Annotated in this window: 26 protein-coding genes; 17 read left to right on the top strand and 9 right to left on the bottom strand. The window is 45.9% G+C overall.

Annotation, left to right across the window (positions count from 1 at the left end):
• The 3 genes from QUA43_RS26085 to QUA43_RS26075 all read right to left on the bottom strand — a co-directional run.
• Positions 1–1,364, bottom strand: a 1,364-nt coding sequence (locus tag QUA43_RS26085) for a calcium-binding protein (protein ID WP_333377791.1), incomplete at its 3' end; no start/stop codon positions are given.
• Positions 1,365–1,398: 34 nt separating this feature from the next.
• Entirely contained in the window at positions 1,399–4,692 is a 3,294-nt protein-coding gene (locus QUA43_RS26080; RefSeq protein ID WP_333377788.1) for an Ig-like domain-containing protein, read from the bottom strand.
• 379 nt (positions 4,693–5,071) lie between these two features.
• The gene (locus tag QUA43_RS26075) at positions 5,072–7,282 is read right to left on the bottom strand and encodes a recombinase family protein (RefSeq protein WP_333377786.1); all 2,211 of its coding nucleotides are present in this window, start codon (positions 7,280–7,282) and stop codon (positions 5,072–5,074) included.
• A gap of 52 nt (positions 7,283–7,334) precedes the next feature.
• Between QUA43_RS26075 and QUA43_RS26070 the strand changes: the two genes are divergently transcribed.
• Complete coding sequence (locus QUA43_RS26070) at positions 7,335–8,699, top strand: proton extrusion protein PcxA (RefSeq protein WP_333377783.1); 1,365 nt, start codon at positions 7,335–7,337, stop codon at positions 8,697–8,699.
• 513 nt (positions 8,700–9,212) lie between these two features.
• Here QUA43_RS26070 and rodA read toward each other — a convergent pair.
• The 3 genes from rodA to QUA43_RS26055 all read right to left on the bottom strand — a co-directional run bounded on the left by rodA (position 9,213) and on the right by QUA43_RS26055 (position 13,622).
• On the bottom strand, positions 9,213–10,472 hold the full coding sequence (gene rodA, locus QUA43_RS26065; RefSeq protein ID WP_333377780.1) for a rod shape-determining protein RodA: 1,260 nt from the start codon (positions 10,470–10,472) through the stop codon (positions 9,213–9,215).
• A 329-nt stretch (positions 10,473–10,801) separates the two neighbouring features.
• Positions 10,802–11,149: a VOC family protein gene (locus tag QUA43_RS26060; protein ID WP_190661613.1), complete on the bottom strand. Its 348-nt coding sequence runs from the start codon at positions 11,147–11,149 to the stop codon at positions 10,802–10,804.
• Positions 11,150–11,210: 61 nt separating this feature from the next.
• Positions 11,211–13,622 carry a tetratricopeptide repeat protein gene (locus QUA43_RS26055; RefSeq protein ID WP_333377777.1) on the bottom strand — a complete coding sequence of 804 codons (2,412 nt, stop codon included), beginning with the start codon at positions 13,620–13,622 and terminating at the stop codon, positions 11,211–11,213.
• Between the two features lie 214 nt (positions 13,623–13,836).
• On the opposite strand from QUA43_RS26055, the gene QUA43_RS26050 reads away from it, so the two are divergent.
• Genes QUA43_RS26050 through QUA43_RS26040 form a run of 3 tightly spaced genes read left to right on the top strand, consistent with a single transcriptional unit; the run spans position 13,837 to position 14,444 of the window.
• On the top strand, positions 13,837–14,043 hold the full coding sequence (locus QUA43_RS26050; RefSeq protein ID WP_333036967.1) for an NfeD family protein: 207 nt from the start codon (positions 13,837–13,839) through the stop codon (positions 14,041–14,043).
• Between the two features lie 29 nt (positions 14,044–14,072).
• Positions 14,073–14,255, top strand: coding sequence for an NfeD family protein (locus QUA43_RS26045; protein WP_333085395.1), 183 nt, complete (start codon positions 14,073–14,075; stop codon positions 14,253–14,255).
• Between the two features lie 18 nt (positions 14,256–14,273).
• Positions 14,274–14,444, top strand: a complete 171-nt coding sequence (locus tag QUA43_RS26040; protein ID WP_333377774.1) for a hypothetical protein — start codon at positions 14,274–14,276, stop codon at positions 14,442–14,444.
• Between the two features lie 23 nt (positions 14,445–14,467).
• On the opposite strand, the gene QUA43_RS26035 is transcribed toward QUA43_RS26040, so the two are convergent.
• Positions 14,468–14,611, bottom strand: a complete 144-nt coding sequence (locus tag QUA43_RS26035; RefSeq protein ID WP_333377770.1) for a hypothetical protein — start codon at positions 14,609–14,611, stop codon at positions 14,468–14,470.
• A gap of 56 nt (positions 14,612–14,667) precedes the next feature.
• On the opposite strand from QUA43_RS26035, the gene QUA43_RS26030 reads away from it, so the two are divergent.
• Positions 14,668–15,903, top strand: coding sequence for a response regulator (locus QUA43_RS26030; protein ID WP_333377768.1), 1,236 nt, complete (start codon positions 14,668–14,670; stop codon positions 15,901–15,903).
• A gap of 195 nt (positions 15,904–16,098) precedes the next feature.
• Here the strand turns inward: QUA43_RS26030 and QUA43_RS26025 are convergent, their stop codons facing one another.
• Positions 16,099–22,593 (bottom strand): AAA family ATPase, encoded by a 6,495-nt coding sequence (locus tag QUA43_RS26025; protein ID WP_333377765.1) that lies wholly within the window; start codon positions 22,591–22,593, stop codon positions 16,099–16,101.
• 342 nt (positions 22,594–22,935) lie between these two features.
• On the opposite strand from QUA43_RS26025, the gene QUA43_RS26020 reads away from it, so the two are divergent.
• The gene (locus tag QUA43_RS26020; protein ID WP_333377762.1) at positions 22,936–23,637 is read left to right on the top strand and encodes a polysaccharide deacetylase family protein; all 702 of its coding nucleotides are present in this window, start codon (positions 22,936–22,938) and stop codon (positions 23,635–23,637) included.
• A 204-nt stretch (positions 23,638–23,841) separates the two neighbouring features.
• On the opposite strand, the gene QUA43_RS26015 is transcribed toward QUA43_RS26020, so the two are convergent.
• Complete coding sequence (locus QUA43_RS26015) at positions 23,842–25,050, bottom strand: lipid-A-disaccharide synthase-related protein (protein WP_333377759.1); 1,209 nt, start codon at positions 25,048–25,050, stop codon at positions 23,842–23,844.
• Positions 25,051–25,172: 122 nt separating this feature from the next.
• On the opposite strand from QUA43_RS26015, the gene QUA43_RS26010 reads away from it, so the two are divergent.
• From QUA43_RS26010 to QUA43_RS25960, 11 genes are all read left to right on the top strand, one after another.
• On the top strand, positions 25,173–26,336 hold the full coding sequence (locus tag QUA43_RS26010) for a GuaB3 family IMP dehydrogenase-related protein (RefSeq protein ID WP_333377757.1): 1,164 nt from the start codon (positions 25,173–25,175) through the stop codon (positions 26,334–26,336).
• Positions 26,337–26,845: 509 nt separating this feature from the next.
• Complete coding sequence (trxA, locus tag QUA43_RS26005; protein ID WP_006631199.1) at positions 26,846–27,169, top strand: thioredoxin; 324 nt, start codon at positions 26,846–26,848, stop codon at positions 27,167–27,169.
• A 189-nt stretch (positions 27,170–27,358) separates the two neighbouring features.
• Positions 27,359–28,426: an LOG family protein gene (locus QUA43_RS26000; RefSeq protein WP_333377754.1), complete on the top strand. Its 1,068-nt coding sequence runs from the start codon at positions 27,359–27,361 to the stop codon at positions 28,424–28,426.
• Positions 28,427–28,803: 377 nt separating this feature from the next.
• Positions 28,804–30,009 carry an urease accessory protein UreH domain-containing protein gene (locus QUA43_RS25995; RefSeq protein WP_333377751.1) on the top strand — a complete coding sequence of 402 codons (1,206 nt, stop codon included), beginning with the start codon at positions 28,804–28,806 and terminating at the stop codon, positions 30,007–30,009.
• Entirely contained in the window at positions 29,984–30,457 is a 474-nt protein-coding gene (locus QUA43_RS25990; protein WP_333377748.1) for a hypothetical protein, read from the top strand. The genes QUA43_RS25995 and QUA43_RS25990 overlap by 26 nt, the downstream gene beginning before the upstream one ends.
• Positions 30,458–31,034: 577 nt before the next feature.
• On the top strand, positions 31,035–32,477 hold the full coding sequence (locus QUA43_RS25985; protein WP_333377745.1) for a cytochrome ubiquinol oxidase subunit I: 1,443 nt from the start codon (positions 31,035–31,037) through the stop codon (positions 32,475–32,477).
• 8 nt (positions 32,478–32,485) lie between these two features.
• Entirely contained in the window at positions 32,486–33,499 is a 1,014-nt protein-coding gene (gene cydB, locus QUA43_RS25980; protein WP_333377742.1) for a cytochrome d ubiquinol oxidase subunit II, read from the top strand.
• Positions 33,500–33,723: 224 nt separating this feature from the next.
• On the top strand, positions 33,724–39,564 hold the full coding sequence (locus tag QUA43_RS25975) for an AAA family ATPase (protein ID WP_333377740.1): 5,841 nt from the start codon (positions 33,724–33,726) through the stop codon (positions 39,562–39,564).
• A 133-nt stretch (positions 39,565–39,697) separates the two neighbouring features.
• The gene (locus QUA43_RS25970; RefSeq protein ID WP_333377737.1) at positions 39,698–42,412 is read left to right on the top strand and encodes an ATP-binding protein; all 2,715 of its coding nucleotides are present in this window, start codon (positions 39,698–39,700) and stop codon (positions 42,410–42,412) included.
• A gap of 19 nt (positions 42,413–42,431) precedes the next feature.
• On the top strand, positions 42,432–43,721 hold the full coding sequence (locus tag QUA43_RS25965; protein WP_333377734.1) for a response regulator: 1,290 nt from the start codon (positions 42,432–42,434) through the stop codon (positions 43,719–43,721).
• A 65-nt stretch (positions 43,722–43,786) separates the two neighbouring features.
• The coding region (locus tag QUA43_RS25960) for a serine/threonine-protein kinase (RefSeq protein WP_333377731.1) at positions 43,787–44,595 on the top strand (809 nt) is incomplete at its 3' end.

Here is a 44,595-nt window from a genome sequence, read left to right as displayed (position 1 = left end):
GCTGGTGTCGGAGAAGGTGTTGTCCCCGTTGCTGGTGTCGGAGAAGGTGTTGTCCCCGTTGCTGGTGTCGGAGAAGGACTTGTCCCCTCAATGGTGAAGGGATTGTCGTTTACGCGCGGTATTTGAGCTGTAGTGAACCTAGATTCATCTAGCGAGTTCGATCGAACATCAATCAACACCGCCAAAAATTCCCCAGTTCGCCTGTCCCTAATAATCGTGTTGCTAGAATTCGAGCCTTGGCCCTGAAAAATTTCTAACTCTGTAAAGTTTAGACCTCCAGCCAGACCGATCGAATCTCCCGCATTAAAATCTCTAATTACATCAGCATCACCGATTTCGCGGCCGCCAGTAGTGAGAAACCCGTTGCTACCAGGCGACGTGCCCACCCTACCGAGAACAAAGATATCCGATCCGTCGCCTCCTGTCAGAGTATCCGATCCGCGATCGCCCGAAAGAATATCATCCCCAGGCCCCCCAGACAAAGAATCATTGCCGTCACCCCCGAAGATCAGGTCATCACCCTCGCCGCCATCACCAGTATCGTTACCAACGCCCCCGGTGATGACATCCCCGCCCTCCTGGCCCAACAAAATATCATTGCCAGCGCCGCCGATGAGGCAGTCATTACCCGTGTCGCCAAAAACAGTGTCACTGCCCTTGTCGCCAAAAATCAGGTCGTCCTCGCCACCTCCGCGCAGACAGTCATTGCCTTTACCGCCGTACAGCGTGTCGTTACCCTCAGCACCCAAGACAAGATCGTTGCCCTGGTCGCCAAAAGCTACGTCACCGCCCTCGTCGCCAGAAACCAAGTCATCGCCTTTGCCGCCCCGCGCCGTGTCATTACCGCGCCCGCCCTCAACGATATCTTTACCAGCGCCACCGTTGAGAGAATCGTTACCGTCTTCGCCCCTGAGTAGATCGTCTCCGTCCCGACTCAGAAGCGTGTCGTCGCCGGCCCCCCCGGAAATAGTGTCATTGAACAAGCTGCCGATTAAATAGTTATCCCCATCATTTCCGACAACTAAGCCATCGACAAAAACTGGCTGTGGGGGAGGCGTGGGAACTGTCAGAGGTGGTCGCGGCACCGGGGTGATCGAAATGTCCGGGCCCGTCCCCGTCATCGTTGTCGAAGTCCCCGTCATCGTTGTCGAAGTCCCCGTCATCGTTGTCGAAGTCCCCGTCATTGTTGTCGAAGTCCCCGTCATCGTTGTCGAAGTCCCCGTCATCGTTGTCGAAGTCCCCGTCATCGTTGTCGAAGTCCCCGACGACGGCGTAGGCGACGGCACCGTGCCGCTATCCAAACTATCCCCGTTCTCATCGGGTAGCCGCCCTTCGAGAAAAATTAGTGGTACTGCACTTGCCATTGTTCCGACTCCTTGCGACGCTACTCAAAAACTACTAAATAAACTTAAAGTCAGATGCAGTAATGACGGTGCTGAGAGCTCCCGGCACTGTAGGAATAGAATTCAACACTGCCAAATCGAAAGCTGGGAGACTGTCATCTGCCACATTCGGGTCAAAGCCGAGAACGTACTTGTTAAAAGTATTGTTCAGGTACACGAAGAAAGCTCCCGTTTGGCTCGAACCCTTTTGATTCTTCAACACTGCATTTATTGCTTGAGCGTTATCAAATTTAGATTCAAACAAAATGACTGATTGCTTGCTGATGTCGTCGCCGCTAGACCCGATATTCCTGACGATAAAACTGGTGAAATCGAGAGTAGTTCCAGAGTTGGTTAAACCTGCGAAATTTGATGACCTGAACAAAAATCTGTCGGTCTCGCTGCCGTTAGCGTTAAAGTCAGCAATCACGTCCACGCCTTCGCTGGGAGTTTCGTAGTAGAAGAAATCATTGCCAGCATCGCCCGTGAGCAAGTCAGAACCGTTGCCACCGCCCAAAATGTCATTGCCTGCACCGCCGGAAAGCGAGTCGTTGTCATCGCCGCCCAATACCAAGTCATTGCCGAAGGCGCCGCTGAGACAGTCGCTGCCGGCACCGCCGTCGAGAGTGTCGTCGCCAGCTTGGCCGTCGAGGGAGTCGGTGCCGGCCTCGCCCAACACGTAGTCATTGCCCGAACCTCCGAGTCCCGTGTCGTTGCCTTGTCCACCCAAAATCGTGTCATCGTTGTCGCCGCCGGATATGGAATCGTTATTGATACCGCCGTCGAGCAAGTTTCTGCCCAGTCCACCGTCGAGGATGTCGTCGCCTGCACCGCCGTCGAGGGAGTCGTCGCCAATGCCACCAAGTAAGGTGTCGGTCCCAGTGCCACCAAGTATCGAGTCGTCGCCGGATTCTCCCAACATCGAGTCATTGCCTGTTCCGCCGTCAATGGTGTCGTTGTTGTCTCCGCCCAAGAGGTTGTCATTGTCATTGCCGCCGAACATCAGGTCGTTGCCCAGTCCGCCGATCAGCGAGTCTATGCCGTCTTGGCCGTCAACAGTATCGTTGCCCAGTCCGCCGTCAAGGGTGTCGTTGCCGATCGCACCTACCACCGAGTCGTTGCCTGCTTCACCGAATTCGAGGTCGTTGCCGCCACTGCCATCGATGATGTCGTTGCCGTCGCCCCCAGCGAGGGTATCGTCGCCGGCCCCGCCGAGGATGAAGTCGCTGAGGTTGCTGCCTGTAAAGCTGCTGGCCGGGAGTGCGCTGCGATCGACAATATTATCTACCACCGTGATGCTGAAGGATGCCGGCCCAACAGTTGCAGACCCGTCGGAGGCTGTAAACGTGAAACTGTCGCTGCCACCTGTCGCCAGCAAGTTGTATTTGACGATGTTGTTGTTGATATCGTCTTGTGTGAATTTGCCACCGACGTTGAGAAAGGTGGTGCCCCTTTGGACAAAACCTCTGGTAGCATCGGGGGCTTTAGTAATCGTGTAAACGATTTCCAAAGGGGTGTTGTCGGGATCTGTGACTAACAAATCGGCCGCAGTAATCGTCTGGGTAGGATTACTTTTGGCAACCACCACACCGTCGTTAATTACTAGCTGTGGCGGGTTGCTAACGTTGATGGTTGCTACCGCCTGACTTGTGCCGCCGTTGCCATCTGAGATCGAGTAGCTGAAGCTGTCACTACCCGAAAAGCCCGGATTCGGCGTGTATTTGAATGCGCCGCCGCCCACAGGAACCAGGCTGCCCTTGCCTGTTGGAGTAAAAGTCGTGACAGTCAGAGCGCTTTTTTCCGCGTCAGTGTCGTTCAACAGAACGTTGAAACTGAGTGTTTGACCGGCAACAGTGGTGAAGTTGTCGTTAACTGCTTTTGGAGGTTGGTTAAGGATGGGCGTCGGACTTGCTGTCGGCGTCGGACTTGCTGTCGGCGTCGGACTTGCTGTCGGCGTCGGCGACCCCGGGAATATCGGCACCGGCTCTGTCGGCGTTGGTGTCGGGCTGGCTGTCGGCGTCGGTGTCGGACTGTCTGTCGGCGTCGGCGTTGGTGTCGGTGTCGGACTGTCTGTCGGCGTCGGCGTTGGTGTCGGCGTCGGCGTTGGTGTCGGCGTCGGTAGGGGAAGCGGAGTTGCGCTGCCGGGAACTGTGGGGGCAATTACAAATGAGCTTCGCCCTAGGGTTCTGCTGTCTACTCCGGGCAATACTGCTAAAAAGTCGCCGCTGACGCCGTTGCGAATAATCGTACTGCCGGCTTTGGTCTCAGTGCTTTGGAAGATTACCAAATCTTCAAACTTGAGGTCGCCGGTTAACCCGATTAAATCTTCGCCTTGGCGAAAGTCTGTGAAAATGTCGGCATCGGCGATATCGGGGCCGCCTGTGGTGAGAAATGCCGGGTTAGTGCCGTCGCTGCTGCCGCTGGGGGAACTGAAGGCACCGATGACGAAGACATCTCTGCCTTCGCCTCCTGCCATTATGTCTTTGCCTCCTTCGCCCCAAAGAACGTCGTTGCCAGCACCGCCGTCCACGATGTCATCACCGTCGCCACCGAATACTATGTCGTCGCCGTCGCCGGAAAAAAATGTGTCCCCGCCGGCGTTTCCGTATAGCCAGTCGCCTCCTTCGTTGCCAAATAGCAAGTCTTCGCCGTCGCCGCCGAAGAGCGAGTCGTTGCCTTGGTCGCCCCACAGGATGTCGTCGCCTCGATCGCCCAAAAAGCTATCGTCGCCAGAGCCCCCACGCAAGCTGTCGCTGCCTTTGCCACCGTAAGCCGTGTCTCTGCCTTCGCCTCCGATTACCGTGTCGTTGCCGTCATTGCCATACAACAGGTCGGGGTTATTTCCCCCGTCGAGGGAGTCGTTGTCTTTGCCTCCGTACAGGGTATCGAGTCCTGAACCGCCATCAAGAACGTCGTTGCCCTCATTGCCGAACAGCACGTCGTCATCATCGGCCCCGAATAGTAAATCGTCGCCTCCGACTCCTTGCAAGGTGTCGTTGCCTTGCAGCCCGGAAATCACGTCGGGGCCGGGACTGCCAGCTAAGGAGTCGTTGCTTTCTGTGCCGCGGACTACGCCGCCGATGACTGCGGGCGAGGTACCTTGGCCTCCGCCCAATGTGTCGTCTATGCCGCCAAATGTGTCGTCCCCGGAGGGAGTTGGAGTTCCCGTCGGCGTCGGAGTGGGTGTTGGAGTGGGTGTTGGAGTGGGTGTTGGTGTTGGTGTTGGCGTCGGTTCTGGAGTGGGTGTTGGTTCTGGTGTTGGTTCTGGAGTGGGTGTTGGTATAATTACTAATGGCACTGCACTTGGCATTATTTTGGCTCCTTTAAACGACGATCCCGATTAACTTTAAGAACTGATTAGTATCAGTTTGTTGCCACAAATCTGGCTTAAAATTGATTAATAACCCCATCATTTCTAACATACTAAATCAAAACTGCCACGGCTATAGATATTTTTTAAGCGGGGCATCTTTTGATCTCAAAATATTAATGATTGCACGTTTTGCTGCCTATGTTGGGTATACTTTAATATCGCGCCATTTCGATAGAACGTAGAAGTCGGGCTTGGAGTCAGCCCGGTGTATTTATCCAGAATCAGAAAAAATAAAAATCTTCGCCGTCATAATTTTTTCTTTCCGAATGTCGAATGCTAAATACAGATGTGCCTCTTGCCTCCAGAAGCGAATGCCTTATGCTGACTGCTGACAAGAAACAGAGCTGTTAATTAGGGGCAGAAGCGGCCCGGTTTGTTCTTGTCCACTGACGGATAGTTCGCTGTGGCACAGGTAAAGCAGGGAACAGCGACTTAACAAATCTAGCAGAATTCGCCGCAGTCGCTGTTGGTCGGCCGCCGTTTCCTCTTCGGTTTCCCAGGGACGCCCCAGTTGCGATCGCAAAAATAAGGGAGCACCAAACAATGTCGCCGCACCACCACTCAGCCACAGGGGCGAGCCGGCATCCAGCCAAAAGTGCCATTTGTGGGCGCGCCGGCTGCTGCGGTACTGGAAGATGTTGGCGAGGGTGACGGCTCTGGCTGCTGGGCCTTCTGGACGAACTGGAAAGGGGTTGGCGGTGACGGTTCCTTGGCGCAACAACTGGATGAACCGGGCGATCGTTTCTGAGTCGTCGCCGTTTGTTGGTTCTACGCGCTGCATTCGCCCGTTGATTTCCCAGTAGTGGGTGGCGGTTTCCATTAACTCGCGCAGGGCTGCTAGCCGATCGTAGGGCAGGTATCTGTCGTTCATGAGAAATTTCTGGATGGCTCGATCGAGTAGGGCAATTGGACTCGGCAACAGCCGCTCCTGCTGTTGCGATCGCTGTTGTTCGATCCACTCGACAATGTGCTCGTAGGCCCGGGCGGCTCGGTGTCCCAGTCGGTCCCACCGGGGAAAGGCTGTAATTGGCAGCAATTGAGGTCGATCAATATCTGGGCAAAAACAGTGATCGGCGATTAAACCTGCTCTCACTTGGTCGATCGATTTTTGATTGTGAATTTGAGATTTTAGATTGAACGTCGAGTTGGCATCTTCTGTTTCCAATGAACGGTGTTTCTGGCTGCCCAACACCACCAGCATTTCGGCTGCGCCGTCTCGATCGACTAAACGGCCGAGTCCCGGATAAACTAACGCTAACAAAGTGAGTAAAGCTCGAATCTCTGGGGTAGTCGAGAGGGGACGCTGATCGTTGAGAGATACGGCTGCGATACCATCTCGCGCGAGAATTTCCGTTAAACTGTAACGGGCGATCGCATCCATCCCAGGGGCAATTACGGCGATTTCCTGCGGTTCCACGGCTTGTGACTTCACCGCATCGACGATGATTTCGGCGGTTTCTCGCAGCAGTTGAGCCCGGGAAGTGGTTTGGAGCGATCGAACTTTACCGGGCAAACTCAAGCCTAAAGGATAAAAACCCTCAGTATTAACTGCTAAACTTACCGCTAAATCTCCAATCTCTGGGGCTAAACCTGCTGTTGCGTCCAAATTTTCCACGCTTTGACAGCGGCTTTCGAGTTGGGCTAGGTATTCCGTGTCAGCCCCCAAGCCCAAACGCACTCCTCCATCCCGATTGTAGGAGAACGCCCCCGCCGCACCTTGGTCGAGCATTCGATCGAACAAATGGCGACTTATCGCCGGATAATCGTCAACATCGTCTGCGATCACAGCTTGGTATCTAGAGGCCAAATGCTGCTGATAACTGACATCCGGCAACAAATAGCGCCAGTAGAGTTCGCAAACAATCCCGTAAGTCAGGAGCCCCCGCATCAAGCACCATTCCCGCCACCTTTCCAGCAACTCTCCCATGCTAGTCCACAGGTTGGTCGAGCCGCCGTCACCAGCAAATCCCTGTTCCAGAATGCTGGGAATCTCTTCTCTCGGTGTACCGCTGACAGCAGCAAGTTGTAATAAGTCTAGTGTTCGACGCACCATTCGATTTGGACTTACCCCTGTTTTTTGCAAAATGCCTTCGTCTAGTTCGCGACGCCAGAGTCTCGCGGCAAGTTCCAGTTCTGTTTCAGGTTGCAGCCGCAGGGGAAATTGAGCCCTCAAATCCAGCGACTGAACTAGCAGGGGCCAAAATAACAATACCTCCTGCTCAAAAAAACCGAAGGGCGTTGTGGAGTGGAAGGTATATTTTCCTTCGGTAGCGACGGCGATGCGATCGGCCAATTCTAGCCGGTTGTCTCCATTAGCTGCTAAGACTAAAATTGCTGGGGCAGTTTGTCCCGCCCGCCGCCGCCCGGAACTCGATCGCCCTGAAACTGTTGCAGGCAGAGGCTTGACAGTTTTGCTCCAAATGCAGAACTGCTCGACTAAACGAGTGGTTTTACCGCTGCGGGCAGATCCGACAATCCAAATTGAATCCTCCGTGGCAGTTCTCAATTTATGTAAATTTGTTACCATACCGTGAATACTTTAATCACTAATGTCTACAGCCAACTAACCAGCTTTAGCTATGAATACTTCTCCCTGGAACAGGATTGTAAAATATCTCTACAGCCTTCACCAATGGTATCGAGAAACCCCTGAGAGGGCTCTAGAACAGGCCTACGATGCTGCGTTAGCAATTAAGGCGATCGAAGACGAGCATTTTGGCGGTCAAGGAATCTCTGAGCGATCGGGAGATTACGGACAAAGCACCCTGTCTTTCTTTAAATCCGAACTGCAAAAATACCTCAAGGTCATCCAAACCAGAATGGTTGAGTTTAATGCTAGCCGTTCTTTTTTGGAACTGCCGGAGCGAGTGGGGGCCAAACCGAAAACGGGGCACAGCGCTGAGCCTCACCAGCACGGATTAAATCTCAACAATAAAGATAGAGCTTCCCTTATATTTGAGAAGCTAGAGTTTATTGATGGAGTCATCGACAAGTATATTAATAATAGTAGATCGACGGCAATTGTTCCGGTTGTCAGTTCAGTAAATCTGCAAGCCAAATCTACAACAAATAGCAGCTCTCCACCTGACCAAAATAAAGGTTCAGCTAATTCTGTGAAAATTCACGATGGTGAGGTTGACACTAACTATGAAGAAGTGAATTTATTACCGCGATCGCTTTTGGGGACTTTGAACCGAATCACTAAAGATTTAGACCCTGGAGCTGAAAAAGAAGTAGTCAAGAACTTTCGCAATTCCAAAGTAAAAACAATTATTTCCCTCAGATTTATTTTGCTTTTGATTTTAGTTCCCCTGTTGACGAATCAAATCTCCAAAAACTTTTTAGTCGGCCCGATAGTTGACCATTTTAGAGGTCAAGAAAATGCTCCACTTTTCATAAATGTTAACCTGGAAGAAGAAGCATTCCAAGAACTGGAGAGATTTGAGCAGCGCCTCAAATTTGAAAGGTTAATAGGCACGGCTCCCTCGCTTTCTTTAGAGGAAACGGAAAATAAGATTGCCGAAAAAGCAGTTGAACTAGCGGAGGAATACCGCGCTGAAAGTGGGGGAGCTATTAAAAATATTTTTGCCGATTTGATTTCCTTGATTGCCTTTGCCGCGATTATCGTCACTAACAAGAAAGAGATTGAGATTTTAAAGTCTTTCATGGACGATGTGATTTACGGCCTCAGTGACAGTGCGAAAGCTTTCGTAATTATTTTGTTTACAGATGTGTTTGTCGGATTCCACTCCCCTCACGGTTGGGAAGTAGTTCTCGAAGGTGTATCGAGGCATTTGGGACTGCCAGAAAATAGGCAGTTCATATTTTTGTTCATTGCAACGTTTCCAGTGATCTTGGATACGGTATTTAAGTATTGGATCTTCCGTTATTTAAACCGGAGTTCGCCTTCGGCTGTTGCTACGTACAAGAATATGAACGAGTAATCAGAGGCGAAGGAAGTTCGGCAACGAGCAATGTACGGGATGTAGCGGATGTCAGGAAGAAGGAAGTTCGGCAACGAGCAATGTACGGGATGTAGCGGATGTAAAGGATAGAAGGAAGAAGGAAGAAGGAAGAAGGAAGAAGGAAGGAAGAAGAAAAAAAATGTAATAATAGCAAGATTTTCAGGCATTGATAACGTCCTCATTAGGGCGTCCACTGCACAGATAGTGGCTTACCCATAGCGCATAAAACCATTTATTTTTTGCGTCAGGAGTGGTTTAATTAAGTTGATCTACTTAAGCTGTTAGGACTCTAAATTTTATTGTTGGGCGGGTTCTCGCGCGCGCCAGACAATAATTGTATCAAACTTGACACTCATCAAGGCTCCGCTCAGGAAGCGTAAAATTTAGATGCGCCTTGGTCGATCGACAAAAAATGCGATCGCCCGCAGCATCTCTCGAAAGAAATCAAAAGGGCGATCGCATTCCCAAAACCCATTACCAATTACCAATGACCTAATTCCAACGCTTATGGCGCTGTCGCTGGCTTGCTACAGCCTCCACCAGTCCCAGGCCGAGAAAATTACTCAGCAGCGACGCATTCCCGTAACTTAGGAAAGGCAGCGGAATGCCCGTAACCGGAGCCAAGCCAATGTTCATCCCAATATTTACGAACACCTGAAAAATCAACATTGACAGTACGCCGATTGCCAGCAAAGAACCAAAATTATCGTTAGCAGTTTGAGCGATCGTCACCAACCGGAAACAAATTATCCAGAACACCAACAACACGCTAATACAGCCAATAAAACCCAATTCTTCGCCAATAGCTGAAAAGATAAAGTCCGTATGCTGTTCGGGAATAAAGTTAAGCTGAGTTTGCGTTCCCTGAAACAAACCCCGGCCCTTCAGTTCCCCAGCGCCAATAGCAATCCGAGATTGAATCAAGTGATATCCGCTGCCTAAAGGGTCTTTCTCGGGGTTTAAAAACCCTGTCAGGCGCATTTTTTGATAATCCTTGAGCACATTCCAAAAAAGATGTCCGAGGTGTCCAGAAACAACGTTCACCAACACAGCACCGAAAGTCCCCAACCAGGGCCAAGGCAGGGTTCGCCAAGCGATAATACCCGCAACAACTACCCAGGCTATCCAAATCGGTGTAGACAGGTTATTGAAGAGAACAGAGATGAGAGGAGAGAATAGCAATATTAGCCAGCCGGGATTGACATTTCCCCAGTAAAACATCCCCATTGTGATCGCGCCGAACACTAAGGAAGTACCTAAATTGGGTTCAGCAAAAATCAATCCCCAGGGTACAGCCATAATCGCCAGCATCCTCAACATATCCCGGACTGTGGGGACACTCTTCTCGTGCAGGAGAGCTGCTAAAGTGACAATCATGCCTACTTTGGCAAATTCTGATGGTTGCAGGTAAAAGCCGCCGATGTTGATCCACCGCTGGGCACCGAGCCCTGTAGTACCGATAAAGCGGACTGCGATCAGGGACAAATTGATTAATATATAAATCGGCCATTTCCACTCAAGCAGTATTTGGTAGCGACAGCGGGAAATGATGATGGCGAGGAACAAACCGACTGCCCCAGTTACCCAGTGTCGCCACCAGTCGATCAGCCCCTGGTTGATTTCGACGCTGCGGATCATGATTCCGCCGAAGATGGTGAGGGCGATGCAAGCGCCAAACAGCCAAGGGTCTGCTTCTTCCCAGGGTTTGAAGATTGATTTCCAGCGGTTTCTGACTTGTATTCTCTGCAACATGAGGATTTTAGATTTTAGATTTTAGATTTTAGATTATCGAGCCGATTTTCGGAAGTTGTGGATATATTTCGGATTCACAGCCTGCACCTTACTTGAGAAGCCTCGGTGTTAGTACCTCAGATTATTCGGGGAGTTGTAGGGATGTTCCGGGAACGGAAGAAGGAACGCCCAACCGGGTATCTGGATATTCTATTTTTTTCTGGGCGCTTACTTAATTTAGTTCGCGCACGTGGTCAGAAACCGGGTTTTTGTCGATAAGACGCACTGCAACTCGCAGAAACCGCTAAAAACCCGGTTTCTTGGGTTTTGATTCGTAAGCCCTAGAATCTTCAGGCCGGTTCGTAAAGGTATTCAAAACCGTTCCCATCTGGATCTCTGCCGTAGAAGGATGCAGTACCGTCGCGGTGTTCGTGAATGTGCGTGACGGAAACACCATCGGCTTTGAGTTGTTCGTAGGCGGATTCCATTTCGGTACGATCGTCAAATACAAACCCAAAATGTGGCCCTGCTTGGTCGTAACTCGGACTCAACAGCGCCAATCCGTCCTCTCCTGCTTTCAAATAAGCCCAGTCTGCATCTTTCCAGACTAACTCCATACCCAAGTTGCGGTAGAATTCAGCAGACTTCTCTATGTCTTGCACGCAGACGGCTACGTGTCCCAATCGTTTTAGTTTCATCTCTACAAAGTTTATGGTTGTTCTTTCGTTTATTGTATCTATTTTCTGATTTTTTGCTCGATTAATTAGGTATTTTTTCGGTTTTTTTGGTGGCGGCTAACTGTACTTTTTCTACTTGTTTGCTAGCGTCCATTTCGCTGAACAGTTGAATGGCGCGGTCAAAATTTTCTTGGGTTTTCTCGGTGTTACCAAGTTTTTGTTCTGTCAGTGCTAGTTGATAGCAAGCTTCGGCTCGGTCTAATTTGGCGCTAGCTCGATCGAGTATTTCTATTGCTTCTGCATGGTGCTGCAGGGCTTGGTCAAATTCTCCCGCTTCTCGGTACAGCGCTGCTATACCGCTGAGAGATTTGGCTTTGATGGTGCTGTACTGGTTTTGGTCGGCTTGGGCGATCGCTTGGCGGTACAAGCTCAAAGCTTTCTCTGTCTCTCCCAGATTGTGATAGGTGGCGGCGAGAAAAACTAACTTGTATCCCGTACCCACCAACTGACTGTTTTCCCGATCGGCATAAAGTTTTTCGGCGAGCTCTTCCGCCTCTTTTTTGGCTCCGACACAGGAGTTGAGGAAAGCTAACCCGACATCGATCGAATAGCTATTAATCTCGATTTCGTCCCGCGAAGTTTTCAGCTTGACAAATATCTCCATAGCTGATTCTAATTCGCCCATTTCTATTTGACAAAAACCTATATTAATTGCAGCGTTAATTTTCCAGAATTCCAGATTAGCTTGTTTGCCGTTTTCCGGGTCGCTGCTTTTCGCTAGAATTTGCAAAGATTTAGTGGCTTTTATTTCTGATATTTGATGGCATTCTATCGCTTGATTTATTTCACCTAAGATCCGGTAACAAATACCTAAAATACTGTATAAACCGCTCAAATAATAATCAGAAGTCACATTGTTGACGATGCGAGTAGTTGCTGAAATTATGGGCTGCAAGAAACCTAATTTGTAGAGTGCTCTACCTAGCTTGTAATCTTTGGCAAACTGGATATTGATTTTTTTGAGGATGACGCTCGCGGCCTGGTCGAAACAGCTAATTGCCACATAATGATAGTAAGCTTCAAAGGCTTTCAGGGCATCTTCTACAGTTTCAATATTTTCAACACTCTCTGTCCAGAACTCGGCAGCTTTGCGGTTGGCAGTCTCCCAATCTCCGGGCGAGAGCCGATCGACCGCTTCTTCCCGAATTGCTGGATGCAGCCAGTATTCGCCCTTCTGAGACTCGACTAGCGATCGGTGCAACAGCGATTTAATGATTTGTCGGCGTCCGGCTTCGGGCACGTCCCACAGCAAACACAAAAGTCCGTCAGTAGGGACTGTCGGCACGTCTTGATAGCGGTAACAGCCCAAGCGACAGAGGAGTTGATAGGCTTCGGCATCGAGTTCTTGCAGGCGGTTAAACTGACTGGTAACTAAATTTTTTAAGTCAGTTTCAAGGAGCGGATCGTCGCTGTTTTCCAGCCAGTAGGCCGCCATATCTCCGTCAAAATCTTCTCGAATCGTGCCGCAAATAATGCCCATTGCTTTGGCATTGCCGCCGTAAACTTTGTGCATTTCCTTGAGGGCGATATCATCTATATTGATGTTGCGGGCGCTAAAAAACTGCCGCCAAACTTCAACTTCCAATCCAGGAAGCAGGTAGTGTTCGACGGTGACATCAGAATCGCACAGCCGATCGCGACTGGTAATCAGCGTTACCGATTGCACCGCTGCGTCAGCCAAAACTCGCAATAGTTCCACGTAAAGCCGGTGCGGTTCAATAAACTTACCTTGTCCGTCGAGTGCAGCTTCCAAATTGTCAATCAATACGCCGACTTTGTGAGTCTGAAGCTGTCGCTTCAACCGCCCCAGGGTGACGCCAAAGTCTGGCCCTGGTTCTTCCTGAAAGTCTTGCTTGAGCCATTCTTCGATCGCACTTTCCAATGCTGTGATATTCTCTGTCTCTTTTGCCATCAACAGTTCAATGGTTCGATCGAACCCTTGAGATTTGAGATACTGTCTGGCCAAAGTTGTTTTGCCGATACCGCCGGCACTTTGGATGACAATCACTTTTGCACCTTGGGCGACAAGAGTATTGAGATCTTCGATCGCCCCGAAGCGGCCCAAAAAATTCGGGTTTTCGATTTCCAAATCCGCATCAAGTCCGAGAGATACTTGGGCCGGAACAGTTTGTCCCGACTGCGGTTCAAGTTTCGAGTAGCTGCGCCAATACCGTTCTACAACCGCTTGAAGGTTGTCTCTTTTGACTTTTTCGCCTTCTCCAAACAAGGCTGAAAGCCGCTTCCACAAATTAGAGGCGGCATCCTTAACAGTCCCTACTCCATACCCTTCACTATCTGCAACCTGTTGGTACGTCCTGCCTTGCACTCCTTGCCATGCTTCGCGAAAGATAGCGCTGTCAAGGTTATCGAGAGTTTTCAGGTTTCGAGCCACAAGTAACGAATTAGTAAAATCCAGTGCACGATCGGCTTCCATTTAGTCACCAGGTTTAGCGTTACCCATCTGAGACAACTTTAACAGACTTTTTCCGACTCGCTTACACGCTCAAACAGTGGACTTGTATGGACTTTTACCGACTGACACGGCCGAGGTCGGCCGGGGATACTGTTGAGTGTGGATGGGAAGTGAACAGAAAAGCTTCTAACTTACACAGCGATCGAGTCGAGTTTATATTCTGGAGCAAGCAGCTATGTCTATTAACGATGTTGAAACAGCGATCGTGGATGAACAAATTCGCCCTCAAGAATGCGGCCGCGTTCGTTTCCAAAACAGTTGGTGGCCGGCGAAGTGCGATCGAGACATGACTTTTGAACCCGGTGAGGTGGTTCGCGTCGTGGGAATTGAAAATATTACTTTGATCGTTGCAGCGTCGTTTGCGATCAATTCTGAAAGTTAAGGCAAATCTACAATCGGGAGAAAGTAATCATGACTGTCAGCCATTTAGAAAGAGCGATCGTTGAAGAAGAAATTAAACCAAATCAGTCGGGCAGTGTGCGATTTCAAAGCAGTTGGTGGCCTGCCAAGTGCGTTCGAGAAATAACTTTGCAACCCGGTGAAGTTGTTCGCGTCGTGAGACTTGACAACATTACTCTGATAGTTGAAGCGTAGTTGGGAAACCATCTGGAGGTGGGGAGTTCTCGGAGGGTAGAACAAATAAATTTGCGATCGCGTTTCTATTTCGATACATTTCTCTTCAAGCGCGCGATCGCACTTCTCGCCTCTGTTAATTTCCAGATTCTAGAGTTTGACCTCAACCACAACTCACCGCTGACAAAAATGTCGGCGGGTTTTTTGTAGGCGTTCAGGGGGTGACAAGCAACTTAGAAGCCTTGTGCTGACAAGGATTTAAGCCGATCGCTCTCACAAAGAATTAGGCGGGCGCGATCGCCTTTTTCGGGTTTCGACAAGGTGGAATCACGATCGGGGGCGATCGCCCCGATCGTAAGTGTCAATAAGTCTGGCATAATAGCTATTAGGAATTTCTCCACCGACTTACTACGGTGTATAACTCAAAGCTAGGGTGCAAAACTTAAAAACTTTACCCGATGAGATGGATTTGTACATGACTTTTCAAGAAGCCCTAGAATTGATCGAATCAGCCTTAGAGTCCAAAACCAGTAAAACCTTAAGTTTGCTTGAAAAAGAAATCTTAAAAGCTGCTTGGGAAAACGCAACTTATAGTGTCATTGCTGACAGCTTGTACCTGAGCATAGGACATATCAAAGATTTAGCAGCCATCCTGTGGCAGCGCCTTTCAGAGGTAATGGGGGAAAAAGTTACTAAGAATAACTTTCGCTCTGTGCTAGAGAAGCAAAACACCACAAGTGCGATCGCCAATGCAAAAGGCGATCGTCGGTTCGCGAACGCTAAGGTAGGAGAAAGTGACCTTCATCAATTAGAAACTTGCAAAGGCAACATTGTAATTGTTGATGACCTCCCAGAAAATCTGCGTTTTCTAACCGAAATTCTCACTAAGGAGGGGTATACAGTTCGCTGCGTCACCAACGGTGCGATGGCCTTGAGGACAGTTCGCAATCATCCCCCCGATGTTCTCTTGCTGGATATTAAAATGCCAGACATGGACGGCTATCAAGTCTGCGAAACCCTCAAATCCGATGAAAAAACCTCAGAAATTCCGATTATTTTCTTAAGCGCACTTGACCAAGTTTTTGATAAAGTCAAAGCTTTTAAGGTAGGGGGAATTGACTACATTTCTAAACCTTTTGAGCCAGAAGAAGTGCTAGTTCGCCTGGAAACTCAGGTCACTATTCAGCACCAAAAACGACAAGTTAAAGAAGCACTAGCTCGACACCAACAAACCGCAGAAATTGCCTACCAATCTCGCGCCCTGCTGGCAAATTTGCTAAACTCATCTCTGGATGGAATAGCCGCAGTGGAGGCGGTGAGGGCAGATATTGCTGGAGAAATTGAAGATTTTCGCTGCTTGGTAGTTAACCCTGTTTTTGCCAGACTTTTAGGGAAAAGACGAACAGAACTCGCGGGCGAGCCAGTTCTGAAAAAACTGCTTAATCAATTGAGTCCCGGATTGTTTGATTTATTAGTAGAGGTTGTTGAGACTGGAGAATCGCTTAAAGGAGAGGTTCATCTAGAAAGTGATTACCTGGCTAAATGCTATTATTTCACTGCTGTTAAATTGGGAGACGGTTGCTCAATTACCATCCGCGACCTTACAGACTTAAAACAGTCGGCATTAAAGTCAATGATGGAACAGAACCAACCCCGTGTTATCAAATAGGATAAACGGGGCTTACGCAATCTGACCCAAGAAACCGGGTTTTTTAGCGAATCTACGGGCTGCAACGCGTCTTTTCGTCAGGATTTACGTACTCCGACGCCTAGAAACCGGGTTTTTTAGCGAATCTACGGACTGTAACCAAGTATTATCGTAAAAAAACCCGGTTTCTGACATGTGTAATTCCTAAAAATATCATCATTCACCAACCAAGGGTTCAGTTAAATCGAGAATCTTCTCAAACTGAAACTTCGTCACCCAGTTTCTGAGAGTTTGAAGCTCGAAAGCGTGAGATTCAGGAATCTCCTCCAGGAGTTGAAAAACTAATTCCGCATCAGCGTCAATAGCTGCTTCATATAATTTTACAATCCATTCTTGAGACATCCCTGCTAATAAATCAGTGAAATTTAACGGTTCTCCACTCACATTAGAAGGGGGAGAGGGTAGCTCTTGCTCCTCATAAATATAACCGACTCCCAAATGCTTAGCCATGATATCAAAAATAGCTTCTTTGTGGAACGGTTTTCGCACAAAATCATCGCACCCAGCCGATAAAATAACTGCCTTTTCTTCTTCCCACACGCTAGCTGTCAAAGCAATAACAGCAATAGCTTGACCTTTAATAGTGCCTTTAATGCGTTTCGTGGCTTCATAACCATCCATAACCGGCATTCTCATGTCCATCCAGATCAGATGTGGTGAGTAGGAATCCCAAATTTCAAGGGCTTCAATACCGTTAGTTGCTTCTTGCAGTTCAAAACCAAGAGGCTTGAGGAGTTTAATTAACAGTTGCCGATTGTCATCTTTATCATCAACTACTAGGATGCGATATAGGGGTTGATTAGGCGCTAAGGCAACGACGCGACGATTGTAGGGTTGGTTTTGAATTGCGCTATCAGCCAGGCCCACAGGAATGTCAAATTTAAATGTTGTACCAGATGTCGGTAGAGCTGTTGTATCATCAGATAATTTCCCCAGAGGCATTCCAGGGGTGAAAGCTTTCCCACCACTGATAACGGTGATTTCACCTCCCATCAAGCGGACAAATTGACGGCTAATCGTCAGTCCTAATCCCGTTCCTTGCTGTAGTTTTTGACCTGATTCTGTTTGTACGAAGGGTATGAATAGTTTCTCCAGTTCGTCTGCCGCCATGCCAACTCCCGTATCTTTGACTTCAAAAGTAATGGTTGTTTGTTCGTGCTTGTCGGTTATTTGTGTTTCGGCTTCATTTTGGGCGTTTGCCTGTTGACTTTTTACTTCTACAGACACGCTTCCAGAAGAGGTAAACTTAAGGGCATTACCGATTAAATTAATCAGCACTTGCCGCAACTTAACTTCATCAGCGTAGATATATTTAGGAACATCAGCAGCATATTTAAATCGTAATTGTAAGCCTTGATATTTTGCTGGCAACGCAAACATCTCCTCGATATCGGCTAGTAACTGATGAATGTCAAAGTTAGTTTCCGATAGCGTCATGCGTCCGGATTCTACTTTGGAAAGGTCAAGGATCTGATTAATTAGAGTCAATAAATGCTCTCCACTGCGATGAATGATGTTGAGGTTTTCTTTTTGTTCATTTAACAGATTAATATCCTGATTCATCAGTTGGGAAAAGCCGAGAATGGCGTTCAGGGGAGTTCGCAATTCATGACTCATGTTGGCAAGAAATGTGCTTTTAGCTTTGTTGGCAGCTTCAGCAGCGTCTTTTGCTTGTTCAAGTTCTGCTTCTGTTTTTTTGCGATCGCTAATTTCCTGTTCTAAGCGGACATTTTCGATCAGCGTTTTTTCGGCCTGTTTGCGATCGCTAATATCTTGAAAAGCTGCGATCGCATATTCTACATTACCCGTGTCATCGAATATTGGCGTACTGGTTGATTCTACAGAAACAATCCGCTCGTTTTGATATAGTTCCAAGTCATCAGCCTGAGCTTTTTCACCGCCAAGCGATCGCACCAGGGGTAGCTGTTCGACTGGATAGATATCCCCAGTGCCTGCCCGATAAACGCCATAGGTTTGGGATAATTTTGCGGTTTCGGCTTTGGGTAAATCTTGAATATTCAGTAACTGCTGGGCAACTTGATTGGTGTAGATGATTTGTCCTTTGGCGTCGTGAACGGAGATGCCTAAAGGTATAGCATTGAGGAATTTATTCAGGCGATTTTGCGTCGATTGTACTTGGGTGTAGAGTCTGGCGTTAGTAAGTGCGATCGCCGCCTGACTTGAAAGCAATTGAATCACTTCCAGGCGATCGGGTGTAAAAACGCCCTCTGCTAAATTATTTTCCAAGTAAACAATTCCAATTAATTGCCCCTGATTGAGCAGAGGGGCGCAAAGAATAGACTTGGGCTGGTGTGCTTTGATATAAGCATCTTGGGTAAACCTGCCTTCACGGGCCACATTGGTTTCAATCAGTCCTTCCTGAGTCCTTTCAACATAGTGAATAATCGACAAAGGCAGACAGGTTTCTATTGGAGTCGATTGCAACACCATCACCTGATTTGAGTTAGCCTCGCCTGACGCTTCGACTCTTAGTTGTCCTTGAGACTCTAAAATTAGATGGCCAATTTGTGCCCCGCAGCTTTCCAGCAAGATTCTCATCAAAGTCGTGAGGAGTTTATCCAACTCAATTTCACTGGCGATCGCCTGAGATGCTTTCATCAATGCGGCCAAATCCAGGGTTTCACCTGAAGTGCTGCCAGAGGTATTAGACAGGCTGTTGCGCGAATCTATGGACGTATTGGCTGTCGTAAAACGCTTTAAAAGTTTTGGATACTGTCGTTTCAAATCTGTCATTTTAGCTGTGGCACCCCAACGTAAATAGCAGTAGTAAGCATTTGTCATATAGGCTTGGGCAACTTGCTCTTTTCCCCAAGCGATGTAGAATTTGGCAGCGAGTTCATTAGCCAAAGCCTCTTCGTTTATGTAGTCATGTTCTTTGGCTAAGGCAATGGCGCGATCGTAGTAGTCGATCGCCCTAACATTTTCACCCAAAACTCGATATCGCTCTGCCTCCACTAGATAGAATTTATGGAGGTGAGTCATCGGAGCAAAATGCGCCCATTTTCTGATCTTTTTCTGGTTGCCTTTCACCTTCTGGAGGATGAGTTTTTGCTCGGATTTTGGTGCGTCACAATAGATAGCGAGATAAAGTAAAGAATTGTAGAAATGGTAGAGAGGAATAGTACCTACAGCGCTATCGCTATATTTTTCGGCTGAGTTAGCATTTTCTATAGCTTGCTGATAGTCTTGAAAAAGATAACAGAGAAATAGCTTGTAAAAATAGACCGATCGACAAAGATTTTGAGCATTCGCCTCTTGATGCAGGGGTAACATTTTTGTTTCGTCATAGTTTTCACCGATTAAACGGCATTTATCTTCAGCCTGTCCCATCAAGTTCAATAAAACCTGTCGATTGAGTTGGTTATAGTAATATGATGTTTCTTGCTTCAGTTGGCTGAGGGTATTACTGTACATTGCCATCTCTGCCTCTACTTTTGCCAATTCCTTCCCCAATACATAGGAATGGTAGCAGTATACGCAAACTGAATAAGCTGCATATTCTAAGTCTCCAGTTTCTAGGGCGATCGAGTAAGCATTCTGCAAAGGGTTTAAGGTTTCTCTAAGATGCTCTTTCCAATGTTTAACAAAGTAATTAACAATAAATATTGTTCTAGCTTTGAGTTCTTTACCATTAAACTTATCGAGTAACAAGAGAGCAAGTTGCCCAAATTGATAACCCGTCTCAATGTCTCCTACGGTTTCTCCAGACAAAATTAGTCCGTAAGTAGCATAGGCACAAGAAGACACAGAACTATTCCCGTATCTTATTGATAAATCGACCTGTTTCAACACCATCAGTGGCAGGAGGTCAGGTGTTGCAAAATGGGCAGCAGAAACTACTGTTGAGAGGATACGCATTGCGGCCAGCTTATCAGGATTAGTCATCACTGGTAGGTCGATTAAGTCCTCAACTCGCTTCCCTACTAAACGTAACTTTGTCTTCACCAGTTCAAGGAAAATATTTAATTTTGTTGGTTTTTTAGGAAAGCGAATCCCCAACAGCTTTAATACTGAAAGTGCCGTATCTATCGCTTCTAACGGTTTGTTTTGTGCTGTATAGGCTTGAATCTTGACTTCATAGACTTTCACTTTGTCCAGCAACGAAGTAGCTTGTTGAAGCACAAGGTTAGCTAATTTTTCCATTTCCTCAACATGGCCACTCAAAATAGCAGCTTCTACTGTTTCCACATACAGTGTCAGAGTTAGGTCATACTGACAAAGCCAACTATCTGCACTCAGGCAATTTATACCAATTATTAAGTAATTCCACGCGGGTTTCCAAGCTGCTGATGCCTTCGCTTTTTTGCCAGCAATCAGATTTAATTGAGCAAGTTTATCTTTTTCTAACTGAAGGTCAATTGCTTCAATACCGAAGTTTAGTTGATTGACAATATCAAAAATCTTTTGTTGGAGGATCTGTTGCGGTGTATTTTGTAACAACAGTTGCCCGACTTTCCAGTGAACCGCTTGCTTGTCGTCTGGGGGAATTAGGGAATAGGCGGCTTGCTGAATGCGATCGTGAGCAAATTTATAGGTAATTTTTAATTCCTTCGCTTCTCGGTTTGTTTTCAGGAATTTGTAATCATCCCCAATGGGTAATATCAATCCCGATTGAATGGCATCCCACAATTCATTTGCCGCTGCTTTTTGAGAAGTTTCATTAATAATGGAAAGGGTTTGTAAATCAAATTGGTTGCCAATACAAGCGGCTAATCGTAAAACTTTTTGTGCTGACTCTGATAACGTTTGAATTTTATCTGCCATGAACTCAATAACGTTATCAGTAATATTCCTAGTTATAATTTGCTCTAAATCCCAATACCAAGCCCCAGCATTAGTATCAAATTTTAGCAATTGCTCTGTATAAAGTGACTTGAGAAACTCTTTGATAAAAAACGGATTTCCCTGTGTTTTTTGCCAAACCCAATCGGCTAATCTTTGCGTAGGGACGCACTCAGTTTTCAGCGTATCCGCAATGAATTCATTAACCTGGTTTAAATTTAGGGGTGAAAGGGAGAGATGATTAATTACTACTCCCTGTTTTTTCATCTCAGATAAAGTCAGCATTGCAGGATGAGTTGCAGTGACTTCGTTATCTCGATAAGCTCCGATTACCAACAGATTTTGAGTAGTGAAATCGGTCATTATCAACTGGATCAATTGCAGCGTAGCGCTGTCTGTCCATTGAAGGTCGTCTAGAAATAAGACGAGAGGATGCTCTTTTTGGCAAAAGACCTGAATCAAGTTTTGAAAAGCTAAATTAAACCGATTTTTTGCTTCTGTTGGTGGCAATTCTGGGACAGGATTCTGTTGGCCAATAATCAGTTCAACTTCGGGGATGACATCAATAATAATTTGTCCATTGCTGCCTAATGCGCCTCGAATCTTCTCTTGCCACTGTTCTAATTGCGCTTGAGTTTCCGTGAGCAGTTGCCGCACCAATTCTTGGAAGGCCGCGACTAAAGCTTGATAGGGAATATCGCGTTGCAACTGGTCAAATTTACCTGCAATAAAGTAGCCGCGTTTTTGAGTAATGAGTTTATACAATTCCTGAACTAAAGCTGATTTTCCAATACCAGAGTATCCAGAAATTAGCATGAGTTCAGTTTGTCCTTGTCGCTGACAATTTTGTGACTCAGTTGTCGTTGGGTTGCTCGCACCTAGTTGTTTCTCTTCTCCCGAAGCTACGCGAACAAAAGCAGCCAATAATGACTCAATCTGTGATTCTCTTCCGTACAGTTTTTGAGGGAGTTGTAATTGAGGATAAATGTCTTGGAATCCCAAGGAAAAAGCTTTAATTTGACCAGTTATAGATTGAGTGAGACAAGTTTTTAAATCTGCCTTGATTCCCCAAGCACTCTGATATCTATCTTCTGCCATTTTTGCCATTAACTTCCTGACAATTTCTGAGAGATTCAAGGGAATTTCGGGATTGATTTCATGAGGTGGAGTCGGTTGTTTGGCAATATGGCAATGGACTAATTCAAGGGCATCGACGGATGCAAAAGGCAACTGGTTGGTTAGCAGTTCATAGAAAGTAACGCCCAGAGAATAAAAGTCGGTGCGGTAGTCGATTACTCGATTCATTCTCCCTGTTTGTTCGGGAGATATATAAGCCAATGTTCCTTCTAGAAGGTTAGGACTTTTGAGGCTGGGATTTTCTTGAAATAGGATGGTAGATAGGCCAAAGTCAATGATTTTTAATTGTCCAGTTTGAGAATTCAAGACCATATTAGATGGATTGATATCTTTATGAATGACATTTTTTTGATGAACTTTGCCTAAAGCATCTGTGATCTGGATAGCAAAGTGGAGAAACTCTGATACTGAAAAGGTACGACGTTCCAGCAGAATTTTGAAGGACTCTCCGCCAAAATCTTCCAACAACATGACTTGTGTGTTCTCGTATTTTCGCAACTCGTAGGCTTTAATCGTTTCCTCTAAGTTGAGACGGCGAGTGATTTCGTATTCCTGCTGATAGCGGTAGAGTTCCGCTGGTGTGGGGTAATCCTCTTTGAGGAGTTTCAAAATCAAAGGTTGCTGATTTGATTTGAGGATGCCTCGGTATACGAGGGAATTCGCACTTTCGTAGATTTGGTTGACTATTGTGATATCTGGCAGTGAAATCATGTTGGGAATTATTGCTGCCTAAAAAAGTTAAGTATACAAATAAATATAACATGGCGAGGAGCGGGTGAAAGGAGCAGTAAACTCGCTGCGAATATAAATCTTTGCCTTACACCCCCGACAACTCCCGATCTTTTATTATTGCTTTTTTGCTGTGGACTTACTTACGCTATATTTAGCGTACAAGTGTACTGGCACTTGAAACGTCTAGCTATTGTGCGATCGCCAAAACTGAAAAATTTCTGAACAGACAATAATTAATGATAAAATAGCTTAAGGATTCAGCTCCCCAATTGTGGTAATCTGACAAAATCCACTTTCATTCTCGATCGAGTGCGTGCAGCTATGCGAATCGGTAAAATTTTACAAAAGTTTCTGCTTTTCACAATAGCGTTATTTTTCGCAGTATCGCTGTTAATTAAAGTTACTAAATTTCACAATTATTTTGGCATCAACCGTGCCGATACCGAAGTAAAAGTTGTTGCCCTCACCTACGATGACGGGCCATATCCTCCCTATACAAATCAGCTTTTAGATATCTTAGACCGCTATCAAGTTAAAGCAACTTTTTTTGAAATCGGCCGCAATATTGAGAAACATCCAGAAATCGTGAAACTGATTGTAGCGAGGGGAGATGAGTTGGCAAACCATTCTTACTCTCACAAAGATATGATGTTTAAACCCCAGGAATTTTTGCTGTCTGAGATTAAAAAAACAGACAAACTTTTGCAAGAGTTGGGCGTTAAACAAGAAACTATCAGTTTTCGGCCGCCTTGGGGTCGGCGATTTGTAGTTTTGTCTTATTTGCTATCCCAAATGCACAAAAAACTGATTATGTGGGATGTGGATTCCCACGATTATGAAAAAACACTTACGGCGGAAGATATCGCAAATCGGGTGATTGACAATGTGCGATCGGGTTCGATTGTGGTGATGCACGACGGCGGGGGCGATCGCTCGAAAACCGTAGCAGCAACTGAGATGATTGTCAAGGATTTGCAGTCGAAAGGTTACAAGTTTAAAACTGTTTCTGAGTTGTTGAAATAGCAGTAGGGTGCGTCAGCCACAATTATTTTCGCGACGAACGATTAAAAGGGCGGGTTTTTGAGATTGTCAATTATTGGCAGATATTTTTCGTGAACCCGCCCCTACCGTATTAGGGGTAATCGAACGGACATAATATAAATGGTGCGTCAGAATTAGACTTTTCGTGCAGATTTAAAATTTCCAACCTGACGCACCTTACTACAATCAATAACCAAGATAGTTTGCCACATAATTAGCAATTTTTATGCTGCCACCAGCTTGCCCCATTCTCTCTAAGCCATTTTTAACGCAACTGGCTAAATATTTATCATCTTGCAAAGTGCGATCGACTGCCAAAGCAGCTTCCTTGATAATATGAGAATTCGCGGGTTGTGTGCCAATAACCTGCACCGAATGACCTAAAAGCCGATTTTGAGCCTCCGCAAACCGATAGGTAAAGGCAGGGCCGTTTCCCGGTACTGCAATTACAGGTTTTCCCAAGCCCACAGCTTGTTCTACAGCAGTTCCAGTCATCCCAATTACTAAACTAGACTGCTGCAAAATATCGGCGAAAGCATCGGCCCAGCACATCACTTCGACTAATTTTTCTTCAGAAAAAGACCGTTTGATTGCTGGAAAAATGAGCTTGCCCGATCGCATTTGCCATCCAGAGCGCGCCGCAATATCATCTAATTGAGGCATTAAAGCCGGAACTAAAGCTGCCCGAAACTGCACCGGTACAGTAGAGTTACTAGCAATTTCTTTAACCAGTTCCAGCAGCAAAACGAGGTTGTTAGTGGCTTCCGGGAGGCGAGAACCGGGCAGAAGGGCGATCGTCCGAACTCCGGGTATTAACTGCCAATCTTTGCCCGTAGAATTGAGGTTGTCCATGACAGGATTGCCGACAAACTGAGCTTTCTTTAAACCCTGTCGGTTTAAGTCAGCAGCAGTCAAAGCATCTCTAGTAAAAACCGCCAGACATTTCTCCGAGCAAAGCAACTGCCACAAGATTAAACCCAAATCGACTCGCCCTTCGTAATAACTAGAATGGGCCGATAGAAAAATTATATAGGGGCGGTTGCTGGCATGGGCGATCGCCCCCGCGACAATATCCCCAGTGGCCACCACCAAATCGCAGCGGCGCGAATGCGTCCAAACAGCTTGCAATTGCTGCCAAGTCAAAGCAATCAGCCCCGCCCCAATATCTTTGAGGAAAAACAGGGGATTCATGTAAAAAACTCCCCCAGACGGCATTTGACTGGTGGGCCCAATAATTGGCACGGTCGATCGGCGGTAAGCAGCCCCGTCACCTACAATCGGCATTGCCGAAACATCAACATCCGCGCCAGATACTCTCAAAGCTTTGAGAATTTGACAGTTAATCGCGTCTTCCCCGTGCCCGTTGCTGAGGAAAAGTATCCCCTTCGATTTCATATAATCAGAATACAATCAGAATCAGTGCCGAGCTTTTTTTAAAGACAGCCGTGCGATAGCTAAACTCGGGCGGGCTAACTTTTTGTTAGTCTAATTTAAATACATTGTGGAAGTGAAACAGCGTGAATATTGAAATTGGGCGGGGCAAAAGCGCTCGCAGAGCTTACGGCATAGATGAAATCGCGCTCGTACCCGGACAGCGCACCCTCGATCCGAGTTTGGCAGATACCAAGTGGCAGATTGGCGGGATCGATCGAGAAATCCCGATCATCGCCAGCGCCATGGATGGAGTAGTCGATGTCCGCATGGCCATTTTGCTGTCGGAATTGGGAGCAATGGGCGTGCTCAACCTAGAAGGAATTCAAACCCGCTATGCCGACCCCCAGCCAATATTAGAGCGCATCGCCAGTGTCGGGAACCACGAATTTGTTTCCCTGATGCAGGAACTTTATGCCGAACCCATCAAGCCAGAATTAATCGAGCTCAGAATTAAAGAAATTAAAGCAGGAGGAGGGATTGCCGCCGTTAGCGGTACACCGGCCGGTGCGAGCAAATACGGCCGGGCGGTTGCTGAATCTGGAGCCGATATATTTTTTGTGCAAGCAACTGTAGTCTCGACAGCTTTCCTTTCCCCTGAATCGATCTCATCTTTAGATTTGACTCAATTCTGTCAAGAAATGCCGATCCCAGTAATTTTGGGTAACTGCGTGACCTACGAAGTCGCCCTGAATTTAATGAAAACTGGCGCTGCGGGCATTCTCGTGGGCATTGGGCCGGGGGCTGCTTGCACATCTAGGGGCGTATTGGGTGTCGGCGTTCCCCAAGCCACAGCGGTAGCAGACTGCGCCGCCGCGCGGGACGACTACTATCGCGAAACTGGCAAATACGTGTCGGTGATTGCTGACGGCGGTTTAATTACTGGCGGCGATATCTGCAAGTGCATTGCCTGTGGTGCCGATGGAGTGATGATTGGTTCGCCCTTTGCCAGGGCCGCCGAAGCTCCCGGCCGCGGCTTTCACTGGGGGATGGCGACTCCCAGCCCGGTTTTGCCGCGTGGCACTCGCATTCGCGTGGGGACTACGGGTACTGTGGAGCAAATTTTGCGGGGGCCTGCGGTGCTAGATGACGGTACGCACAACTTGCTCGGAGCTCTGAAAACTAGCATGGGCACCTTGGGCGCTAAGGATCTTAAGGAGATGCAGCAAGTGGAAGTGGTAATTGCTCCTTCTCTGCTGACTGAGGGTAAAGTCTATCAAAAAGCTCAGCAGTTGGGCATGGGTAAGTAGATTTACCGATCGAATACCACTATACCTTGACAAAATTTGTTCCACAGTCTCGAAATTTACAGAATATTGTGGAATTATCGAGAAGGAGATGTCACAATAGAAGAAGCGGAGACGCATGTTTCCGTTCACTCCTCACACCACACTCCGCCCGGACTACTGTTCGGGCGGTTCCTTTTTTGTCGGAAATCTTGGCTCTTGCTTACTAGATACAGGACTGAGGCTTTTCGCTCCGGAGAGGGGGAGGGGGGGAGAGAGGGAGAGTGGGAGAGTCTGGGAGTGGGAGAATTTTTCTTCTATATAAGTGCATTCTGCCTTGGGAAACATAAATGCCTTGGGAAACATAAGTGCCTTCTTCCTTCAGAAACCTTGTGCCTTCTTCCTTCTACCGTCTTCCCTCTTCCTTCTGCCGTCTTCCTTCAAAAGCCTTCTGTTAAAATCGTTGACGCAAGTGGTTACATTTTTTGCTAGACTTGTTATCCGAGAAATAGTATTTACAAGGATGGCTAGGGATGTCAGCAGCCGCGCAAGTAACCGACTCTACCTTTAAGCAGGAAGTGCTCGATAGCGAAGTTCCAGTTCTAGTGGATTTTTGGGCTCCCTGGTGCGGGCCCTGTCGGATGGTGGCGCCCGTCGTAGACGAAATTGCCCAGCAATATGAAGGGCAGGTCAAGGTAGTAAAAGTTAATACCGACGAGAATCCTAACGTGGCCAGCCAATACGGTATCCGCAGCATTCCGACGCTGATGATATTTAAGGGCGGTCAACGGGTGGATATGGTGGTTGGGGCAGTTCCGAAAACTACTCTGGCCAACACTCTGGAAAAGTACATTTAACTGAACTGCGGGCGGTTTCGCGCTGTTCTTTGTGGGCCGCGAAAGCTAACTCGCTTCAGAACCGGGGCTAAGCTACGGGAAAAGTTATTAGTGGCCAGCATGGCAATTTGCTGGTGGCTATTGGCTTCTAACTTTGGCTTGCCCCTTAATTTTTATTAGCGACAATTTGTTACCGTTTCGGAAAAATTCATGATTCGTTCTGGGTCTGGTCAAGGTTTTGAGTCCCTCCAAGCTGAAGTGATGGATTTGTTCGATCGCTTGCCAATGTTGAAGCACTCTGAGTGGATCGAACGATCGCTCTCTACTATAGTGCAAATGGCCGGAGAGGATCTCGATCGCCTAGACTGGAAAATTATTGCGGCGTCCCTCCGAGATATGGAGAGCGCTTTTGAGATGTTTTATCCTTACCGACACGTTCGCAAAATTGTGATTTTTGGTTCGGCGAGGGTGTCACCGCAATCGGCAGAATATTTGATGGCCAGAGACTTTGCGCGGGCGATCGCCCAGCAGGGGTTTATGGTGATTACTGGTGGCGGTGGCGGAATTATGCAGGCGGGGAACGAGGGGGCGACTGCTGAACGTTCTTTTGGACTGAACATTCAGTTGCCTTTCGAGCAGAGTTCTAATCCTTTCATTGCGGGCGATCCCAAATTGCTCAATTTTAAATATTTTTTCACTCGTAAGTTATTTTTTCTCCGGGAGAGCGATGCTTTGGCTCTGTTTCCGGGCGGTTTCGGCACTCTGGACGAGGCTTTTGAGTGTCTGACTTTGACTCAAACTGGCAAGTTCGGGCCGGCTCCTTTGGTATTGATCGATCGACCGGGAGGAGATTATTGGCACGATTGGAATTATTTTGTGCAAAAACAATTGCGCGGCCGGGGTTTGATTTCAGCCAACGATCGCAGCCTGTATACGATTACGGACGATATAAATGTCGCTTGCGAGGCGATCGGTAGTTTTTATCTGGTTTATCACTCCTGCCGCTACGTGCGCGAAAAATTGGTAATTCGCTTAAAAACAGAGCTTTCTGAGGAGAATGTCGATCGGCTAAATACTGATTTTAGCGATATTGTTGTCACCGGAAAAATTGAAAAAAGTCAAGCTTTGGAACCGGAAATTGGAGATGAAACTTTCGATATGCCGCGCCTGACTTTGCATTTCAACCAGCGGGATTTGGGGCGGCTTTACCAGCTAATTGCTGCTATTAATCAAATGGGTGCAGCATCACCCGCCGCAGCGCATCCAGAACAAAAGTAGTTATTAGTCATTAGTCATTAGTTATCAGTCATTAGTCATTAGTCTGTAGAGGCGGGTTTCACGAGAAATAGTTGTAACTAACTCAGGGGATAAATAAACCCGCCCCTCTGATTGAGGATCGCGAATTAAATAATTTACACAAGGAAAGTGTGGAGTAGGGCTTGGGCGTCCCGCCCGCCCTTTCTGGACGGGCTTTCTGGCCCATCCCACAAGAACCATCACGCATTGTAAGTTATTTAATTCTCATTCCTGAGATAAATTTGACAGACTGTCTTTTGACAAAATCGATAGGCTACATTTAGGATATTCAACACTCATCAATAATCAATCAGCAGTAAAAAAACTAATAACTAATGACTGCTGACTACTAACTCAAAATGCTAGACCTGCTGCTAATTGCAATTTTGGGATTTCTCGGCAGTTTCGGTCACTGCGCTGGGATGTGCGGCCCGCTGACAATGGCGTTTTCTCTTTCTAATTCCGGCAACGATAAATTAGCTGCTTTGCGCTTTCATTTGCTGCTGAATTTGGGGAGAATTGCTGCTTACGCTTTGGTTGGTGCTGCAATTGGCGGACTGGGTTCGGTGTTAATTGCTGGCGGACTTTTGGCAGGTACGGGTAGCGAATTGCGACGGGCGATCGCACTTCTCACGGGCACGATGCTGATTTGGTTCGGAGTAGTGCAAATTAAACCGAACTTGCTGCCGAGATTGCCACTGCTGCACCCGCTATCGCACGATCGAGTCGGACAAGCAATGAGCAAGCTTTCGGCACAAAAAAACTGGTGGGTGCCGATTGCTTTGGGTTTGCTTTGGGGTTTGATTCCCTGCGGTTTCCTCTACGCGGCGCAAATTAAGGCGGCGGAAACCGGAAATCCGGTTTTGGGTGCGGCGACGATGCTGGCTTTTGGACTCGGCACGCTGCCAACTATGCTGGGAGTGGGTTTTTTTGCTGGCAGATTGAGCGCGGACAAGCGCAGTCAACTGTTTCGTGCGGGTGGTTGGGTGACGATATCGATCGGGATTCTTACCTTGCTGCGAACCGATGAAATGGTCGATTTTACAGGCCACGCAGCGCTGCTGTGCTTGATGCTAGCACTGTTGGCGCGTCCGGTGAGCAAGTTTTTGCCACAACTGCTGCGCTACCGCCGCGCTTTGGGTGTGGGCGCGTTTGTCTTAGCACTCGCCCACACGTTTCATATGCTGGATCATACGCTGAAATGGAATTTTGACGCGCTATCTTTTATGTTGCCGCAGCACCAGTTGGGAATGGTGGCTGGGATGACGGCGCTGCTGTTGATGTTGCCGGCGGCGGTTACAAGTTGCGATCGTATTCAAAATTTTTTAGGCAAGCTGTGGCGAATGCTTCACCTGTTAAGCGTTCCAGCTTTCTTGCTGTGCGCTGTACACGCCGCACTCATCGGTTCCCACTATCTCGGCGGTTTTGAATGGAAGTTGCACAATCAACTGCTGACAGCGGTGTTAGCGGTGGTTGTGGTGTTAGTTATGTTTGTGCGATCGCGCTTGTTTTGGTCACTTTTATCACTAGAAAATTTCTATGTTTCACCTGTCAAACAAAAGTAAAACTTTAGGATTGTTAGTATTTTTGGGATTGCTAATTGAAGCAGCAATTCCCAGTGCCCCGCAGTTAAACTCGATTTCTGTTTTAGCGCACGAAGTCGAAGTATCGGGAGATGTCGCCGCTACCTTTCACCTCGAACCCAACCACAATCCCCGCGCCGGACAGCCTGCGAGAGTGTGGTTTGCGCTCACTCGCAGGGGCGGTCAAATTATCCCGCTAGAGCAGTGTAATTGCAAATTAGCGGTTTATCCTAAAAATCGTAAAGATGGGGATAAGCCGCTGATGCAGCCGCCTTTAACCGCCATATCTGCGGAGAAATATCAAGGGATTCCGGGAGCTAATATCGTGTTTCCCAAGGCGGGGATTTACGAACTTGAATTGAGCGGAACAGCCAAAAACAAAGCTAATTTTAAACCCTTTAAACTGACTTATACAGTCACAGTTCGCTAAGATAATCTTTCCCTCACCGAACATCAATCTTGTAGGGGCGGGTTCACCGACAATAAATGCCTAAAACCCACAATCTCATAAACCCGCCCCCACCCAACTAAGATAATCTTTCCATCACCGAACATCAATCTTGTAGGGGCGGGTCAACCTGCCAATAAATGCCTAAAACCCACAACCTCATAAACCCGCCCCCACCCAACTAAGATAATCTTTCCCTCACCGAACATCAATCTTGTAGGGGCGGGTCAACCTGCCAATAAATGCCTAAAACCCACAACCTCATAAACCCGCCCCCACCCAACTAAGATAATCTTTCCCTCACCGAACATAAATCTTGTAGGGGCGGGTCAATCTGCCAATAAATGCCTCAAACCCACAATCTCATAAACCCGCCCCCACCCAACGGCAAATCATAATCTACCTTTAAGATACAAGAAAATACAACCCAAATCTGTATAAAACCTTAAAAGTTGCCAACTCTACAAAATGTCACAAATTTTTACACTACATTATAACCAGTGTCCATTCTTGATCTCGTGGAAACAAACCTCTTTTGAACTGAGCAAAGGATATAACGATGGATATCTTATCTAACACCGTGGCGCTGTCACGGATGCAATTTGCGCTAACCGCCATATTCCATATGCTGTGGCCAGTTCTGACTACGGGAATGGGAATTTATCTGGTAATTGTTGAAGGAATGTGGCTGAAAACTCGCAATCCAGACTACTACCATCACGCTCGTTTTTGGTCTAAACTCTACGTCCTCAACTTCGGTATTGGAGTAGCTTCAGGAATTCCAATGGAATTTCAATTCGGCACAAACTGGGCACCATTTTCTGAAGCTGTTGGTGACTTTTTTGGCAGCATTTTGGGATTTGAAGCTTCAATGGCATTTATGCTAGAAGCCGGCTTTTTAGGGATTATGCTGTTTGGTTGGGAACGCGTTCACCCGATCGTCCATTATTTCGCTACAATCATGGTAGCCTTCGGCGCTAACCTATCCACAGTGTGGATTTTAGTCGCTAACTCTTGGCTGCAAACTCCTGCGGGTGGAGAAATGGTCAATGGCAAGTTTATTGTCAGCGATTACTTTCAAGCAATTATGAATCCGTTCGCATTAAACAGCATTCTCCATATGTTTTTTGCGACGTTAGAAACTTCCCTGTTTGTCATTGGTGGCATTAGCGCTTGGTACATTCTCAATAAGCGCAACCAAGCCTTTTTTTCCAAGTCTTTAAAAATTGCCATAGCAACAGCAATCGCCGTTGCACCTTTGCAAATATACATCGGACATTTGAGCGCCGAACAAGTTTATCACTATCAACCCACTAAATTAGCAGCAATCGAAGCTAAGTGGGAAACTTCACCAGCCGGAGAGTCAGCCGATTGGACTTTGCTAGCTTTGCCTAATGAAAAAGCCCAAAAAAATGACTGGGAAATTAGCATTCCCAATGGCTTAGGATACGTTCTGGAATTCAAACAAAAACTCTCCGAACCCGTACTCGGATTGAAGGAATGGAAGCCAGAAGATAGACCCCGGATGGTGGGTTTAATCTATTATTGTTTCCGCATCATGTCCGGCATTGGATTCTTCTTTGTTGGATTGATGCTGTTCAGTATAATTCAGTGGCTGCGAGGCAAACTTTCTGCTGAAAATATCGGCAGTCAACCTTGGCTGATGCGCGCTTGGGTCTTAGCTGCTCCCCTAGGATATATTGCTGTAGAATCGGGTTGGATTGTCCGCTGTGTCGGCAGACAACCGTGGGCTTTATACGGGCAAATTCGCACTGCTGACGCGGTGTCAAACATCCCCGCCAGCAATGTTTTAACTTCTCTCAGTTTCTTTGCCGTTATTTACAGCTTTTTGTTTGTTTGTGCCTTGTATTTTGGCAGCCGAATTATCCGCCAAGGGCCTAATTTAAGTCTGCCAGTACCGGGATTAGACAATGAACCCGCAATCGAAAGTCAACCCGCAGAACACATTCCCGATCAACGTCCCTTGGAAGCACAACAATAGGAGATTTTATGCAAGCTTTGGAGCATTTTCTCCCACAAGTTTGGTTTGTTGTTTTGGCTTTGTTTCTCCTGCTATATGTCATGCTAGACGGTTTTGACTTAGGAGTAGGCATCCTGTCTCTTACTGCTTCCGACGAGGAACGCCGGGGCATTTTAATGACAAGTTTGGGCAACGTTTGGGATGCTAACGAAACTTGGCTGGTTTTAATGGGAGGCGCTCTGTTTGGCGCTTTTCCCCTCGCTTACGGCACGATTCTGACAGCGCTGTACATACCGATTTGCATGATGCTTTTTGGTTTGATATTTCGGGCTGTAGCCTTTGAATTTCGCGAGCATTCTAATCGCAAATTATTCTGGAATTATGCCTTTGGTGCTGGCAGTTTTTTAGCAGCTTTAGCTCAAGGATTTGCCCTCGGTGCTGTGCTCGAAGGCATTGCGGTTGATGAAGCTGGTCACTTTGTGGGTACTACTTGGGATTGGCTGGATTGGCGATCGATCTTGGTTGCTTTGACGCTGATTCAAGGGTATGTTTTGATCGGTTCAACCTATCTAATTATGAAAACGGAGGGCGAACTGCAAACAAATCACTATCGCACGGCTAAGATTGCGGCGGTGACAACTTTAATCGGAGCGATTTTAATTACGATCGCCACTCCGATTTTTTACGAAAGTGCTAGATCCAGGTTGTTTGATAAACCGCTAGTTTATGTCTTTGCCACGATTCCTTTGCTGGGAGTGCTGTTGGTAGGACTGTTGCTAAAAAGTCTCGCCAGCAAAGAAGAACGCACGCCGTTTATCTGGACGATTCTAATTTTTTTGCTCACTTTCATCGGCTTGGGATTGATTGTTTTTCCATACATTATTCCCTCGAAAATCACGATTTACCAAGCCGCTGCTTCGCCCAGCGCCCTGGTATTTATGATTGTGTTCATCGGCTTTCTGATCCCGATTATGATTTTTTACAACATCTACAATTATGTTGTGTTTCGGGGTAAGGTTGTCGGCGGTCACTACGGGGAATAAAGCATAATAAAACCGCAGAGAGACGCAAATATACGCAGATAATATCAACTCTATATCTGCGTTTATCTGCGTCTCTCTGCGGTTAAAAATTACAAATTCTCGTTTTTTGATACCATTATAACTTATGCAACCGTGTTTTAGATCACTATCCCTGTCAAATAATAAAATACAATGTAATAAAATATTCTAATTTAACTTTTGTCTAATAGGGGGAGGAATGAGTTATGGATGCCGTAAATTTGTCAGGTTATCAAATAACAGAGCAGCTATACGCAGGTACACGCACCCTAGTCTATCGAGCAATCCGTACCAGCGATCAATACCCAGTCGTCATCAAACTGCTGCGAAACGAATACCCCACCTTCAACGAGCTCGTCCAGTTTCGCAACCAATATACCATTGCCAAAAATCTCGACTTCCCTCACATCGTCAAACCCCTGACGCTGGAAGTATACCAGAATAGCTATGCCCTAGTAATGGAGGACTTTGGCGGAGTCTCCCTATCTACTTATCTCAAAACAGCAACAAATGAAACCCAACCATCTCAAGCTTTACCTTTAGCAGAATTTCTCCAACTCGCCATACAACTAACAGACATTATCCACTATCTCTACCAAAAGCGAGTCATTCACAAAGATATTAAACCGGCTAATATTCTCATTAATCCAGACACCCAACAAATTCAAGTAATTGACTTTAGTATTGCATCCCTCCTACCGCGAGAAACCCAAGAAATCCAGAATCCAAATATTTTAGAAGGAACATTAGCCTATCTCTCCCCAGAACAAACAGGACGGATGAATCGAGGCATTGACTATCGAAGTGACTTTTATTCCCTGGGTGTGACCTTTTATGAATTGTTGACAGGAAAGTTACCATTTATCTCTGATGATCCGATGAAAGTGGTGCATTGTCATCTCGCCAAACAGCCAATACCGATCCATCAAATTAATCCAGAAATCCCCTTAATTTTATCGCAAATTGTCAGTAAGCTGATGGCGAAAAATGCCGAAAAACGCTATCAAAGTACATTAGGACTCGAGCACGATTTAGAGATTTGTTTACTTCAGTTACAAAAAACAGCTAAAATAGAATATTTTGAACTCGGAAAGCAAGAGAGTAGCGATCGCTTTACTATCCCCGAAAAGCTTTACGGTAGAGAAAAAGAAGTTGCTCAACTATTAGCTGCCTTTGAGCGAGTCAGCCTGGGAGCAACAGAAATGATGCTAGTAGCAGGTTTTTCTGGAATTGGGAAAACCGCCGTTGTCAATGAAGTTCACAAACCCATTGTCCGTCAGCGCGGTTATTTTATCAAAGGCAAGTACGATCAATTTCAACGCAACATTCCCTTTAGTGCCTTTGTGCAAGCCTTCCGCGACTTAATGGGTCAATTGCTATCAGAATCGGATACCCAACTGCAAACATGGAAAACCCAGATTTTAGCAGCAGTGGGAGAGAACGGACAAGTCATGATTGACGTGATTCCTGAGTTAGAAGGCATAATTGGCGCTCAACTTCCTGCAACAGAGTTGTCAGGAAATGCCGCCCAAAATCGCTTTAATCTGCTCATGCAGAAATTTATGCAAGTTTTTACAAGCAAAGAACATCCTTTAGTGATGTTTTTGGATGACTTGCAATGGGCGGATTCAGCCTCCCTGAATATGCTACAATTATTGATGAGGGATACAGGATATTTATTAGTATTGGGGGCCTATCGAGATAATGAAGTTTCGCCAGTGCATCCATTTATTTTAACAGTGGATGAAATAGTTAAAACTGGGGCAACAGTGAATACGATTACTTTGCCACCGTTAAGCGAGCCCGATATGAACTTGTTGGTGGCGGATACGCTGAATTGCGAATCATTCCTTGCTCAACCTTTGACAAATTTAGTCTATCAAAAAACTCAGGGCAATCCTTTCTTTGCCACTCAGTTTCTCAAGGCATTACATGACGATAAGCTAATTAGCTTTAATTGGGATATTCGGCATTGGCAGTGTGATATTGCCCAAGTCAAAGCCTTAGCGATCACTGATGATGTGGTTGAATTCATGGCATTGCAATTGCAGAAGCTGCCGCCAGAAACTCAGGATGTTCTCAAATTAGCTGCTTGTATAGGAGCGCAGTTTGATTTGAATACGTTAGTAATTGTCAGTGAGAAATCTGCTGCAATGACGGCGACGGCTTTATGGAAAGCATTGCAGGAAGGTTTGGTGATTGCCACGACCAACATCTATAAGTTCTTTACCCAATCGGATAGTAATGAAGCTTTTAAGGCTTCAGCTAATCCAACTTATCGGTTTTTACACGATCGCGTTCAACAAGCTGCCTATTTGTTGATTCCCGACGAGCGCAAGCAAGCCACACATCTACAGATCGGTCAACTACTTTTGAAAAATACTGTTTTGGCAGATAGTGAGGAAATTATCTTCGATATTGTCAACCAACTAAATCGTGGTCGGTACTTATTAAACGATACACAAGAAAAGGAAAAATTGAGCAAATTAAACTTAGTGGTCGGACGAAAAGCTAAAACTTCTACCGCCTATGCTGCTGCCTGCGAGTATATGACTACTGGCATGGAATTATTGGCAGAAGACAGTTGGAATACTCAATATGACTTATGCTTTTCGCTCCACAAAGAACGGGTTGAAGTTGAGTATTTAAAGGGGAATGTTGAAGAGTCCAAAATCTGGAGTGTTCGCACTCTGGAACAGGCAAAGACACCCCTAGACAAGGCGGAAATTTACAACTTGGTAATTATTCAATACACCCTACTGGCTGAATATCCCGAAGCTATTGCCGCGGGAATTGAGGCTTTATCTTTGTTGGGAGTTGATATTAGTGATAATGATTTTGAGTTGGTGCGCGATCGCGAAATTGCTACCGCTCAAGCCATCTTAGAAAGCCGAGCGATCGCTTCTCTGAGTGATTTACCGATGATGACCGATCCTGAGAAAAAAATGGCGACAAAGTTAGCTATTGCTATGGGTCCCCCCACCTATCGATCGCACCAGCGTCTGTGGTCAGTCATTTGTGCCAAGGCTGTTAATCTGTGTTTGCAATATGGTAATACTCCTGAAGTGGGCTATATTTACCCAGCTTACGGTGGCTTACGTGGTTATGCTTTAAATAACTATCAAGACACAGGTGAGTTAATCGATTTAACGCTGCAATTAATGCCAAAATTTAATAATTGTTCAGCCGAAAGTGTAGCCTATTTAATGATTGGTAGCTCTCTCCGCCATTGGTCTCATCCTCTCAAGGTAGCCAGCCAAGATTACCAAACTTCCTATCAAATTGGTTTGGAATCAAGTAATTTACAATATGCTGCCTATGCTTTTGGACACAATATGTACTGTCATTTTTATCAAGGAGTAGAACTGAAGCAACTAGAGGCAGAAATTAATCACTCTCTGGCTTTTAGTAAAAATCAAAAAAATCAATGGGCTATCGATCTACTGACTGGTGGTCAAATGCTTGTATCGAGTTTGAGAGGAACGATAACTTGGTCGGAAATTAGAGAAGCTGAGTATCTGGAGCGCTGTCGAAGCCATAAAAACTGGCAAGTTATCTGTATTTATCATATTCTCAAAAGCCAAATTCTTTATCTCTACGATCGCCCCAATGAAGCTTTAGAATATGCCCAGAAAGCTGAAGATGAGATTGTCAATGTTGCTCCCCAAGGCTTACTTCCTTATGCCAGACATCGCTTCATCTATGCTCTGTTGTTGTGTCAAAATTATCATCAAAGTTTAAATGTAAAACAATCTGAGTTGTGGCAAAGATTGGTAGCCTATCAACAGCAATTAGCGGTTTGGGTGCAAAACTGCCCGGATAATTTTAGCCCTGCCTATGAACTGCTTTCAGCAGAAATGGCGCGTGTTTCTGGAGATAAATTAGCTACAATTGAACTGTACGATCGCGCGATCGCATCCGCCAGCAAAAGTGATTTAATCCAAGAAGAAGCCCTCGCCAACGAACTAGCAGCCAAATTCTACCTAGAATGGGGCAAAGAAAAAGTAGCTCAAGCCTACATGATTGAAGCGTATTATTGTTATGCCCGATGGGGAGCTAAAGCCAAAATTGACGATTTGGAAAAACGTTATCCTCGCCTACTCAGTCTTATCCTTCAGCAACCTCAATCCTTTACTTCCTTTAAGGAAACGATCGCCCGGGGAACAATTACTTCTACTCACTCTTCTAGCAGCCACTCTGAATTTCTAGATTTGCCTACTTTGATCAAAGCCTCTCAAGCTATTTCTGGGGAGATTGAACTAGATAAACTCCTGACTACTCTCCTAAAAATAGTCATTACGAACGCTGGGGCAGATAAGTGTGTCTTAGTGCTAAAACAAGATATTGAGTTACAGGTAGTAGCCCTTGTTGTAGAGGGGCAGGAACCGCAACTATTACCATCAATATCGCTAGAATCAAGCCAGGATGTAGCGATTAGTTTGGTCAATACTGTCAAGCGGAGTTTGAAACCGCTGGTACTTGCCGATGCGAGGGTAAATCCTCAGTTTGCTGGAGATAGTTATATTGAACAGCACCAGCCTAAAAGTGTGCTTTGCAGTCCAATTGTTAATCAAGGTAAGTTGATTGGAATTCTGTATCTGGAAAATAACTTGACGGTTGGGGCATTTACGAGCGATCGGGTCGAACTGCTCAACTTACTTTGCGGTCAAGCCGCCATATCTTTAGAAAACACCCGACTCTATGCCCAAGAGCAGGAAAAATCCCAGTCATTACGAGCATCACTAGAACAATTAAAACAGGTCGAAGAATCTCTAGCCAAAGAACGAGAGTTCTTGAATGCCATTATTCACAATATTACAGATGGGATTGTTGTTTGTAATGCTAGTGGCAAATTGACCCTATTCAACAAGGCAACTCGTGAGTTTCATGGCTTACCCGTGGAATCATTACCACCCGAACAATGGCCCGAACACTTCGCTCTCTATCAAGCTGATGGTCAAACACCTCTATCAACAGCGGAAATCCCACTGTTTCGCGCCTGGCAAGGAGAAATAGTCGAAAATGTAGAAATGGTAATTGCGCCGAAGCATGGTTCTACCAGAATTCTGTTAGCCAGCGGACAAGCAATCTTCGATCATTTGGGAAAAAAAGTCGGTGCGGTAGTTGTGATGCGAGATATTAGCGATCTCAAACGCATCGAAGCCGAACGTCAACAAAAGTCTGAAGCCCTAGAAAAGACTCTACGAGAACTGCAACAAGCTCAAATCCAACTTATCCAAGGTGAAAAAATGTCCGCCTTGGGCAATTTAGTAGCTGGTGTCGCTCACGAAATCAACAACCCTGTCGGCTTCCTGGCTGGCAACATTACCCCAGCCTTAGACTACATCAATGATTTGTTTGGATTGCTCGATTTGTATGAACAAAAATATCCGCAACTCGATCCAGAGATTCAAGAAGAAATCGAGAACATCGATCTGGAATACATCCGGGAAGATTTACCGAAATTAGTAAGTTCGATGCAGGAAGGCGTGAAGCGGATTCGGGATATTAGTACCAGTCTACGGACATTCTCCCGTGCGGATACTAACTATCCCGTAGCTTGCAATATCCACGATGGCATCGATAGCACCATTATGATCCTGAAACATCGCCTCAAGGCTAGCGATACTCGTCCAGAAATCAAAGTGATTAGGGAATATGGGAATTTGCCACCCGTGGAGTGTTATGCCGGACAGTTGAATCAAGTATTTATGAATTTGTTAGGTAATGCGATCGATGCTTTGGAGGAATCAAATCAAGGACGAAATTATGCAGAAATTGTCAATAAAATTACAATTAAAACCGAAATTTGTCTTGACAAAAAACAAGCAATAATTTGCATTAAAGATAACGGTGTGGGCATGAGTGAGGCCGTGCAAGAGAAGATTTTTGATGAGTCATTTACTACCAAGAAAGTCGGTAAAGGCACAGGGTTGGGATTGGCGATCGCACGGCAGATTGTAGTTGAGAAACATCACGGACAAATTAAAGTTGATTCTGTCCCTCGCGAGGGGACTGTGTTTTCGATCACTATCCCTGTCATCTAAGGGAATAGAATTGAATTGAATATTATATCAACACATTGGAAACACTACCAAATTAACGAGCATTATTGCAAAACATCAGGCTTGCTCACCTTATTTCGGTAAATCTCCAAGTGAACCATTATCTAGGTCTAACATGAATCCAAATAAAACCATACCTTTAAGACTTGTGCTAGTAGTTCCGTTTGTATTGCAAGTCTTTGCCGCCGTCGGACTGACTGGCTATCTGTCCCTGCGAAATGGACAGATAGCCGTCAATGATGTTTCTAGTCAGTTGCGTGAAGAGATCGGCGATCGCATTAACCTCCAAGTTCTCAACTACTTAGAAAAACCTTATGTTGCTGGACAAACTATCATCGCGGCTGCTCAAGAGGAGCAGATGGATTTAACCGATGTCACCAAACTGGAACGGACTTTTTGGCAGTTAGTCAGTAAAGATACGGTCGAAGTCATGCAAGTTAGTCTGGCTGACGGTACGAGTATACAAGTAGAGGATAGACAAAATAAAGGCATTATGGCTTTGGTTGGGAACAAAGCGGATCTACCTCAGCGCAAAATCTACCAACTTGATGAAAAAGGTGAACGGGCTCTGCTGATAGAAACTCAAGCAAATTTTGACCCCCGCTCTCGCCCCTGGTATAAAAATGCCCAGGAAGCTGGAAGACCAATCTGGACAAATCCTTATTTGGGCATCGCTGTAAAAGTCGCTTCAATTGCTTTAACCCAACCCATCTATGACAAAAATGGCGTGTTCTTAGGCGTTCAAAATAGCATCCTTCGGATTGAGAAAATTCATCATTTCCTCAGCACGCTAAAAGTAGGTCAGACCGGACAAACCTTTATCATTGATCGATCGGGCAACTTGATTGCCAGTTCAAGGATCGAAAATCCTTACATTATTGACCTTAAAAAACAGGATTTGCAACAAATTCCTGCCGTCAAGTCTGAAAATTCTGTAATTAGTGCCACAGCGCAAGCAATCCTCGATCGATTTGGTAACTTTAACGCCATTACACAGAGTCAACAGCTTGATTTTTGGCTGGCAAATCAGCATCAGTTAGTTCAAGTTTCAGCCATTCGAGACGAACGAGGTATCGATTGGCTCAGCGTCATTGTCGTGTCCGAATCAGATTTCATGGCACAAATTGAGGCCCACACGCGCACCACTATTCTGCTCTGTTTGGCGGCGTTGGGTTTGGCAACTATTCTAGGCATCTATACTTCTGGCTGGATTACCAGTCCGATTCTGAAATTACAAAAGGCAAGTGAGGCGATCGCATCTGGCGCTCTTGACCAAACAGTGGCAGTTAAAGGCATTGATGAATTAGAAGCCCTGGCTGGTTCCTTTAACCAAATGGCAGGACAATTGCGAACTTCCTTTACAGAACTAGAAACTCGTGTAGAAGAACGCACCGCCGAACTCACTATTGCCAAAGAAGCTGCCGATAATGCCAACCAAGCCAAGAGCGATTTCCTCGCCAACATGAGCCACGAACTTCGCACACCTCTCAACGGGATTCTCGGCTATGCCCAAATTCTCGAACGTACCAAAACTATACCCGAAAAAGAACGTCATGGTGTAAAAATTATCCACCAATGCGGCTCTCATCTACTAACATTAATCAACGATATTTTAGACCTTTCCAAAATCGAAGCCCGTAAACTAGAACTTACCCCCAAAGCCATTCACTTGCCATCTTTCCTGCAAGGAGTAGTAGAAATCTGTCGAGTGCGTTCAGACCAAAAAGGTATCAACTTCATTTATCAACCAGATATCAACTTACCCACAGGGATTATAACTGACGAAAAACGACTCCGCCAAGTGCTACTCAATCTGTTAGGAAATGCGATTAAATTCACCGATAAAGGCAGCGTTACCCTCAAGGTAGAAGTGATAGAATCAAATGCAACTATGCCATTGCCTCAGCTTAAATTTCAAGCGATCGATACAGGAGTTGGCATCGCATCTGACCAAGTAAAAAAACTATTCCAAGCATTTGAACAAGTAGGCGATCGCAAACGCCAGGCGGAAGGCACAGGCTTAGGTTTAGCCATCAGTCAAAGAATTGTGGAATTGATGGGCGGAAAAATTCAAGTTGAAAGCCATCTGGGAATAGGCAGTAACTTCTACTTTGAAGTAGCACTGCCGATCGCCACCGACTGGGTACAAAAAAGTTCAGTCAAAGACGGGCGCACAATTATCGGCTATGAAGGGCCAGCACGCCACATATTGATCGTGGATGACCGTTGGGAAAATCGGTCAGTATTGGCGAACCTGCTAGAGCCTCTAGGGTTCACATTTACTGAAGCAGAGAATGGTCAAAAAGGTTTAGAAAAAGCTATAGAAAAACTGCCAGATTTAGTTATAACTGACTTAGCGATGCCAGTAATGGATGGCTTTGAAATGCTCAAACAGTTACGAAAATCGGAGGATCTCAATCATTTACGGGTGATAGTATCTTCGGCATCGGTGGCAGAAATAGACCAGCAGAAAAGCTTAGATATGGGTGGAGATGACTTTCTGCCTAAACCCGTTGATGCAGAGGAGTTGTTGACTTTGCTTGCCAAACATTTACAACTCATCTGGAAATATGATGTAACTGAGTTAACAACAAGCAATAATGAAGTATCCACGAAAGAACTAATTCCCCCATCGGCGGCGGACTTGCAAATTTTACTAGAACTGGCACAGGATGGCTTGCTCAGAGAATTGGCAGAAACCGCGGCTCAAATTGGGCAAAAGGATGAGCGCTATCAGCCCTTTATTCAGGAAGTAATACAATTAGCTAAGCAATTCCAAACTGAGAAGATCGAGGAATTAATTCAACAACATCTCACTAATAATAGTTAAAAATTCGATGGCAATGACTATGACCACAGGTTTAACTGGCTTAATTTTAATTGTTGATGATATTCCCACCAATTTGGATGTCATCTCGGAAGCGTTGAGTAATGCGGGGTATAAGGTGGCGATCGCTACCAGTGGCGAACGCGCCCTCCAACAAGTTGAGCGACGACCTCCCGATCTGATTTTACTAGATGTGATGATGCCGGGAATTGATGGATTTGAAACCTGCCAACGCCTTAAAGCTAATGTCAAAACTTGTGATATTCCGATTATCTTTATGACCGCTCTTGCTGATGTAGACAACAAAGTTAAAGGGCTTAAACTTGGTGCAGTAGACTACGTTACCAAGCCCTTTCAAGAACAAGAAGTATTAGCGCGGGTGAAAACTCATTTACAGTTGCGTCTATTGACTCAAACTTTAGAACAGCAAGTGGCGCAAAAAACTGCTGAATTACAAGCAGCTCAGCTCCAAATCATTCAACGCGAAAAAATGTCAGCTCTGGGCAATTTGGTGGCTGGTGTTGCCCACGAAATTAATAACCCAGTTGGCTTTATTTCTGGCAATATTCAGCCCGCTTTAGACTACATCAAAGATTTGTTTGGATTGCTGGATTTAGTTCAGCAAGAATCTGCTAATTTCAGTGTGGCAATTCAAGAGGAAATTGAAGCGATTGACCTCGACTACATCCGTGAAGACTTACCTAAGTTAGTTGGCTCGATGCAAGAAGGAGTAAACCGGATTAAAGACATTAGCATCAGCTTGCGGACATTTTCTCGTGCTGATACCGATTGCCCCGTGGCCTGTAATATTCACGAAGGCATTGATAGTACAATTATGATCCTCAAGCATCGCCTCAAAGCCAATGACTCCCGCCCAGAAATTCAAGTTATTAATGACTGTGGTGATTTCCCAAAAACCGAATGCTATGCCGGACAATTAAATCAGGTATTTATGAATATCTTGGGGAATGCAATCGATGCTGTGAATGAATCAAATATTGGACGTACTTATGCAGAGATCAAAGCCAATCCCAATCAAATTATCGTCAAGACAGAATTATCGGGCGATAGACAACAGGTAGTAATTCGGATTAAAGACAATGGTATTGGCATGAGTGAAGCGGTGCGGGAGAAAGTTTTTGATAATTTATTTACTACTAAGAGTGTGGGTCAAGGAACGGGTTTGGGATTAGCGATCGCGCGTCAAATTGTGGAAGAAACTCACGGTGGAAAATTGAACTGTACTTCTATACTGGGAAAAGGAACAGAGTTTATCATTACCTTACCAACTCAAGCGGAAAACAAAAGTTAATTTTCCCTGGCTTTTCAACTCATTTAATCAATTACTCACTCATAAATTATCAAACAACAAGGAACATGAATACCTCCGACCAAAACAGTAACCCTCCCACAAACGTTCTAATTCTCAACTATCAAATTATCTCCACAGTTTATTCAGGAAGTCGCACCTTAGTTTATCGGGCTATCCGTACCAGTGACCAATTACCTGTGGTCATCAAACTGCTGAAAAACGACTATCCCACCTTTAGCGAACTCGTGCAGTTTCGCAATCAATATACCATTGCCAAAAATCTCAACTCACCTCTGATCGTCCAAACTTATAGCCTGGAACCCTATCAGAATGGTTATGCGCTGGTAATGGAAGACTTTGGGGGAATTTCTCTCAAGGATTGGGTACAGAAAGGGAAAAATACACTCTCTTTGAGAGAGTGTATGGAAATCGCGCTCGCACTCTGCAATACCTTAGATATACTGTATCGCGAGCGCATCATTCACAAAGACATCAAACCCAGCAATATCTTAATTAATCCCGCAACCAAACAAGTCAAATTAATTGACTTTAGTATCGCATCCTTGTTACCACGGGAAACCCAAACACTCATAAATCCCAATGTATTAGAAGGGACACTTGCTTATATTTCCCCCGAACAAACTGGTCGAATGAATCGGGGCATTGACTATCGGACGGACTTTTATTCTTTGGGTGTAACCTTGTACGAATTACTGACAGGAAAGTTACCTTTTGAATCGAATGACCCCATGGAGTTAGTACATTCTCATATTGCCAAAAGTCCACCGAATTTAAGGGAGAAAGATGGCAAAGAGATTCCGCAAGTTTTGTGTGATATTGTCATAAAGTTAATCGCGAAAAATGCCGAAGATAG

The organism is Microcoleus sp. N9_B4 (genome assembly GCF_036701635.1).
Lineage (GTDB): Bacteria > Cyanobacteriota > Cyanobacteriia > Cyanobacteriales > Microcoleaceae > Microcoleus.
This window is presented reverse-complemented; position numbering and strand designations above follow the sequence as displayed.

What these genes read in the sequence shown, in the direction of transcription:
- QUA43_RS26000 (WP_333377754.1), top strand. Translation starts at nt 27,359, where the DNA reads ATGATTCGTTCTGGGTCTGGTCAAGGTTTTGAGTCCCTCCAAGCTGAA.
- QUA43_RS26020 (WP_333377762.1), top strand. Translation starts at nt 22,936, where the DNA reads ATGCGAATCGGTAAAATTTTACAAAAGTTTCTGCTTTTCACAATAGCG.
- QUA43_RS26075 (WP_333377786.1), bottom strand. Translation starts at nt 7,282, where the DNA reads ATGGTAACAAATTTACATAAATTGAGAACTGCCACGGAGGATTCAATT.
- QUA43_RS25975 (WP_333377740.1), top strand. Translation starts at nt 33,724, where the DNA reads ATGGATGCCGTAAATTTGTCAGGTTATCAAATAACAGAGCAGCTATAC.
- QUA43_RS26015 (WP_333377759.1), bottom strand. Translation starts at nt 25,050, where the DNA reads ATGAAATCGAAGGGGATACTTTTCCTCAGCAACGGGCACGGGGAAGAC.
- trxA (WP_006631199.1), top strand. Translation starts at nt 26,846, where the DNA reads ATGTCAGCAGCCGCGCAAGTAACCGACTCTACCTTTAAGCAGGAAGTG.
- QUA43_RS26055 (WP_333377777.1), bottom strand. Translation starts at nt 13,622, where the DNA reads ATGGAAGCCGATCGTGCACTGGATTTTACTAATTCGTTACTTGTGGCT.
- QUA43_RS26070 (WP_333377783.1), top strand. Translation starts at nt 7,335, where the DNA reads ATGAATACTTCTCCCTGGAACAGGATTGTAAAATATCTCTACAGCCTT.
- rodA (WP_333377780.1), bottom strand. Translation starts at nt 10,472, where the DNA reads ATGTTGCAGAGAATACAAGTCAGAAACCGCTGGAAATCAATCTTCAAA.
- QUA43_RS25970 (WP_333377737.1), top strand. Translation starts at nt 39,698, where the DNA reads ATGAATCCAAATAAAACCATACCTTTAAGACTTGTGCTAGTAGTTCCG.
- QUA43_RS25995 (WP_333377751.1), top strand. Translation starts at nt 28,804, where the DNA reads ATGCTAGACCTGCTGCTAATTGCAATTTTGGGATTTCTCGGCAGTTTC.
- QUA43_RS25985 (WP_333377745.1), top strand. Translation starts at nt 31,035, where the DNA reads ATGGATATCTTATCTAACACCGTGGCGCTGTCACGGATGCAATTTGCG.
- QUA43_RS26060 (WP_190661613.1), bottom strand. Translation starts at nt 11,149, where the DNA reads ATGAAACTAAAACGATTGGGACACGTAGCCGTCTGCGTGCAAGACATA.
- QUA43_RS26035 (WP_333377770.1), bottom strand. Translation starts at nt 14,611, where the DNA reads ATGCCAGACTTATTGACACTTACGATCGGGGCGATCGCCCCCGATCGT.
- QUA43_RS26050 (WP_333036967.1), top strand. Translation starts at nt 13,837, where the DNA reads ATGTCTATTAACGATGTTGAAACAGCGATCGTGGATGAACAAATTCGC.
- QUA43_RS26045 (WP_333085395.1), top strand. Translation starts at nt 14,073, where the DNA reads ATGACTGTCAGCCATTTAGAAAGAGCGATCGTTGAAGAAGAAATTAAA.
- QUA43_RS26080 (WP_333377788.1), bottom strand. Translation starts at nt 4,692, where the DNA reads ATGCCAAGTGCAGTGCCATTAGTAATTATACCAACACCCACTCCAGAA.
- QUA43_RS26025 (WP_333377765.1), bottom strand. Translation starts at nt 22,593, where the DNA reads ATGATTTCACTGCCAGATATCACAATAGTCAACCAAATCTACGAAAGT.
- QUA43_RS25965 (WP_333377734.1), top strand. Translation starts at nt 42,432, where the DNA reads ATGACCACAGGTTTAACTGGCTTAATTTTAATTGTTGATGATATTCCC.
- cydB (WP_333377742.1), top strand. Translation starts at nt 32,486, where the DNA reads ATGCAAGCTTTGGAGCATTTTCTCCCACAAGTTTGGTTTGTTGTTTTG.
- QUA43_RS25990 (WP_333377748.1), top strand. Translation starts at nt 29,984, where the DNA reads ATGTTTCACCTGTCAAACAAAAGTAAAACTTTAGGATTGTTAGTATTT.